The sequence below is a fragment of the Deinococcus koreensis genome (assembly GCF_002901445.1).
GTDB classification, from domain to species: Bacteria; Deinococcota; Deinococci; order Deinococcales; family Deinococcaceae; genus Deinococcus; species Deinococcus koreensis.
This window is the reverse complement of record NZ_PPPD01000003.1, coordinates 172,380-228,877: the sequence shown is the minus strand read 5'-3', so window position 1 is coordinate 228,877 and position 56,498 is coordinate 172,380. Positions and strand designations below refer to the sequence as shown.

The following is a 56,498-nucleotide window of genomic DNA, read 5'->3' as shown; positions in this document are numbered from 1 at the left end:
CTGATGCGGGCCAGGCTCCGAACCAGCGTGCGGGCTCGGATCGCCTCGCCACGCCCCACGTTGAGGAGCGGCTCGGCGGCCGGGGCGCGCAGCACAGCGAGCACCGCGCGCGCCACGTCCCGGGCGTCAATGAAGTCGCGCGCCGCGCCCAGGTCGCCGAACTCCACCCCGTCGGTGGGAGCCTCCAGCGCCTGCCGGAACTGCTCGGCGGCGCGGCCCAGCAGGGTGTGGGCACTCTGCCCCGCGCCGACCGGGTTGCCCACCCGAAGCACATGCACGGACAGGTCGGCGGCGGCCTCCAGCAGCGTCCGGGTACCGGCCAGCTTGCTCTGGCCGTAGGGAGACTCGGGGCGGGGGGGCATATCCTCGGTCACGGCGCCCGGGTAGACGCCGTATTCGGCGGCCGAGCCCAGGTGCACCAGATGGGGCGGTGAGCGGCGGCCCCGCGCGGCCTCCACCAGCCGCTGCACCAGACCGGCGTTGGCCTGCTGGAGTTCCTCCGGACTGCCCCGGATACGGCCCGCGCAGTTCACCACGGCGTCGGGCTGGGCGGCGTCCAGCAGGTCGCGCCAGACGCCCGCCTCGCAGCGCGCGAGATCGGTGTCGTGCGAGCGGGGCCCGGTCATCACCTGCAGGTCGTCCTGGGCGGCCAGCAGGGCCTGCACGGGCCGCCCCAGGAAGCCGCTGGCGCCCAGCATCAGGACGCGCACGGCGCCTCGCCGCGGAATTCGCTGGCCGCGGGCCCGTGCAGCACATGCAGGTGCGGCAGCAGCTGGTACTGCAGCTCGGCGAATTCCGCGTTGGCCCGGTCGTAGTCCTCCGGACGGCCGATGTCGAGCCAGTAGCCGCCGAAGGGGAAGGTCGAGGGCGCTTGGCCCCGCCGCAGCAGATCGCCGATCAGGACGTCCACCCCGAGCGACTGGCCCGCCGCGTAGCCCTGCAGGGTCGCGCGGTCGAGGGCGTAGATGCCCATGCTGACCTCGAAATCGATCACCGGCTTCTCGCGGAACCCCACGATATGCCCGCTCTGCACGTCCAGCACCCCGAATTCGGAGCTGATCCGGCGGTGGTAGGTGGCCACCGTGATGGGCGCGCCGCTCTCGGTGTGGGCGCGGTGCAGCGCCGAGAAGTCCAGATCGGTCAGCACATCGCCGTTCATCATCAGGAAGCGCTCGGGCAGGTCGGCCAGGATGGGCAGCACCGGCCCGACCGTGCCCAGCGGTTGATCCTCGCTGACGTAGCTGACGTCGAGGCCGAAGCGGTGGCCGTCACCGATGAAGGCGCGGATCAGGCCGCCCATGTGGCCGATGGCCAGGGTGACGGACGTGACGCCGTGGTGCCGCAGCTGCAGCAGCAGGATTTCCAGGATGGAGTAGCGGTCGCCGATCGGCACCAGCGGTTTGGGGACGCAGGTGGTGTAGGGGCGCAGACGGGTACCTTTACCTCCGGCCATGATGACTGCGTGCATAGGGTTCCTCCTCGGAAGGGGCGATGTGGGGGTGCGGCGTGGGGGAGGGGGAGCGGGAGCAGGAAACGCCGTGCCGGGAACTGGATGGTGAAACGGGACTCAGACGGTGCAGGGGATCAGACGTTGTAGAGGCCGGTCTTGTAGCGTTCGAGGTTGCGCGGATTGCCGAACCAGTCGACGGTGCGGCGCAGGCCGTCGCGCAGGGAGTGGCGGGGCCGCCAGCTGGTGAGCCGGCACAGGGCGCCGTTGTCGCAGACCAGCCGCCGCACCTCGGAGGCGGCCGGGCGCACCCGCTCGGCGGTCTGCTCGATACGCACGGGGCGGTTCATCACCTCGGAGATCAGCTGGATCAGGTCGCCCACGCTGATCTCCTTGTGGCTGCCGGCGTTGAGCGTGCGCCCCAGCACCTCCGGCCCGGCCGTGCCGACCGCCAGGAATGCCGCGGCCGTGTCCTGCACGAAGGTGAAGTCGCGGGTCGGGGTCACGTCGCCGACCTGCACGGCCGGGGCGTCGGCCGCCAGCTGCGAGATGATGTTTGAGATCACGGCGCGCGCCGACTGCCGGGGCCCGTAGGTGTTGAAGGGCCGCAGGGTCACCACGGGCAGGTTGTAGCTGAGCACGTAGCTGCCCACCAGATGATCCGCCGCCGCCTTGGACGCCGCGTAGGGCGACTGCGGGTGGATGGGGTGGTTCTCGCTGATGGGCACGGTCTGGGCGCTGCCGTAGACCTCGCTGGTGGAAGTGTGGACGACCCGCGGGGTCTCGTACTGCCGGGCCGCTTCCAGGACGTTGAGCGTGCCGCTGACGTTGGTCTCGATGTACGAGCGCGGCGCCTGGTAGGAGTACGGAATGGCGATCAGCGCCGCCAGGTGGTAGACCGTCTCGGCCCCCTTCATCAGCGCGTTGACCGAGCCGGGATCGCGGACGTCGCCGAGTTGCACGTCCACGCTGGCCAGCACCTCCGGCGAGAGGGTCTCGAGCCAGCCCCAGGAATTGAACGAGTTGTACTGCACCATGGCCCGGACTCTGGCCCCGCTGGCGACGAGCGCCTCGACCAGGTGGGAACCGACGAATCCTTCTGCTCCGGTGACGGCGACGAGTGAGGTCATCTTGACTCCTTATGGCGGCGCCGGGCGCCGGCCTGAACGGGATGGAGGGGGGCTCGGACGGGATCGACGGCGAAACGGGGAAGAGGGAAAGCGGAGAGAGACAGTCAGCGGTAGGTGGCGGGCACGCGCAGCACCCGGAGCACCCCCAGCCACAGGACACCGACGCTGAACAGGGCCCCCAGCAGCGGCGCCGCCGCCAGCCCCGCCGCGTGGCACAGGAGGTACACCAGGCTGCCCAGCAGCCAGGCGGCGCACACCACCCACGGCTGCCCGACACTGCTGACCACCGTGCCCAGCAGCAGGGCGCTGCCATAGGCCGCCAGCGGCAGCAGGGCCGTGAGCAGCACTCCGGAGCCCGGCCAGGTGCCCAGCAGCGGCGTGAGCAGGTACAGGCCGTAGAGGCTGCCCAGGGCCAGCAGGTAGGCCCCCCAGAGTCCCAGCAGCGCCCGCTGCGAGGCCCCGGCCAGCCGCCGCAGATCCCCGTATCGGTGCGCCAGTAGGCGCAGCCGGGACTGGAAGCGCAGGCTCACCACCTCCAGCGGGCCGACACTGAGGATCACGGGGAGCAGGGCGGCCGGGCCCAGCTGCGCCCACAGCGCGGCGCCGAAGGCCAGGGTCAGGAACAGGGCACACAGCCAGCCGGCCCCCGCGTGCGCGAGCGTGACGTGCCAGGGCGGCGGCGGGATCTGCAGCCCGCTGGGCAGCCGGGTGGGCACGCCCAGCGCCGCCAGGGGCAGTAGCGCGGCGCAGCCCAGCGCCACCCAGGCGCTGTTCCAGTCGGTGGGGCCGGCGCCGGACAGGGCGGGCGCCACCAGCAGCGCCAGGCAGGGCAGGAAGCCCAGCGCCGCGAACAGCGGCCGGCCCAGGATCAGCAGCGCGGCGAAGGCGGCGCAGGTGGTGCCGCCCACCCAGCCGACCAGCGCGCCGATCAGGGCCGCGTCCAGGCGCGGCTGGTTCAGGGCGGCCACCAGCGCCCCGGCGAGGGCGGTGAGCGGCCCGCTCAGGGCGGTGGCCCTCCACAGGAACCACTGCTGGGGCGCGCCGGTCTTGCGGTAGCCGATGCTGGCCATGCCCTGGCCCCAGCCCCAGCCGAGCACCACCGCCGAGAACAGGGCCACCGAGGCGCCGGGCAGGCCGGAGAGCAGCGGCCCGGCCACCGCCAGCGCCGCGCCCGGCAGGGCATACAGCAGCCCGCGCGGCAGCAGGCCCCAGAGCGGCCCCGTCTCGGTTCCCACGGCGCTCCGGGGCGCCCGGTAGGGAAGGTGCGTGTACAGCGCCTCGGCGCAGGCGAAGACGTTCTGCAGGCCATAGCGCTCGCGGGCGATGTCGTCGTTCAGGCCGTTGGACTCCAGCGCCGCCGCGATCTCCTCGGGCTGGGTGGCCTGGGCACACAGGTGTCTGAACTCGCGGCCCAGCCGGGCGACGCTCGGGCTGGGAGGCGCCTGGGCGCCCGGGGGCGTCACGGCGACCACGCTCATCAGGCCCCGCCCTTCCCGGTCGTGCCGGGCTGCTCGGTTTCATCAGGCACTTCGGGGCGTCCAGACATCTCAGGCTCCCACGGCGGCCGGCAGGCGGCCCAGGTCGAGCAGTTCGTCGTACATCCGGCGGTAGGCCTCGATGCAGTGCTGCAGGGTGAAGAGTGTCAGCACGCGGTCGCGTGCCCGGCGGCTGAGGGTGTGGCGCAAGGTGTCGTCGCGCAGCAGCTCCAGGCAGGCGTCGGCGAAGGCGTGCGGATCACGCGGGGGCACGACCAGGCCGGTGTCGCCGACCGCCTCGCGCACCCCGCCCACGTCGGTCGCGACCATCGGCCGCCCGGCCGCCATCGCCTCGATCACCGAGTAGGGAAAGCCCTCGGAGATGCTCGACAGCGCCACCACATGGCCCGCCTGGTAGGCCTGCGCCACCGAGGGCACCCGGCCCTCGAAGACGGCGGCGTCGTCCAGGCCGAGGTCGTGGATCAGCTGGCGGCAGGTCTGCTCGTAGGCCTCGTTGCCCTGCGGCACCGGGCCGAACATCCGCAGCTGGGCCGCCGGCAGGTGGTGCTGCACCAGGGCGTGTGAACGGATCAGGGTGTCGAGATCCTTGATCGGGTCGATGCGGCCGACCCAGGACACGGTGGGCAGCGCCGGCTCGAGTTCGCCCCCCGTGAACAGTTCCGGATCGATGCCGTTGTAGACCGGGCGGAGCCGGCTGGGCTGGGCGCCGAAATGCAGCTGCCAGCGGGTGTTGAAGTTGGAGGCGGGCGAGATCAGGTCGGCCTTGAGGTAGGCGGCGCGCGTGAGCTGCATGTAGAAGCGCAGCAGCAGCGCGCGGGGCGCCGCCGAGAGGTAGCGCGACGGCGGCGACAGGTAGCGCTCACGCAGGTACATGCCGTGCTCGGTGAGGATAAAGGGCGTGCCGAAGGCAGCCTTGGTCGCCAGGGCCGGCAGCACCGAGAGGCCGTTGCTGACCGCGTGCGCGAGGTCGCAGCCGCCCACGGGATGCCCCAGCGGCCGCAGCAGATGCGAGAGCCACATGCTGGCGTCCAGGGCGTCGGTGACGCTGGGATCCGGCACGATGGCCCTCTGGCGCAGGCCGTTCGTCACCGGGGTGACGTGGCGGCGCCAGACCTCCAGCAGCAGCCCGACGTTGCCCGGATCGGCCAGGGCGCTGTCGAGGTCGGCCCGCAGCGCGAACAGGCTGAGGTCTCCCAGCGCCTGCGCGAAATCGGCGCTGGCGGAGGCCTCGTCACTGAGCATGGCGCCGATCAGGCGCTCGTAGATGTCCCGAAACGTCGAGCGTTGGGCCGCACTGAGCCGCCGGGTGGGCGGGTTCTCCCAGAGCGGCACGATCCGCACCTGCCGCACGTTGGGCGGCACGGCGCAGCGCACGACCTCGTTCAGACCGCTCAGCGCCAGCACATGGAAATCCGTGTCGGGCAGACCGGTGAGCAGCTGGTCGCACCACACGCTCACGCCCCCGGCGTACAGCGGGTAGGTGCCTTCGGTGATCAGGGCCACTTGGGTGGGCACAGGGCTCGCTTCCGCCGCTCAGTAGTCGATGCCGAGAGAGTGGGGCGGACTGCGGCGGGCCCGCAGGCGTTCGGTGAGTTCCAGGTCGTCCACCCGCTGCCGGAGTTCGGCGCAGGTCTGGAGCAGAGAGCGCACCAGGGTGACCAGCTCCGGGCTGGTCGCGTCGGCTGGGGGCGCGGCGGCCTGTTGATCCACGGGCGCCTGAACCCCAGTGGGTGTGGCCGGCCAGGGGCGCTCGGCGGCGGGGCGGGAGAGCGGTTCGGTGGTCATGACATCCTCCTGAGGTGGGGCGGTCGGGCGTGGACGGGCAGGCCAGTGCTAGAACAGCTGAGTCAGGTGCGCCTTGAGGGCGAAGCCCACGTTCACCGAACGAGGCTGACGGCGGGCGTCGAGGGCGTAGCCCTGCTGTGGCGTGCCGCGCAGCAGGAAGGCGGCCGAGTGGGCGGCGAGTTTGCGGCGCAGCCCGGCGAGGTGGGCCGGCACGCCGCGGCACTGGGCCAGGGTCGCCAGCGAGGAGCAGTCGATGGCCTGACCGGGCCGCTGCATCAGGGTGCACAACAGTTTGAACTGGGTCGCGGTCAGGCCCAGGGGCTGGCCGCCGTACCAGGCCTGGCCCTCCGAGAGATCCAGCCGCAGCCGACCTACCACCAGCGACTCGGCCTGAACATGAGGAAGATGAGCGATCAGCAGCGCCCTCTTCTCGGCGGCCGAGAGCCCGGCCGCCATATAGGCGCACGCTCCCCCCTGGGCCAGCAGCCAGGCGGTTTCCAGTTCGGGAAGCTCCGGCCCCACGACGATCAGCGGCGCGAGCTGCAGGCTCCACAGCAGGGCCGTGAACTGCGTCAGCGGCACCTCGCGGGGTCGGTACTCGATGAGGGTGAGATCGGCGCCGGTCGCGGCGAGCCCGCCCACTGCGAGCCCGCCCAATGCGGTCGTGTCACTCAGCTCGGAGGGCGAAGCCACATGGATGACGGCGCAATCGAGATCCGACAGGATGCTCCGGAGCGAGGTCACGGCAGGCCCGGACGGGCCGATCAGGCAGACGGTCTGGGCGGGCTTGAGCCGGGCACTCACAGGAAGGGTCACGGGGATATCGGTCATAGGACGTCGACCTCCAGGCTTCTCACCACTGGGCCTCGTCAGTCGAGGACGACACCAGCAGGTAGACGCGTACCGGGGGGTAGGTGGGACAACGGATTGTGAGGGAAGGAGGGGGATGAGGCGGGGCGCCTCGGACACATGGTCTACCCCGGGCGGCACTTTCAGGTGACAGAACAAGGAGGTCGCCCGTCCCCAAATCGATCTGGAAATGTGCGATTTTCCACAGCGTCCCTTTCACCCACGACAAGAAAGGCTGCAGTGGACGGCAGACAGAACCGCCCCTCCGCCGCTGACCCCTCATCTGACCTGTAGCCAGAACTCACCGGCTTCTCAGTTGATTGCTAAATCTCATGAAGACTGCTTTAATAAGTCTCTATCTGTCTCATTTGCAGGAGGGACGTCCATTGCTTCGAACCGTTGAATGTCGTCGCATCACCCCTCTGAAATCGATTGCGGCCCGCAGAAAGATGGCTGCTGACACGGCAGCGCCGTCGGAGCTTCGCCGGGGGGCGGGCGCCGATCCGGCCTGGAGACGACCTATGTCCAGCGAATGAGTCATTCGGACACAATTCTCATGACACGGGGCTGACCTGACCAGTTGAGGAAGCCGACAGGCTGGGCAGTTCGGGAAAACGGCGTGCAGGTGGCCGTGAACAGGGTTGCCCTCCACCCGGCACTTCACCACAGTTATAGGAAAGGATTTTATGCAGACCGAAAGCTGGCATCATGAAGACTCTCATAAGCCGGGGGGGTGCTCCCTCCATGTGGGGGGACGGCCGGCAGTGAACAATGGACGGAACCGGCGTCGTATGGAAAAGGTCTTCTGGTGAGTCTGCTCCAGAACTGGCTTCCGGCCATCCGCCTGCCCCCCCCAGGCGCCTGAGCTGCTCCGGCCACTGCACATTCCAGCTTCTGGCGGCGCTGTTTCTCTGTCCACTGATTCGCACTCTGGTCTACCGAGGTCTCCGGGGGGAACACTCACGATGACGACAGCGACTGCGGCACCATCTCCCGCCCTCTCGATCGCCGTGAGGACACTGGGGCACCAGCAGGTCGTCCTGGCAGGCCGGGCGGTATCATGGCCGTCTCAGGCGGCGCGTGACCTGTTCTTCCTGCTGCTCAGCGATCCACGCGGCCACACCCGATCCGACCTGATCGACCTGCTGTGGGGGGAATCCGAGACCCGGGACGGCAGCAACAACCTCAAGGTCACGCGCTACCGGCTGCGGCAGGCGCTGGGCGATCCGGACGCCATCCTGGAGCAGGACGGCCGGCAGGTACTGGCCCCGCGCTACCACGAGTACGCCGATCACACCCGGTTCCAGCGGCTGCTGACCCAGGCCCGGGGCGCCGACGACCGTGAGCGGCAGCTGTCGTACACCTACCAGGCGCTCAGTCTGTACGAGGGCGAATATCTGCCGGATCAGACCGCGCCCTGGGCCGACGACATGCGGAACACCCTGCGAACCGTCTATGTCCGCGCCCGGCTGGAGCTGGCATCCCGCCACTGCGACGCCGTCGAGTGTCAGGCGGCTGTCCAGAACCTGGCCGGGGCGCTGCGGGCCGACCCGCTGGTCGGCGAGCAGTACCACCGCAACCTGATGGGCTGCCTGGGCACGCTGGGCCGCGCCGATCAGGCGATCACGCACTTCCGGCACTTCCTGACCTTCATCCAGCGCGACGTGGGCGACACGCTGGCGCAGGGCACCCTGACGCTGGCCGATCAGCTCAAGAGTGGGGAAGTGCATTCGGTTCAGCACATCGGCAGCGACCTGCCCTGCCCCCGGCGGATTCTGCATGGCCGGCCGCAGGTGGATCAGCGTCACAGGCCCCCCTTCGACCTCAGCCACTGGGAAACGGAACTGCTGCGCGGCCGGCAGGTCTTGTCGTTGATGCAGAAGCTCAGCCGTGTGCACAGCTGGCCGCTGCTGGCGCGGCTGGTGCAGGAGTTCCTGGCGGCCCGGCTGCCGACCCCCTACGTCTGCCTGCTGCCCCACGACGTGAACCCACAGCGCTCCCTTCTGCCCGGAACCGGCCCGGTCGCCGGATGGCCCACCGCCGTGCTCAGTGCCGTGCAGGCCGAACTCGACCGTGTGACGGGCCAGGGTACGGCCCGTTCAGGTGGAGCGTACCCCGCCCACGAGCCGGACAGCCGCCGGCCTGTGCTGATCCACACTGTTCACGACCCGGCCGCACAGCCCCTGGGCTGGCTGTGCGTGGCCCGCGCATCCGAGGGCGCCGACCTCAGCTCCGGCGACACCGAACTGCTCGCCCGGGTGGCCGAGGCGCTGTGCTACCTGCTGTCTCAGCCGCACTGGACGCCACGGCCGTCACCGAAGCGACCGAACTGAACCCACGGCCATCCGATCCACACTGGGTTCCGCTCGTCCGGGCACGGTGGTTCGGTTTCGGCCGATTGAACCCTACGGATTCCACTCCATTCCGGAACACTCGTAAGAGCACCGGGGGTTCCGCTGTCCTGTTTGGCTCCGTCCTTGTTCCTTCGCCCTTCAGTCGGATGGACTCCGAAAACAGAACGGAATCAACCGGAATTGCTTTCAGTCGCCCGAGCCGCCGCCCGGAATCTCGCGGTCGCGTTCCTGCACGCGCTGGCGGAACACGTAGTAGTTCCAGGCCTGATAGCCGATGATCAGCGGCAGGAAGATCACGCCCACCCAGGTCAGCAGGTACAGCGTGTACGGCTCGCTGGCGCTGCCCTGTACGGTCAAGGTGAAGGCCCGGTTCAGGGTGCTGGGCAGCACGTTGGGAAACAGGCTGATGAAGATGGTGGCCGTGGAGAACACGATGGTCAGGCCGGTGGCCGCGAAGGCCAGCCCGTCGCGCCGCTGGGTCAGGGCCAGCCAGACCAGCCCCAGGTTGGCGGCCGCCGCCGCCGGAAACAGCCACTCGGAGTAGCCCAGCGCGTTGAACAGCCCCTGCTGCACGAAGCCCACGTACACGAAGGCCAGCACGAACACGGTCGCCAGCGCCCCCCAGGTCAGCGCGGCGCGGCGGGCGCGGGCGTGCAGCACGCTGCCGGTGTGCAGACGCAGCAGCAGGTAGGTGGCGCCGTGCAGCACGAAGAGGCTGAGGGTCGCCAGCCCGCCCAGCAGCCCAAAGGCGTTGAACACCTCCAGCGGTGAGCCGCTGAAGCGCGCGCCCTCGCCCAGCGGCAGCCCGCGCACCATGTTCGCCATGATCAGGCCCCAGATGAAGGCCGGCAGCAGGTTGGTGATGAACGAGGTCACGTCCCAGAAGACCCGCCAGCGCACGTGATCGACCTCGGCGCGGTACTCGAAGGCCAGCCCGCGCCCGATCAGGGCCAGCAGGATCAGCGCGAACAGCGGGTACATGCCGGTCAGCAGCGCTCCGTACCACCGCGGGAAGGCCGCGAAGATCACAGTGGCCGCCAGGATCACCCAGACCTCGTTGGCGGCCCAGAAGGGGCCGACCGTGCCGATCAGGGCGCGGCGCTGCTCCTCGGTGCGCGCCAGGAAGGGCTGCAGGATGCCCACGCCGAAATCGAAGCCGTCGAGGAAGAAGTAGATGGTGAAGATCAGGCCGGTCAGGGCGAACCAGACCGTGGGCAGGTCGAGGCTCACTGGGCCGCCCCCTCGGGCAGGTAGTTGGGGGCGGGGATGGAGGCGGTCTGGGCGTCCGGCTCGTGCATCCCGGCGCGGGCGGTGCGGGTCAGCAGGAAGATGTCCAGGCTGATCAGCGTGAGGTACACGATCCAGAAGGCGCTCAGGGAGACGAGCACGGTCAGCGGCGAGAGGGAGCTCACGGCGTCCTGCGTTCGCAGCAGGCCCTGCACGATCCAGGGCTGACGGCCCATCTCGGTGGTGATGAAGCCGGTGAAGTTGGCGAAATGCGGCACCAGCGGCATGAAAAGCAGCAGCGGGTAGAGGCGGCCGGGATCGTCGAGCTTCCCCCGGCGCCAGCGCCAGACGTAGATGGCACTCACGATCAGCATGACGCCGCCCAGCCCCACCATGACCCGGAAGGCCCAGTAGACCGGCCAGACCCAGGGGATGTAGTTGCCGGGGCCGTAGCGGGCCTCGTATTCGCGCTGCAGCTCGTTGATACCCTTGGCCTTGTCCGTAAAGTTATTGAAGGCCAGGAACGACCCCAGGTACGGCAGCGAGACCTCGAAACGGTTCTCCCGAAGGCTGTTGCTGGGCAGCGCCAGCAGGCTCTCGGGCATCTGGGTGCCCGTGGGCGTGTCCCACAGGGCGCTGAAGGCCGCGTACTTCATGGGCTGGTCGCGCACGGCGCTCTGGCCCTGCAGGTGCCCGGCCGCCGTGACGCCCAGAGAGCCGATGAACGCGGTCAGCAGCGCCACCTTGAAGCTGGTGCGGAAGGCGTCCACGTTGTGCCTGCGCCGCAGGTGGTACGCGCTGACCGCCAGCACGAAGAAGGCCGCCACGGTGAGGCCGCCGGTGAAGATGTGGGCGAACCACTGCAGGCCCTTGGGGTTGAGCACGATCGCCAGCGCGTCGGTCATCACGGCCCGGCCGCCTTTGATCTCGAAACCCACCGGATGCTGCATCCAGGCGTTCGCCATGATCACCCAGTAGGCGCTGATGGCCGTGGCGACCGCCACCGTCCAGATGCTCGCCAGACTGGCCCAGGCCCGGATCTTGCCCTTGCCGAACCACCACAGGCCCAGGAAGGTGCTCTCCAGGAAGAAGGCCATGAGTACCTCCAGCGCCAGCGGCACGCCGAAGATGTTGCCCACGAAGTTGGAAAAGCCCTGCCAGTTCATGCCGAACTGGAATTCCTGCACGATGCCGGTCACCACACCCACCGCGAAGTTGATGAAGAACAGGTGTCCGAAAAAGCGCGTCAGGTTCTCCAGTTTCGGGTCGCCGCTGCGGTAGGCCATCGTCTGGAGGATGGCGATGATCAGCGCGAAGCCCACCGTGAACGGCACGAAGAAGTAGTGGAAGATGGAGGTGGTGGCGAACTGGAAGCGCGACAGGTCGAGCGTGGAGAAACCGAAGATCTCGTTCATGGGGCCGTCCTCTCAGGGGTGCGCGGGGCCACGGGGGGCGGGGTGGGGGTCGGTTCGCTCAGGCGGCCGCGCCGGAGCGTGAGATGCCTCCGTGCCAGAGCCAGCGGCGCGGGGCGGTGGGTGACGATCAGGAGGGCGCGGCCCCGTAGGTGACGGGCGATGGTGTTCAGCACGCGGGCCTCGGTGTCGGCGTCCAGGTGGGCGGTCGGTTCGTCCAGCAGCAGCAGGTCGCCCGGTTTCAGGAGCGCCCGGGCCAGACTGACCCGCGCCCGCTCACCGCCCGAGAGCCGGCTGCCGCCCTCGCCGACCCAGGCGTCCAGTGCCAGGTGGCTCAGGCCCAGCTCGTCCAGCAGGGCACGCAGCGTCTCGTCCGGGGCCTGGTGGTCGCCCAGGTGCAGGTTCTCGCGCACGCTGCCGTCCAGCAGGGGCGCGTCCTGCTCGTGCAGGCAGAGGCGGGCGCGCAGGGCAGCGGGATTCAGCTCCCGCAGGTCGGCGCCGTTCAGCGTGACCTGTCCCCCGTCCGGCCCCCCATCCGGGTCGAGGTCGCGGGTCAGCATCCGGGCCAGGGTGGTCTTGCCGCCGCCGCTGGGGCCGGACAGGGCCAGCCGCTCACCGGCCTGGATGGTCAGGTTTACCTCGTCCAGCACCACCCGCCCGCCGCGCCGCAGGGTCACGCCGCGCAGCTCCAGCCGCAGCGGGCCGGGCGGAACGGGCCGGGGGTGGGCGGGCGCAGTGACCGCCGGGGTCAGGGCGCTCAGGGCGGCGGAGCGGTCGCGGGCGGCCCGGTCGGCGGCGCTGGCGCCCGGCACGGCGGCGAGTGGCCCCAGGGCGTCGAAGGCGGCGGCCGTGCCCAGGGTGACGGCGGCCAGCAGCACGCCACTCAGCTCGCCCACACCCACCAGCGCGGCGCCGCGCCACAGCACCCCCCCCACGGCGGCAGCGAAGGCCAGTTCGCGGGCCAGCGTCAGGCGGGCGGTGAGGGCGCCCAGCTGCCGGGTGACGGTTTCCAGCTCCCCGCTCAAGGCGCCCAGCCCGGCGGCGGAATGGCGGCCCGCGCCGTCGCCGCTGGCGGCCAGCGCGTCCAGCAGACGGGTGGCGTGCTCACGTGCGAGCCCGGTCTCACGGCGCGTCAGGGCGGCCACCGGGCGGCGGGCCGCCAGGACACAGAGCGCCGCGCCCAGCAGGGGCAACACGGCCAGCAGCGCCAGGAGCGGATCGAGCCACGCCAGCCAGCCGCCGAGGCCCAGCAGCACGCCCAGGCCCGCCGCCAGCGGCAGGGTCACGCGCAGGGCCGCGAACTGCCGGGCGTCCACGTCGGCCCCGGCGCGGCTGAGCACGTCGCCGCTGCGCTCCAGGCCCAGCAGGTCGCGGCCGAAACGGGCCAGTGTATCGAACAGCGCGAGCCGCACGCCCTCGCCGCCGCGCAGGGCCGCCGCGTGCCCGGCCAGCCGCTCGGCGTAGCGCAGCGCCGCCCGGCCCAGACCCAGCGCCCGCACCGTGGTCACCAGCAGGCCCAGGCTCAGGAACACCTCGGGGCGCAGGGCGGCGCGCGAGATCAGCAGGCCCGAACTGACCGCCAGTCCCACGCCCGCCAGCGCGGCCAGGGTGCCCAGCACCGCGGCCCAGCTCACGCGGCGCTCCCGGCCGGCTGGAGCGGCGTGTCCACAATCAGCGACACGTCCTGCCAGCCCGGCGGGGCGGCCCGGTGGGTCGCCAGGATGACGGTGCGCCCGGCGAAGGCCCTCTCGGCCGCGGCCAGCACCTCCGCCTCGCTCTCGGGGTCGAGGTGGGCCGTCACCTCGTCCAGCAGGATCAGCCCCGCGCCCGAGAGCAGCGCGCGGGCCAGCGCCAGCCGCGCCGTCTCGCCGCCCGACAGCAGCACGCCGCCCTCGCCCAGCGGGGCGTCCAGGCCGGCGGGCAGGTCGGTGAGCAGCCCGCCCAGCCCCACGGCGCCCAGGGCGCCCCTGAGCGCCCCATCGTCGGCCGCCGGATCGCCCAGGCGCAGGTTGTCGCGCAGGCTGGCGGCGATCAGGCGCGGGTGCTGGGCCACGTGGGCGACCCGCGCCTGCCACGCCGGGGCGTCCAGCTCGTCCAGCGGCGTGCCGTCCACGGTGACCGTCCCTTTATACGGCACATGCTTGCCCAGCGCGTGCAGCAGCGTGGTCTTGCCGCTGCCACTGGGGCCGCGCAGGGCGAGGCGGCTGCCGGGCGGCAGGCTCAGGGTGAGAGGGGAGGTCGGCTGCGGCAGGTCGGCACGGGCCGCCTCCAGCACCAGCTGGGGCACGCCTCTGGACGGCACCGCCGTTCCGCTCGGGGCCACCTCCCTCTTCAGCAGCTCGCCCAGCCGCGCGGCTAGCGGCTCGGCGTCCAGGGCGGCGTGGCGATCTGCGCCCAGCTGCCGCAGCGGCCCGAAGAACTCCGGCACCAGCAGCAGGGCCGCCAGGGTAGGGGCCAGCGACGCCGCGCCCCCGAACAGCCGCACCCCGATCCAGACCGCCACCAGCGCGGTCGCCAGGGTGGCCGCGAAGTCCATCACGAAGCCGCTCAGGAAGGCGATCCGCAGCACGCCCAGGGTCTGCTGGCGGTGCTGCCGGGCGGTTCGGGCCAGCACGTCGCGGTAGACCTCCACGCGGCCGTAGGCTTGCAGCGTGGGCAGCAGGCGGGTCACGCTCAGGAGGCGGCCGGCCAGCCGGGTGTGCGCCAGCCACTGCCGCTCGGTGGCCGCCCCGGTGGCGAGGCCCACCAGGGCCAGGAACACCACGGTCAGCGGGCCCGTCAGCAGCAGGAGGCCGGCCGTCCCCGGATCGAGCAGGGCGGTGGCGCCCAGCATGACCACGAAGGCCAGCCCCGCGTGCACGGCGCCCGGCAGGTAGCGGGCGTAATACGGCGTCAGGCGCGGCCCGAGTTCGGCGTCCAGCGTGCTCAGGTCGGCGCCACGGGTGTCGGCCAGGGCGACCGGCCCCAGGGCCAGGGCCGCGCCGCTCAGCCGGTTTCGCCAGTACCGCACGGCGCCGGCGGCCAGCCCCGCCCCCAGCCGGTCTCGGGCCGCGCTGCAGGCGGCCCGCACCAGCAGCAGGGCCAGGATCGCCGTCACCGGGCCCACACCAGGCACTTCGCGCTGCAGCAGCCCGGCGGCCACGGCTCGGGCCACCAGCACCAGCGCCCCGGCCGTGGCCAGCAGGCCGGCCAGGCTCAGGGCGCCCGAGACCACTCCAGCGCGGCCCACCCCAGGCGCCTGAAGCAGCATGGACAGGGGGCCGGGGCGCCGGGTCTTCACCCCGCCATGCTGCGCCGATCGCTCCGGGGAAGCAGGGCCAAGGGTCCCCATGATGAAGAAAGACCGGACTTCCCCAGCGAGGCCTCCGTCTGGAGGGGGTACCCTCCGCTCACGCCTCCCAGGCGGCCGCTTCAGGCCACGGGAAGGGCGGGGCTGGATTCGTAGCTGGCCGGCACGGGCTGACCGTCCTGCAGGGCGGCCACGAAGGCGCCGAACTGCCCCCGGAGCTGGTCGCGCACCGCCCGCCAGCGCTCCAGGCTGCCGCCCGAGGGATCGACGAAGGGGTAGTGGAGCCGGACGGTGCGGGCCGGATAGACCGGACAGGCCTCGGCCGCGCTGTCGCACACGGTCACGACATAGTCGAAGTTCCAGGGATCCGGTAGGTCGTGGAGCGTCTTGCTGTGGTGGGTTCCGAGGTCGATGCCGATTTCGCTCATCACCGCGACGGCCTGCTCCTTGACCTGGGTGGCCTGGGTGCCGGCGCTGAAGACGTCGAGTTCCAGGCCGGCGTCCAGTGCGGCCCGCCGCGTGAGCCCCTCGGCCATCTGACTGCGGGCCGAGTTGTGGGTGCACAGGATCAGCAGGCGGGGCATGGGTGAAGCCTACCAGACCGCCGCGATTCGCTGTGTCAGTGCGGGGTCAGGGGTCGGACGATAAGACGCCGCCGGGCGCCAGGGGCAGGGCCAGGAAGAAGGTGGCGCCCACATCCGGCTCGCCCTGCGCCCAGACCTGCCCGCCGTGCTGCCGCGCGATCCGCCGTACGTTGGCCAGCCCGACCCCGGCGCCCTCGAACTGCTCGCCGTGCAGGCGGCGGAAGACCTGGAAGAGTTCGGCGGCCTGCTCGGCAGGGAAGCCCACGCCGTTGTCCTGAATCCGCAGCGTCGCCTGGTGGCCCTCAATGTGTGCCCCGATCTCGATGTGGGCGACCGGGCGGTGCCGGGTGAATTTCAGGGCGTTGTGCAGCAGCTGGGTCAGGGCGTGGCGCAGCCGCAGGTGGTCGCCGAAGACGGTGGGCAGGTCGCCCACGCTCCACTCGATGCGGCGCCCCCGCGACAGCGCCTCCAGATCCGAGCGCACCTGCAGCACCAGCGGCCCCAGCGGCAAGGGTGCCCGCAGGGGGGCCGGGCGGGGTTCCTGCGCGAACACCTTGAGATCCTCCAGCAGCCCCGCCACCCGCTGGCCCTCGGCGCGCAGATGCTCGAACTGCAGGTCTTCGCGGGCCTCCAGAGTGCCGTGCAGGCGCATGTGCAGCAGCCGCGAGAGCGACATGATGCGCGTCACCGGGGCCTGGAGGTCACGCGAGACGGCCCCGGCGTAACCCCGCAGTTCCACATTCAGGTCGATCAGTTCGCCCGTCCGCTCCTCGACCAGCGCCTCCAGGCGGGTGTTCAGGTTGCGCAGCGCGCCTTCGATCTCCTTGCGCTCGGTCAGGTCGAGCACGTAGCCGCACAGCCGCTCGTGGCCGTCCCAGCCCGAGCGGGCCAGGGCCAGCATGACGGGCACCCGGCGACCGTCGCGCAGCACATACTCCTTCTCGTAGCTGTCCGACAGGCCCCTGGCCGTCACCTGGGCAGCGGCCCGTTCATCCGTATGTCGCCACTCCGGGGGCGTGAGTGTCAGCCAGTTGAGGGTGCCGGCCTCCAGTTCTGAGCGGCTGAACCCGACCAGACGGAGATAGGCGTCGTTGGCATACTCCAGCCGGCCCTCCATGTCTCCCACCACGATGCCCACGGGCGTGATGTCGGCGAGCGCCTCGAAACGCGCCTCGCTCTCCTGCAGGGCGACCTGGCCCAGTTCCCGCTCGGTGATGTTCTCGTGGCTCACGACCGCGTGCGTGATAGCCGGGCCATATCGCACAGGCACGATCCGGGCTCGGAACCAGCGCCGCTCGTGGGGCGCGTGACAGGGGTAGGTGAGGGCGAAGTCGGGCCGCTCTCCGCGCAGCACCTCCAGCAGCCCACGGGTCATGACCGGGGCATCCTCCAGGGTCTCGGGGGCGTCTCCGCAGACCGCGAGGTAATTGCTGCCCACTCCACAGGACGTCTCCGAACCGCCGTTGTCGGTGCAGAACTGGGCCCAGGCCCGGTTGACCGCCACCACCTGCCCGGACGGTTCGACCACGGCCACGTGCGCGCTCAGCGCGTCCAGGGTGGCCTGGAACAGCGCCGCGGTGGTCAGGGGCGGAGGAGAGGTCATGAGGTGCAGACAGGGCCAGCGGACAGCGCTGAGCCACCCACCCAGGCGCCAGGGAACGCGCCGGGGGCTGGTGGGGTGGCGGCGGCCGGATCTGCTCCCATAGTCGAGTCCTGTGTCCAGCACATCAGATCCAGCCCCCGAAGTGCCCACGGTTGGATGAACACCTGTTCACCTCGGCCCCCGGCCGCTGGATTCAGCAGGAGGGCCCACCCGCTGGCACAGCGCGACGCCCGCCTCCGACCACATGACCGTGTGGGACGACGTCTGGTGCTGGAGGCCGACCAGGCCACGGCTAGCTCCGGGGCAGGCTGAAGGAGAAGGTGGCGCCCTGATCCTGAACCGTGGACGCCCATACCTCGCCCCCATGCCGCTGGATGATGCGCCGGACGGTGCCCAGGCCGATTCCGGTGCCCTCGAACTCGCGCTCCGAGTGCAGCCGCTGGAAGACCCCGAACAGCCGATCCTGATACTGCGGGTCATACCCGACGCCGTTGTCGGCCACCACGATGACGTGGGCCTGCGGGGTGGTGTGGGCCTGCACCCGGATCTCGGGCCGGTCGCGCGTGCCCGAATACTTCACGGCGTTCTGCAGCAGGTTCGTCAGCACCTGCCGCAGCAGCGTGGGATCACCCATCACCACCGGCAGCGGCCCGACCAGCCAGGTCACGGCCCCGTCCTCGCGGCCGGCCATGACCTCCAGGCGCACCTCGCGGACGAGGGCCGTGAGATCGACCTCCTGGCGTGCCAGGTCGTGCCGGGACACCTGGGCGAACTTGAGCAGCTGGTCGATCAGCAGGTTCATGCGGCCCGACGCCTGATCGATCACGTCCAGCGCAGACGCGAGCTTCACGCTGTCGCCCGACGCCAGCGCGCGGCGCACGATGCCGAGAAAGCCCTGGATATGCCGCACCGGCGCCCGCAGGTCGTGCGACACGCTGTAACTGAAGGATTCCAGCCCCTCGTTGGCCGCTTCCAGCTGCTGGCGCTGCTCCTGCAGGGCCCCCGCCACCTGGGCTCGCTCCAGCGCCAGGGTCAGGTGCTGCGCCGCCGTCCCCAGCACGATCCGGTCGGTGTCGCTCCACTGGCGGGAGCCGAACAGCGCCACGGCCAGCACCCCCCGCGGCCGCCCGTTCACTACGATGGGCAGCGTGGCGGTCGAGCCGATATGGCCCACGCGGTCGGCCAGCCGGTCGGTGTCGGGGGCGTAGGCGTCCTGAAAGTAGGGCTCCCCGGTTCGCCAGGGCTGGATCAGGTTGCCCGTGGCCTCGAAGGGCAGGCCGGCATCGATGGCGTTCTGCAGGGCCTCGCTCTGCACGCTGCCGGTCTGGGCTCGCACGCGCCACACGTCGCCGTCGGGCTCGTAGTAGAACGCCACACCGCTGGGCAGCATCGACAGCACGATGTCCTGGGCCCGCCGCACCAGCGCCACGACATCCGTCTCGAACGCCAGGTCGCGGGCCAGCTCGGCGAAACCCTCCAGGGCGTCCTTGCGGGCCTGCAGTTCGCTGCGCTGGGTCAGCAGCTGGCGCGTCAGCCGGGCGCGCTCCTCCGCCAGCGTGAGGCCGTTCCCGACGGCCAGGAAGACCGCCCGGTTGCGCAGACTCCACTGCTGCGCCGTCTTCAGGCCCGCCGTGAGCAGCCCCACCGCCTCGCCCCCCCGGCGCACCGGATACAGGGCGGCCGCGCCATAGTCGGCGGTCTGCTCGCCCACCACGCCGCCGGCCTGCGCCCAGCCATCCACGAACTGGGCCGCCTGGGTGTCGCCCTCGCCCGTCTCGCCGAGCTGTGGGGTCAGGGCCTGCACCTCGAAGCCGGCGCGGGCCAGCGCCACGGTCTCGGGCGTGATGTCGCCCGCCCAGGCCGCGGCCCGCCACAGGTCGCCCTCGCGGTCGTAGTACACGGCGCTGCCATCGCTGTAGGTCTGGGCCAGGGTCTCGACCGCCTGCTGGGCCAGAGAGGTCAGGTCGCTCTGGTTGCCCACCTGCCGCGTGAACAGGGCGAAGGCCGCCAGCGCGTCGGTCTCGGCCTGCAGCTCCTCGTTCTGCAGGCGCAGGTCGTCCGCCTGCCGGCGGGCACTCACGTCGCGGGAGATCGCCAGGATCTCGCCCACCTCGCCGTCCGCGTTCCGCAGCTCGTTGCTGGTGGTCTCCAGCCAGATGTAGGTGCCGTCCCGGCGCCGGATGCGGTAGGTGTGCCGCCGGGCGCCGGCCTGATGGGGCACCCCCTCGGGCACCGTCCCGAGGTCGTCCGGGTGGATCAGCTCGTGCGCCGAGCGGCCGATGAGTTCCTCGGCCCGGTAGCCCAGCACCGTCTCCACCGAGGGCGAGAGCGACCGGTAGGTCAGGCCGGCATCGGGCAGATGGACGCTGATCAGGTCGCTGGCGTGCCGGGCGAGCAGCGTCGCCTGGGCCTCCTCCTGCTTGCGGCGGGTGATGTCGCGGTAGAGCACGCCCACGCCCACGCCGTCCGGAAAGACCCGCACCTCCACCCAGCGCTGCAGGGGCGGATAGTACTCCTCGTATTCGGTCAGGCGCTGCTCGGTCAGGGCCCGGCGGGTCTCCAGCTCGAACTTGGTGCCCAGAGTCGCGGGAAACGCCGTCCAGAAGCTGACATGGAGTAGTTCGCTGGCGTTCCTGCCCACGAAGGCCTCCGCCTGGGCATTGATGAACGTGAAGCGCCACTGGTCGTCCAGCGTGAAGAAGGGATCCGGCAGGGACGCGAGGAGGCGGCGGGGATCGGGGGCGGACGAGGCTAGGGGATGATCGGGCATCAGGGGCATAACGAATCCGGGGTCTACGCGAGAACTGTACAGGGCCGGCGACCCGCCCCCGCCATCCCGACCCGTTGAATGAAGACCGGGTGAAGAGGCCGGTCGGGACGGCTGGAATCAGCCCGGCACGGTCTGGATGCGGCGGCTCCCTTCACCCGGCCTCAGGGTCGCCCCCCACCTGTGGCCAGTCAGCCCCGGTTACCAGTTCTCGACCTCGGCCGACACATCGTCCGAGTCCACGGCCACGTAGCGGCGGGTGGTGTCCACCGAGGCGTGGCCCAGGAACAGCCCCACCCGCGTGAAATCGCGGGTGGCGGCGTAGAGCCGGGTGCCCGAGTGCTTGCGGGCCGCGTGGAATCCCCGCCAGTCCAGACCGGCCTGGGCGAAGGCCTTCTGGGCCCGGTAGGTGGCCTGCCCGTAGCTCCAGTCGAAGAAGCGGCCGTCCGTGTCCAGCGGCGCCAGACCCTCCAGGGCCGCGCGCACCCGGGCGCCCAGGGGCACGTGGCGCGCCCTGCCCCCCTTGCCGCGCACGACCAGCAGCCGGCCCTGGATATCGGGCCGGGAGACGCCCAGCGCCTCGGTGATCCGCAGGCCGGAGTGGGCACACAGCAGCAGCAGGGCCGCGAGGCGGGGCTCGCAGTGCGCCAGGGCGGCCTCCACCTCCCGGCGGTAGGGCGGGTTCTTCACGATGCCGGGCGTGGGATCGGCGGCCACCGCGACGTCCTCGAAGGGCTGCGCGTCGGTGGCCCCGGCCCAGCGCAGCGCCCGGTACAGAGCGCGGGCCCCGGCGGTGTACTGCGCCAGGGTCGCCGCCGAGAGCCGGCCCCTCCGGCCCTGGCCCTGCGAGGGCCGGGTGCCCAGGTGGGCCAGATAGCGGCCCCCATCGCGGCGACCCGGACGCAACAGCTGGACGCCGTGGTCATGCGCCCAGGGCACGAAATCGCGCACGGCCAGCCGGTAGGCCGCGAGCGTTTTGGCGCTGGTACGCGCCCCCTTGCGGCTGGCGGTGGTCATGTAGGCCACGGTGAGATCCATCAGGAGATCCGTGTCGTAGGTCGCCGCCGCCTCGATCGCCCGGACGCGCAGCGACTGATCCGTGAGGTTGGCTAGACTCAGGGCGCCCTGCCGCAGAACAAGGTCGGTCATGCCCACAGTTTAAAACTAACTGCGATTAGTGCGAACAGGTTCGGGCATGGGATCATGGGGGGCTGGAGGTCACGCGAAACCAGCGGACTCTGATTCGGCTCGGCGGCGAACATTCCAGATTAGGGGGTACGGTACCCCTCACGCCCGTTCCGAGGCCCCTTCCTGAGCCTCCTGTGAGCCCGGTCTTCGCAGGCCGCGCTGGGACGCACTTTCTGGAGGGGAACCGGCGAGGCGCCGCCGATCTGGTACGGGATCAGCCGAAACTCAAGGCTCGGTGGCGGAATGGATCCCTCCGCCACCGACCTTACCTCCTCACCCCGACCTTCTTCGCCAGCGGCACAGCCGAGTCCCGCGAGAGCATTGGGAGCAGAGCGACAGCTGATCGGTTGACACTGCACGAGGGACTGGAGGGCGGCATGTCAGACGCCCAGAGGTGGGCGCATGTGCCGTCTACCCAGCCGCGTGTGAGTCTCCGGAGGTTCGCTCAGCGCTCTCTCGGCAGGGTGAAGCCGAAGGTGGCCCCCGCCCCCAGCGCCCCGGTCGCCGACACCACGCCGCCGTGCCGCAGGACGATGCGCCGCACGGTCGCCAGACCAATCCCGGTGCCCTCGAACTCGCGATCCGTATGCAGCCGCTGGAAGGCGCCGAACAGGCGCTGGGTGTATTTTTCCTCGAAGCCCACGCCGTTGTCCCGCACGAGGATCGTCCAGCCGTCGGGGCCGTCCTCGCACCAGACCTCGATCACGGCCTTCGCCCGGGGACGGGTGAACTTCACGGCGTTGGCGAGCAGGTTGCCCAGTGCCTGCCCCAGCATGGCCCCGTCGCCCACGACCACCGGCAGCGGGCCGGGCCGCCACTCGACGTCGCGGTCGACGAGTTCCGGCGCCAGATCCAGCACCGCGCGGTCGAACAGCGCCTGCAGGTTGACCGGGCCGGTCTTGAGCGGCGTGCTCGTGCTGCGCGAGAGCAGCAGCATCGCGTCGATCAGCGTGGACATCCGGTCGGCGGCGGCCTCCACGCGCCCCAGGTGGGCACTGGCCCGCTCGTTCGGCGTCGTGGCCAGCGCCTTGCGGGCCAGCTCGGAAAAGCTCTTGATGTGCCGCACCGGCGTGCGGAGGTCGTGGGAAGCGGAGTAGGCGAAGGCCTCCAGCTCGTCGTTGGCGGCCCGCAGCTCGGCGTTCCGGCGGGTGAGTTCCTCGTTGCTGCGGCCCAACTGCACCTCGGCCGCCTTGCGGGCCGTGACGTCGCGCATGGTGACCACGGCGCCCAGGGCCTCGCCATCCGGCGTGAACATGGGCTGCCCGCTGGCCAGCAGCTGGCGGACGGTGCCGTTGCGGGGGCGGATCACGAGTTCCGCCTCGCGCACCTGCTCGCCCTGCCAGGCACGGTACAGCGGCACCTCTTCAGTGCTCAGCGGGGTGACGCCGTCGCCCGCGAACAGCTCGTAGTGCTGGGCCCACTCTTCGGGCGGCAGCGGGGCGGCGTCGACGCCGTGAAAGCGCTTCGTCGAGTCGTTGAAGAGGGTCAGCCGGCCCGCCTCGTCGCAGGCGACCACGCCCTCGGAGAGGTTGGCCAGCACCGAGCTGAGGAAGGTGCGTTCGCGCTGGAGGTCGAGGTTGTTCTGCCGCAGCTGCTCGCCCTGCTGGGCGATGCGGGCCTGACTCTCGGCCCGCTCCAGCGCCAGCCCGAGCGTGCCCGCCGCCCGGCGCATCAGGGTGCGGGCGCCCTGCTGCCAGGGGCCAGGTCGTCTCCAGGCCACCAGAAACCCCTGCAGGGCGCCGTCGGGAGTCCGCAGCGGCTCCACCCCGTAGGCGATGGCCGGCAGGTCGGGCAGGGCGCCCGCCACCGTCTGATAATTCTCCACGTACAGCCCTTCCTGGCCGGCGGCCACCTGCCGGAGCGCCGGCGCGTCGGCGAGGGTCAGTCCGGGACGCGACATGTATTCCAGGATGGTCGCCGGGGTGTCGCCCCAGGTGGCCGGCATCCGGATCAGGTCGCCGTCGAGCCGCACCACCAGCATGCTCCCGGCTTCCAGCGCGGGGCCCAGCTGATCCATCGCCCGCGCGGCGACCTCGTCGGGGGTCAGCGCCTGCTGCAGCACGTCGCCCAGGGCCGTGAGCACCTCGGCGCGGCGCACGGCGCCCTGCAGTTCGGTGTGACTCAGCTCCAGCGCGCTACGGGCCGCGTCCCGGTCGATCAGCAGCGCCGCCAGCTGGGCCAGGGCCGCCAGTTGAACCAGATCGTCCTCGGTGGCGGCCCGGCGCGCCTCGACGACCAGGGTGCCCAGGTGGCGGCCCCACAGGCCGGTGACCGGCTGGCGCCACGCGGCCGTCGGATCTTCGCCTGCGGGCGGATGGCCGGCTCCATCCAGGGCGCTGTCCAGTCCAGTCCCGGGAGCGGGCACAGCGGCCAGGGAGGCCGATCCGCTCAGCTCGAAGGCCACGTCCGGCGTGCCGAAGTGATGCCGGGCCATGCCCCGCAGGCGCTCCAGCACGGCGCTCAGCGGCGCACCCTGGGCGGAGAGTTCCAGCACCTCGGCCCGCTCGCGCGTCAGGTACTCGGCGGAACGCTTGCGCTGCGTGATGTCACGCTGGATGGCGATCCAGTGGGTGTACCAGCCGCGAGCGTCGGCGACCGGCGAGATCGACAGCTCCACCCAGAATTCGCTGCCGTCCTTGCGGTAGTTGATCAGCTCGACCTCGACCTGCTCCCAGCGCTGCAGGGCCTCCCGGATGGTGTCCAGCACCCGGCGATCCGAGCGGGGCCCCTGGAGGATGCGGGGCGTCTGGCCGCGCAGTTCGTCGAGCGTGTAGCCCGTCATGCGGGTAAAGGCCGCGTTGGCGTACAGGATGCGCGGCCCCAGCGGCGTGACCGGCTCCGCCTCGGTGATCAGCACGGCGTCGTTGGCATGATCGAGCACCGACCTCAGCAGGATCAGCTGTTCGGCGTCGGTCTGTCCAGACAGTTCTGAGAGCGGCATTCGACTCCTCGGAAGGTGGGGGCGGGACGCAGGGGAGTTTCCCCAGACATGTTGATTTCCAGCCAGATCATAGCCATGGCCTGTCGGCCTTCCCCGCAGGCGGTTCCAGCAGCTCCCCAGAACCCCGCGCCCTGGCCAGCACGCCGGATCGTGGCAGCAGGCCGACAAGGATGACTCCTTCATCCTGCGGCACCTCAGCACGTATGAGTGTCAATAGAATGACACACCCCGGCTGACGCGGGCCTGGGCCATCCGTGGGCTGGAATCCGTATCGGCGGGGCATGACCGACTGGGGAGAGGCCACCCGTCGCTTTTGTGTCCAGCTCTTCGGGACGCCGGAGGTGTCGGGGCGGTCAGGAGAGCGCCCACTGGAGGGCCGGTCACGCTCGATCCAGCGCACCACCGAACCCTGGCCGCCCCCCTCCTTCAGAGACGACCACCGTCACGCTTCGTCCTCCACCTCGCTCCGGACGCCTCGCTGCAGGCCCGTCGTGGTCTGGTCGATGAGCCGCAGCAGCCCCGAGGACGCCGGGCACCCTCGACCCTCCCCTCACCTCCCCGTCTGCCGCACGTATGTAGACACGTCGGCGTTGTAGACGATCTCCTCGGTGGTAAACACGGCCCAGGGCCGCCCCTGGTCGAGCCAGGTCGCCGCGCCGGTTCGGGGCAGCGTCACGCCCCCGAGGCGGGCCCAGCTCAGGAAGGCGTTGAGCCAGAGGGTCTTGTGCGGGTCGGCGCCGCTGCGGTAGCGCATCGATTCGAGCAGCGTCGGCCGCCCGGTCGCCGGGTCGAAGCGCACCACGAAGGTCTCGTGCGCCTCGCCGAAGGGCACCCGCAGCAGCGCGGTCTGGTCGTCCACCGCCGTCCAGCGCACCCGGGGATCGGTCACGAAGAGGGCGGGCAGGCTCATGGACTCGGCCCACAGACCCAGGTTGGCGGCCTGGGCCCCCCTGGGGTCACCCACGCTCGACGGCAGCGGCCAGGGCATGGTCTGGGTACTGACACCGTCCAGGTACGACTCGTTGACCTTCAGGATCGGCCAGCCGAACCAGGTCGCTTCGATGTAGTGGCGGTAGTTGCGCCCGGCCTCGTGAATGAATCTGAAGCGGGCGGGAAAGGTGGGGCCGCCCGCCACGGGGCGGAGCGTGGCGCGGCCGCTGATGACCGCCGAGCGGATCACGGGCAGCGTCTCTCCGTAGGTCTGGCGGTAGAAGCGCTCCACCGGGGCGGGCAGACCGGGCGGCAGGGGAACCGTCCCGGACACCACCCCGCCGGGAGCCGACGGGAAGGGGCGGGGCGGCACCTGCAGGCCCAGCCAGCCGAGCAGGCCCAGGCCGGCGAGCAGGCCGGCGCTCCAGAGCAGGGCGCGCCGCGCGCGTGGACGGGCCGGCGTGCCGGTGAGGGACAGCGGTGGCCGGGCGGGAGATTGGAGAGCCGGGGTGGTCATATGAACTCCTCCTTCTGGGGGACGGCCCCGTCCGCTTCGTCGAGCCCGGTCGCGCCTTCCAGCAGGGCACGCAGCCGCCGGACGAAGCGGGCGGCCGGCGCACCGTCCACGAGGTCGTGGTCGAAGTCGAGGGTGAGGTTCAGCAGTTCGCGGGGCACGACCCGACCGCCCAGCACGGCGGGGCGCAGGCTGAGACCGCCGACGGTCACGGTGAGGGGATAGACCGGCAACGCCAGGGCCCAGCCGGCTCCGGCCCCGAACATCCCCAGCGAGGTCAGGCCGACCGTGCCGAAGCTGGCCTTCCAGCGCTGCGGCTGACGGCTGAGCCAGCGGTAGAGCCCGCGCCTCAGGACGCCGGGCAGGCGCAGGAACAGCCCGGCCCAGCGCGCCCGCCGCAGGCTGGGGCTGGAACTGGGCCGGGCCTGCACGGCCCGCAGTTCGTCGTGGACTGAGCGCACCGTGCGGCGGTTCACCCCGCGCAGCACGTGGGCCAGCGGGAACGAGCGGCCCTCGACGCTGACCTCGACGATCACACCGATGTCCACGTCGTCGAAGACGACCAGGCGGCCCCGCCAGTCCAGATACGCCTGGAGGCGGCGGTCGGCCTCGACGGCACGGGCCAGGGCGTACGCCACGAAAGCGGTCAGGGACAGGCGCTCGCCGCCTGGAGGACGCAGCCGCCGGAGGGCCAGCGTCATGTCCACCTCGATCAGCCCGCGCACCGTATGCCGGCGCTGGGCGAAGTCGGCGGCGTCCACGACCAGCCGCCGCGAACGTGGGAACGGCAGGACGTGGAAGGTGGCGGGGGCAGGGCGGGACATGGGGACTCCTTCCCAGGCTTCGGCCGCCCCGGAACGATGCCGACCGGGGCGGCCGATAAACTCACGCAGGGTATGGCGTGAACAGCGGGCCCACGCGGGAGGGAGGCGGGCGCCACCACAGCCAGGTGGCCCCGAGCGCGGCCAGCAGCGCGCCGAGCGTGACCAGCGTGCCCAGCACGGGAAGCTGCGTCAGCGCGGCCAGGGTCAGGGCGCCCAGCAGGACGCGGATCCACAGGGCCGGCCGGCGCTCAGGGGCCAGCGCTCCCAGGAGCCACTGACCCAGCAGGACGGCGGCCAGGCCCTGGGCCACCCACCAGCCCAGCCACATCACCAGGGCGCCGAGGCCCAGCAGCGTGGGGGCGCCGATCAGCCCCAGCGGCAGCCCCAGGGCGCCCAGGCCCAGCAGGGTCAGCAGGGCGGCGAGCGTCACCCCCACACCGAAGAGGGCCAGCACCCCGAGGGGGAAGCCCAGGGCGATCAGGGTGCCGTACCCGAGGCTGGTGCCCGGCGCCCGTCTCAGGCGTAGCGAGACCTCGCTCAGCGGCGTGCGGGCCAGCCCGACCAGCAGCAGGGCCATGAGCGAGAGGCCCGCGAAATCGCGCAGGAGGTTCAGCCCCAGCGGGTTGGCCGGGGGCCTGGGCACGCCGACGCGCGGGGTGGGCAGGACGGCGGTGGGCTGGTAGTGCATCTGACCCCCGACCTGCCGGGCCGGGATCATCGGCCGATCCGGCATCTGCAGGGTCAGGTCGCCGGCCACGCGCCCACCGGGCATGAACCGGACACCGCTGGGCAGGGGGTCGGGCCGCACCATGCCCGGTGTCCAGTTCTGGGGCCACGAGGCGCGGTTGTCCACGTTCAGGCGGGCGTTCCCGCCGACCGTGCCGCCCAGCTGCACGGCCGTGGCGCCCAGGTAGGCGTTGCGGGTCACCGTGCCGTTCAGGCGCGTCTGGGCGCCGCCGAAGGCCAGATCGCGGCCGATCCGCGCGCCCGGGGCGAGGTCGAGCCCCACGCCGCCCGCCAGCAGGTCGCGGGCGATGCTCGTGCCGGGTTCGAGGGTCAGCACCGAGCCCGCGAGCCGGGCGCTCCGACCCACCCGGCCGGCCAGGGTGACCGTCCCGCCAGCTGCCCAGACGTCACCGCGCACGTTCCCGGCGATCCGCACCCGCTGGCCGGCGGCGATCAGGTCGCCCGTGACCGTGCCGTCGATGCGGACATCGGTGCCGGCCACGTACAGGTCGTCGCGGATGACCTCGCTGGGCCCGATGGTCACGGTCTCTCCGGTGCGCCAGTCCAGGGCGAGCGCGCCGCCGCTCAAGGCGAGGCCGACGAGCAGGGTGCCCGTGCGGCAGAGAAGTCCATGTATTCCGTGCTGGTCGCGCATGGCGAGCCTCCTGGGGTCTGGCCCGGGCGGGCCCCACGCTGGGACGGCCGAACCGCTCCGACCCCGTCCAGCCCAGCCTGCTCCCGGGGCATTACGGGCGCGTTACCCCGGGCCGTGACGCCGGACAGGGCAGCGTCCACTCTTCCCCTCCCGGCTCCCTGGCCCCCCTCACCCGCCGAGTCCCCAGATGCAGCGGGAACACCTCCAGATCAACGACCGGGACGTCCTTAAAGAGACGTCCCGACGAAGGCCGATGGGGGTCACGTGAGGCTCAGGGCGACTTCAGCGCCCGGATAAAGGCGTGGAGGGCGGCCACCTGTTCGGCGGTGGGCGGGGCGCCGTCCAGCCCGGCCTGCTCGAAGCGGGGCATCACGGCCGACAGCTCGCGCCCCTGGTCGTCTAGGCCCCGCAGCACGGCGGTGGCGAACTGGGCGTCCGTCCAGGCCGCCGTGTCCTGCAGGGCCGGGCCGATGCCCCCTGTGCCTGCCGCGCCATGACACCCGGCGCAGGCTGAGGCGTACAGCGTGGCGCCGTTGACCGGGGCGTTCGCCAGTGGCGCGCTCATCCCCGCCGCCCCCTGACTCCCGGCCAGCTGGTGCCCCGCGCGGTAGGAACCGAAGCCGACGGCCAGGGCGAGCAGCGCGAACGCGCCGAAGGCCGCCAGTTCCCGGCCCGAGATGGAGTCCGCGCCGCCCATCAGTACAGCCTCCAGCCCGGCACGAGCTGGGCCTCGGCGAGCAGGCGGGCCACCACCGGGCCGTACATCAGCAGCACGAGCAACAGGGCCACGCCCCACAGCGCCAGCAGGGGTTCGGTCAGGCGCACCAGCGCGCTCGCGCCGGCCAGGGTCTCCCCCGCCGAACTGATGGCCTCGCTGTACGGAATCGGCGTGGTGGCCTCGCTGTCGTCCACGCGCCTGGAGAGCAGCATCCGGAACAGCACGTAGAAGAACAGCAGGGCGCTGACGAGCAGGATCATGCCGCTGATGGCCGTGAGCAGGGCCGGCACCCGGATGGGCATTTCGCGGTACACGTCCTGGGTGGTGGCGCTGACCAGGGCGCGGCGCGGCACGCCCAGGAGCCCCTGCCAGTGCATCCCCAGCGCGAAGACCATCATGCCGATGAACCATGTCCAGACCGAGGCCGAGGCCAGCCGGACGCTGGGAAGTCGCTTGCCGGTCAGGTGCGGGATGAGCCAGAACGCCGTGCCCATGAAGGTCAGCGTGGTCGCCGTGCCCACCGTGATGTGGAAGTGCCCCGGAATCCAGGCGGTGTTGTGCACGACCGGGGCGAAGGCCGCGCTGGCGTTGACGATGCCGCCCGCGCCCCCCACGATGAACGACACCATCGCCAGCACCGACGCGCTGAACACCGGCTGGCCCCAGGGCAGGTGGCCGATCCAGCCGACCAGACCGCGCCCGCCGCGCGCGCGGGCGGCGTCCTCCAGCGAGGCGGCCACGCTGAAGGCCGTGAGCAGGCTGGGCACGGCGATCAGGAAGGTCAGGAACATGTGGATGAACTTCCAGGTGGTCGAGATGTTCGGGTCGGCGTACTGGTGGTGCAAGCCGACCGGGGTGCTGTTGAGCAGGAACAGCACGAAGGTCAGGCGCACCAGCGGCTCCGAGACGATCCGGCCCCCGGCGTGGTGGGGCAGGAAGGCGTACCAGGAGATGTAGGCCGGCAGCACCCAGAAGTACACGATGGCGTGCCCCGTCCACCAGAACAGGGTCTTGGAGAGCAGCGGATCGACCCCGCCCACCCAGCCCAGCGACCAGGGGATCAGCACGAACACGACCTCGCCCACCAGGCCCAGCGAGGCGACTGTCCACATCATCCAGGTCGCCACGCTCATGAAGGCGACCAGCGGCGTGACCCGGCCCGGATGGGCCCGTTTCCAGCCGACCCAGGCGGCAATGACCTGGCCGGCCACCAGCAGGCTGGCCGCCACCATGATGGCCGCGCCGATGTAGAACACGGGGCTGCCCTGCATGGGCGGATAGAAGGTGTAGAGCAGCGTGGCCTGGTTGAGCAGCAGCGGCACGGCCGCGATCAGCAGGCCGGCGGTCATCATCAGGTAGCTCAGCCACGCGAAGCGCAGGTTGATGGTCACCTTCAGGTCACGGGTCGGCAGGTACAGCAGCCAGCCGCTGATGAAGAACTGCGTGAAGACTAGCGCGTTCAGCACCCCGTGGAGGCTCAGGCCCTGGTAATAGGACTTGAGCAGCGCCCGGAGGATGGGGGTGTCGTAGACGTTGACGCCGCCGTAGTTCAGCGCCTGCAGCGGGCCGATCAGCACCCCGACCAGCAGCGCGAGGAAGGCCGTGACCACGTAGTACTGCGTGAGGGTTTTCAGGCGGGCCAGGAAGGCGGCGTCGGGCAGGCTGGCAGCGCGCGCCGAGTCGGGCAGGGGCAGAGGGGCAGTGGTCACAGCGGGGCTCCTGTGGAGTCAGCGGCGGGAATTCGGAAGGTGGCGGTCAGATGGTGTCGGTGCTCATAGCCCAGAGCTCAGAGCCCAGGCCCTCAGAACCAGCCCCTCAGGGCGGCCCCACCTCGACCGTGAGCCGGCTGATCATGCCGTGATGCCCGCTGCCGCAGTACTCGTTGCAGATGACGTCCAGCGTGCCCTCCCGGCGGAAGGTGGTCGTGAAGCTCGACACCTGCCCCGGAATGACCGTGGTGTTGATGTTGGTGCCCACGATCATCAGCCCGTGCATCACGTCGGCCGAGGTGACGTGGATGGTGACCGGCTGACCGGCCGGCACCTTCAGCACCGCCGGCTCGAACTGGAAGGCGCGCGCCACCACGAAGGCCTCGTAGGTGCCGTCGGCGTTCTGCCGCGTGCCCGGCGTGGCGAAGGGCGTGGCCCCCAGCAGCCTGGGATCGACGCGGCCGTTGCGGACGCCGGCGACATGGTGCCCGGACTCGCCGGTCAGCGACGGATAGGTGCCGCTGACGAAGCTGGCCAGCACCGCCACGAACAGCAGCACGACCATGATGACCGAGAGGCCGAGCCAGATGGTCTCGTAGCGCTCCAGCGTGTGGTGATCCAGCCGAGCCAGGGCCGGCCGACCCGCCCGCACTAGGCCCTCCCCTGCTGGATACCCAGCACCAGCATCCACAGCCAGATGATCGACAGCAGCAGCACGCCGATCACGAACAGGGTGCCGATGGGGGCGGGGCCGCGTTCCCCGGGCGGCGCGGCGTGCGGAACCGGGGCGGGTTCGCGGGTCGTCTCCGGAATCTCCGGGCTCACGGGGTCAGCTCCGGAACCGGTGTGGCGGCCGCCGGGCGGGCGTAGTCGCGCAGGACGTCGCTGACGCTCAGGAGACCAACGACCTGACCCGTCCCGTCGATCACCGGCAGGGCGCCGACCCTGTGCTCCAGCAGGGTGTGGGCCGCGTCGCGGGCATCGGCGTCCGGGGTGGTCGTGAGCACGTTGCGTTTCATGATGTCGGCCACCCTCAGGCTGGCGAGGCGGGTGGTGGCCTCCCACATCGACAGGGTGCTCAGCGTGCTGGGCAGCGCTTCACGGAGATCCCGGTCGGACACGATCCCGACCAGCTGCCCCTCCTCGACGACCGGCAGTCGCCGGATGCCGTGGCTCTGCAGCAGGCGGGCCGCCTCCGTCAGCGGCAACGAGGGCGGCGCCGAAATGGTCTGGGCACTCATCAGGTCACGAACAAGCATAGGTTCCTCCACGACCGGAGCGTCTCCCGGGGCCATTACCAGACCGTTACCACGCCTCCGGGGCGCCCGGAACCGGCGAGGAGTGGGGGGCGGCCAGCACGACCAGGACACCCAACGCAGCCAGCGAACACGGCGCCGCGTGACTTCAGGGCGACCTATGGGAGGGTGGTCTACCAGCAGGGTGGTCTCGCGCGGAAGCTAGCCTCCTGCACGCACCCGACCAACGTGCCGATCTTGCCTGAGCCTTAAGTCAGGGCATCCTGGCTCTCCCCTGTTCAAAGGGTGAGCACGGCGGTTCGGAGGTTGTCAGCCAGAAGAGTGAACAGCCGATCCCCTGCTGAGGCCGCCGGGTACAGTCCGCCTCCCGGCGCCCCCAGTTCAGTGGCCTACACGTGTCACGTTGTCCACAACCCTACATATGGACAAAGAACACGGCGTTCGCGGAATACCCACGAAGGCCGACATCGTGGATAAACACGAGGTCATTTCTCTCAATTGAGGCAGGAGTTACATTACTTCCACACATCTCATTTCGATGCCTCTTAATTCAGAATAAATCTGACTTAAGGGTCATCTTAACGAACTCCCCACGCCGTTTCTTCCTTTGAACTCAGTACACTGCGTCCTGAAAACAATCTTCGGGTATTCCGGCCCAGCCAGCCCCCCAACAACCCTTACGACCGCTTCATGGAACCCGGTGAGCGGGCTCATCGGGTCGTGTTTTTGAAAGACCTCTGACAGGAATGCCCTTTTACCTTGTGGGCGTTCCGGGCCATGACGCTCCTGCAGGACATGATCCGCCGGCTCAGACAGGATTTTTCCTGCCTGACGGTGGCTGTGGTTCTGCCGGCTTCCGCTCTGCGCCGGAGCCCGGCCCACATCCCATTCGTCCTCAATTTCCGGAGGTCAGTCCATGAACGTCGCCCCTATCGCGCTCGGTGCCCTGCTGCTCGGCGGGGCCCTGGCCCAGGTGTCCTCTCCCCTGCGGCTGCAGCTGACCCAGGAACTGGTCACCACGGTGACCGAGAGCGGCCGCACGGTCGAGAAGCTCTCGTCGATGCCGAAATCGGTGCGGCCCGGCGACACCCTGACCCAGGTGATCACGGCCAGCAACCTCGGCAAGAGCACGCTGCGCCAGGCCAGCATCAACCTCCCGGTGCCCCGTGGCACTGAATTCCTGGGCCAGTCCACTCCCGCCGGCCCACGCTGGAGCACCGAATTCAGCCGGGATGGCGGCCAGACCTTCGCCGCCGCGCCCCTGAAAAAGACCATCACGGTGACCGAGAACGGCAAGTCCGTTCAGAAGGAAGTCATCGTGCCGCCCAGCGAGTACACCAACGTCCGCTGGGTGGTCGGCGCCATGAACAGCGGAGACACCCTCAAGTTCGGCTTCCGCGTCAAGGTCAAGTAGTCCACCCCTGGAGATTCCCGTGAACAGACCCTTTGCCACCCTCGCCCTGATCGCTGCGCTGGCGGCCGGCTCCGCCTCGGCGGTCGGCACCGTCGCGGGCACCCCCATCTCGAACATCGCCACGGCCACCTTTCAGGACGACAACGGGGCCAGCCAGCCCGAAACGAAGTCGAACAACGGGATTCCCGTCACCACGACCGTTCAGGCCGTCCCCAGCTTCAGCATCACGCCCAACTCCACGGGCACGCCGCTCACCGCTGGGTTCTCACCGGGCCAGACTCTACAGGTCGTTCCCGGCCAGACCAATGTGGCCTTCAAGTACACCCTGACGAACACCGGGAACGTCCCCAACGAGAGCTATTCGCTCGCTCGGCAGACCTTCAACTCCGGCTCTTCCGGGCTGACCAACATCCGGTACGTGCTCGACAGCAACGGCGACGGGATCTTCAACCCCGCCACCGATACGGTCATCACCAACGACAAGATCACCGGGGTCGCCCCGGATCAGGTCAAGACTTTCTTCGTGGTGTACGACATTCCCAGCACGGCCTTCAACGGTCAGAAGGCTGGGATCAGCCCGATCGGCAACCGCGATGCCAACTCGACCTACGACGGCACTGGGGCTTCTGCTCCGTCGGACAGCGACAACTACCATCAGGCCACGGTCGTCCGCACAGACGCCGGGAACCTGGGGCCACTCAACGACGCCGACGGCAACGGTCAGGTCGACGGCTCGGCCACCGCGACGGCTCCCTACACTGTGAGTGCCGGCGCCACGACCTACAACCTCGTGACGCCCAGCGGGGACAGCCAGAGTGCCATCGCTCCCGCCAGCACCGCGCAGCAGTACGTGTACTTCAGCAACACGGTTCGCAACATCGGCAACCGCAGCGATACCTTCAGCCTCAGCGTGCCGGACACGTCGGCCCTCGACGCGGCCGGCTTCCCGGCCGATAGCCGGGCCGACCTGTTCGTGGTGGACAACGGCGGTGCCCTGGTCTCGACGAGCAGCACCACCCCCCTGAACGCCGATCCCGACGGCACAGGGCCGGGCCTGGGCGGAGCGTACACGTTCATCGTCCGGGTCACCCTGCCTGCGAACGCCGCGCCCGACCAGACCGCCACCTTCCCGGTCGTGACGGTCACGGCCAAGTCGGGGAACGACCCGGCCCAGTCCGACACCACCAGCAATTTCGTGAAGATCCAGAGCGGCGTGTTCGGCAACGCCACGCCCGGCACCCCCGGAGCCCCGGCAGCCGACCCCAGCCTGAACCCCACCAAGCCCGGCAACCCGGGCGACACCGTCCGAATTCCGATGGATCTCTACAACTCGGGGAACGTCAGCGACTCCTACACCCTGGCCGGAACGGTCACGTTCACCGACGCCAACAATCAGGCGGTGCCGGCCACGATCACCTACTACGCAGACGCCAACGGCGACGGTGTGCCGGACAACACGACCGCCGTCGTCAACCCCGTGGTGGCGGCTGGGCAGGAACTCAAACTGGTGGGTCTGGTCACGGTGCCGACCAGCGCGGTGACCGGAACCGCCTCGATCAGCCAGACGGCCCGACTGAAGGATGTGAGCAACACCAGCACCACGGTCATCACCTACACCGACGCGAACGACACCGTGCAGGTCGGCCTGATCGGTGGGGTGGTGCTCAGCAAGTACGTGGACAACACCGGGAAGGACGACATTCCCACCCCCCCGAAGACCTATCCTGCCGAACCCGTCTACGGCACCAACGTCTCCACCTACAACCCCAACACTGAGGCCAGGCCGAGTGACGTGCTGCGGTATGTCGTCTACGGACGCAACAACCGTAACTCGGTCATCAAGAACTTCGTCCTGTCCGACACCATTCCCACCCACACCGGGTTCTGGAGTGTGGCGGCGACCTACAACAGCTATGGCAGCACCTTCCCCGGGGCGAGCATGGGAGCCAAGATCCTCTACCGCGTCGGCACCACGGGAAGCTGGATGGACACGGCGCCCACGGACCGCACCCTGCCCGCCGGCACCGCGATCCAGGTCGGCTACGACTGGAACAACGACGGCGCGATCACGACCAGCGACCTGCTCCCCGCCGGAGCCGAACTCAAGCTCGTCTTCAAGGTGCAGGTGAAGTAACCCGTTTCGGCGCGCCCCACTGGTTGGCGGGGCGCGCCACCCTCTTGTCCGTGCAGTGGCGGACGCTCCTCAACAGCAGACACCCTTTGATCTCGACTTCCCTTTGACTCCGGAGACCCCATGCCCACACGTCCTCTTCCCTTCATGATCCTGGCCGGGCCGGCGAGGATGGCGGCCGCCCCGAGCGTCTCCGCTGTCCGCTACGGAGCGGTCGACAACACGCCGAGTCGAGACATCTTCTGCACCACTCGTACAGCCATCACGCCCGGCAGCCTCAGCGCAGGTTCGATGTGACCGGCTGGGGTGTCGTTCCCCGCTTGAGCCGGTGGCCCGGTAGACCCTTCCTGACCGGACTCGTCCTGAGCGCGGCGCTGTCGGTTCCAGCGGTAGCCCAGACCACGGCGCTGTGTGCGACGCCCGGCAAGGACGGCCCCATGCCGGGGTCGGCCAGCATCGTGAACACGTACTATCCGGGGACGGCCAGCGCAGGCGCGGGCAGCACCTCGCTGATCCTAGGCACCGCGACGGGTGACACTTCTAAGTCCATCACCCGGGGCGACCTGCTGCTGGTCATGCAGATGCAGGACGCCGCCATCAACAGCGGCAACTCGCTGTCCTACGGATCGGGAACCGGCACTGGGCGCGGCAGCACCACCCTCAACAACGCGGGCAGGTACGAGTATGTCAAGGCCACCAGCGACCTCGCCGGCGGCAGCGTGACGGTACAGGGCCAGGGCACTGGGGGCGGCCTGCTCAACACCTATACCTACGCCGCCGCGTCGACCACGCAGGGGCAGCGGCGCTTTCAGGTCATCCGCGTGCCGCAGTACTCCAGTGCAAACCTGTCGAGCGCGCTCACCGCCGCTGCGTGGAACGGGACGACCGGCGGGGTGCTGGCTTTGGACGTGGCCGGCACCGCGAACCTGAACAACGCCACAGTCAATGTGAGTGGCAAGGGCTTCCGGGGCGGCGCCGGGCGGCAGCTCGCGGGCGCGACGGGCATAGGAACCGGGACGGATTTCGTGAACAGCTCGGGGAAACCCGCGCACGGGGGCAAGGGCGAAGGGATCGCTGGCACGCCCCGCTACGTGAACAGCGGTACGGCGCTCTTGGACGCCACGGACGAAGGCTATCCGGGCGGCTCGATGGCTCGGGGTGCTCCAGGGACAGCAGGCGGCGGGGGTACGGATTCCAATCCGACGGCCAATGACCAGAACTCGGGCGGCGGTGGTGGGGCCAATGGTGGTGGGGGCGGCCAGGGGGGCAATTCCTGGTCGGCGGCGGCCAGCGTCGGGGGCATCGGTGGCGAAAGCTTCACGGCAGCCTTCGACCGCCTCACCCTCGGTGGCGGCGGCGGTGCGGGCTCGACCAACAACGGCACAGGCAGTCCTGCGGGCTTCTCTTCCAGCGGCGCAGCGGGGGGCGGCATGATCTTCCTACGTGCCGGCAGCGTGACGGGCACGGGCACCCTGAATGCCAATGGCGCCGCCGCCAGCGACTCGGTGCTCAACGACGGCAGTGGCGGTGGGGGGGCGGGCGGCTCCGTGCTGGTGTCCTCGGTGGCGGCACTGCCAAGTTCGCTCACGGTCACGGCCAACGGCGGCAAGGGCGGGACAAACACCGGGGGCGGCTCCCCACACGGCCCCGGGGGCGGGGGGGGCGGTGGGGTGGTCGTGCTCTCAAGGAGCGGGCCAGCCATCTCCTTCGCGGCTGGCCAGAACGGCACGACCTCAGGAGGCGGCGCGTTCGGTGCCGTCCCCGGCGACGCCGGAAAGTCCATTGTCCTGCCCACCACCGGTTCGGTGCCCGGGGTCAGCCAGGACGCGGGCTGCTTGCCCCAACTGAGTGTCGGCAAGACCACGGGCACGCCAAACCGGCTGCTGGGCACCGACGCCACGGCCACCTACACCATCACGGTCAGCAATGGCAGCGGTCGGGCAGAGGCCAGTGAGGTGAACCTCTCGGATACCCTCCCGGCGCCCCTGACCTATGCCACCACGGGAACGGTCACCCTGACCGGCGGGGCCACGCGCACGGCCACCACGAACCCGGGGGCCAACGCCGCCGTTCCGGCCTGGGGCACGTTCACGATTCCGGGCGGAGGCAGCGTGGCCCTGACCTTCACGGTCAACCTGAACGGCGCAGCGGTCGGAACGTACCAGAACCCGGCCACGGTGTCGTATCTGAATCCCATCCGCACCACGGCGACGGACACGACCACAGCAACCTACGACCCTGCCTCCAGCACCGGCGAGGACGTCCGGGTGCTACCCGTGCTCAGCGGCAGCGTGTTCGGCGACCCCAATGCCAACGGAGTCATCGACGGCGGCGAGAGTGGTCTGGCGGGAGTGACGGTGCAGCTGTACAACGCGGCCGGGACAAGCCTGCTGAGCACCGCCACCACGGACTCCTCGGGGTTCTACCGCTTCGGGGTCAGTCCGAATGCCACCTACACGGTCAGGGTTCCCACCAGCCCCAGCGGGCAGGGGCCCACCACGCCGAGTCCGGCGAGCCGGAGCGTACCCGTGACGACGGCCTCGGTTCCTGGACAGAACTTCGGATTCATGGCGCTGCCCACCTGCTCTGCAGTGCTGGCGACGTCCAGCTCGAACACGGGCCTGTACGTGCTGAACACGGGCAGCGGGGCGCCCCTGGGCAGCGCCCTTCGCACCCTGCAGAGCCCGACCGAGGCGATGGCGGTGCTGGGCTCGGGCGGCAACGCGGCGCGCGTGTACTACCTCGGCACTCCGGGCGCCTCCACGGTGCCGCTGCGCTTCAACGACCTGAGCACCGGGACGGACGCTCTGGCGGCCACCATCACCCTGCCCACCACGGCCGGCGCGGTCGGTGCCCGGATGGCAATCAGCGGCGCCGGCCTGGGCTACCTGATGTTCAGCGACGGCACCCTGATGAGCTTCACGACCAGCACGCCGTCGTCCACCGTGACCTCGCTGGGCACCGTCGCCCTCAGGAATGTGGCGGGCGGTTCGGTCTCCAGCTACACCACCGGGGACATGGCCTTCGACAGCGGCGGCGTCCTGTGGACGGTCATGACGGACAATTCGGCGGGCCCGGCCCGGGGCCAGAGCCTGCTGTTCTCGCTGGCGGTGGGCAGCACCCCGCCCAGCGCCACGCCCGTCGACAACGTCACCGTGGGGGGCGCCGACGTGACCCAGACGCTGACCGGGCTGGCCTTCGACGGCGCTGGCGCACTCACGGCCACTTCCGTGAACGACGTGTTCACGCTGAGCGCGGCCAGCGTCGACTCGGTCAGGGCCAACACCTCGGCCAGCTCCGTGCCGATCTCCGATCTGGGCTCCTGCTCGTATCCGGCCCTGACGCCCGCCCTGACGATCAGCAAGGCCGTGAGCGCCGCCGCCGTGCGCCCCGGCGACGGGCTCACCTTCACCCTCAGCCTGAGCAATACCGGCACGGCCGCCGCGACCGGCGTGACCCTCACGGACGCCATCCCGGCCAACACGACGTACGTGGCCGGCAGCACGACGCTCAACGGCGTGGCGGTCGCGGACACGGGGAGTGCCATGCCCTACGCCGCCGGCAGTCTGGCGGGCAGCGCGGGCAGCTTTCCGGGCGTGCTCACGGTGGGCACGGGCAAGACCGGCACCGTCAGCTTCCGGGTCACCGTCAGCGCGGCGTATCCGGACGCCGCTCCGGGCGTGAGCAACACTGCGACCGTGACGTATTCGGGCGGGGCGGCGGGCGGCCTGACCTCGAACCAGACGACGACCGGGGTGGGCACGGATCTGGTGGTCACCAAGACCGGCCCGCAGTACATATCGGCGGGCCGAACCCTGAGCTACACGGTGAAGGTCAGCAACGCCGGCCTGCGCGGAGCGGACGGCGCGGTCGTGCGTGACCCGGCGGTGCCCAACTTCAGCGCCACTGCCGTGAGCTGCGCGGCCAGCGGGGGCGCGGTCTGTCCGGCCGGCCTGAGCGTGGCGGCGGTTCAGGCCGGCGTGACCCTGACCACCTTCCCCAGAGGCGGCGCCCTGACCTTCACGGTGGAGGGCACGGCCGGCAGCGGCACCATCGTGAACAGCGCCAGCGTCAGTGCGCCCGCCAGCCTGCCGGACCTCGATCCGGCCAACAACGCCGCGAGCGCGACCACCGGCGTGATCAACGTGCAGCTCACCAAGGAGGTGCGGAACTGCGGCCCGCTCGCTTCGGCTGCGCCCTGTCCGGCCACGGCGGCCTGGAGCACGGCCGGCAGCGGCAGGCCCGGCGACGTGCTGGAGTACCGCATCAGCTACGCGAACACTGGCAGCGCGAACGCCAAGGCGGTTGTGATCAACGACGACGTGCCGTCCAACACCGACGCCGACCTGAACGGCTACGGCGCGGGCCGGGGCGTGAGCTGGTCGGCCAGCGCCACGCCCCTGACCTCGCAGGACGGCGACGACGCCGGCAGCCTGAGCGCCTCGGCGCTGCGCCTGTCGCTGGGCACCCTCGCGCCGGGCACCAGCGGCAGCGTGTCGTTCCGCGCCCGTATCCGCTGATGCCGGCGCCCTGGGGTGGAGGGGGCCGGTAGAGTCTCCCCTATGCGCGCCCTCGTGTACTCGCAGTTCCAGACCCCACCCGAACTCGTGACCGTGCCCGACCCGGTGCCGCCGCCCGGCGGCGTGGTGGTTCGGGTCGAGGCCACCGGCGTGTGCCGCTCGGACTGGCACGGCTGGATGGGGCACGACCCGGACATCCGGCTGCCCCACGTGCCCGGCCATGAACTGGCGGGCACGGTCGTGGCGGTGGGGGCGGGCATCCGGAGCTGGCAGGCCGGCGACCGGGTCACCGTACCCTTCGTGTCGGGCTGCGGGCGCTGCGAGCAGTGTCAGGCCGGACACCAGCAGGTCTGCGACGACCAGTTCCAGCCCGGCTTCACCCACTGGGGTTCGTTCGCCGAATACGTCGCGCTGCGCAGCGCCGAGCACAACCTGGTGCGGCTGCCCGAGAGCCTGGACTTCGTCACGGCGGCCGGCCTGGGCTGCCGCTTCGCCACGTCGTTCCGGGCGCTGGTGCAGCAGGGCCGGGTGCGCGCCGGCGAGTGGGTGGCGGTACACGGCTGCGGCGGCGTGGGCCTCTCGGCCGTGATGATCGCGCACGCCCTGGGGGCCGGCGTGATCGCGGTGGACATCGACGACGCGGCCCTCGCGCTGGCCCGGGAGCTGGGCGCGGAGCACACCCTGGGCCGCCAGACCCCGGATGTGCCCGCCGCCATCCGGGAGCTGACCGGCGGTGGGGCCCACGTCTCGCTCGACGCCCTGGGCTCGCCCCAGACCTGCGCGCAGTCCATCGAGAGCCTGCGCACCCGGGGCCGGCACGTGCAGGTGGGCCTGCTGCTGGCCGACGAGCGCCAGCCCGCCCTGCCGATGAACCGGGTGATCGCCCGCGAGCTCGAACTGTACGGCTCCCACGGCATGGCCGCCCACACGTATCCCGAGATGCTGGGCCTGATCGAGCGCGGCGTCCTGCGTCCCGAACGCCTGATCGGACGCCGCATCTCGCTGAAGGAAGGCATTCAGGCCCTGAGCGGCATGGGCGCCTTCGGGCAGCAGGGGGTCACGGTGATCGACCGGCTGGGAGCGGTGTGAATCCGGCAGCCGATGGGGACGTGGAGAACCGGGAGTGGGACGGCGGGAGTGTGCCCGAACGTCGGCCGTCCTGCCACCGCGATCAGCCCCGATCCTGCGGAGGATGACGCTTCTGCACACCACTTCCAGGACGGAGGTTCCGGGGATCTCGCCTGCTGCTCACGGCTCAGGCGTGGACACCAGCCAACGGGCATGTGGGGCCAGCGCCCGCAGGCGCTCCGGCACGAGGTGCACCGGCAGGTCGGCGGCCAGTACCAGCCGGTGGGCGACCTGACCCAGCACGCCGCTGCCCAGATCGTTCCGGCCGTGGGTGCCCAGAATGAGCAGGTCGGCCCGTTCGCTGTGGGCCACGTCCAGAATGGTCAGGGCGACGTCCGAGGCGACCGACGGCACCACCCGGAGCTGGGGAGGGTGGCGGGCCTCGTTGCCCAGCAGCGCCAGCTGGCCGCCCGCCTGTTCGGCCGTGACCCGGCCGTCGAGCACGTGCAGCAGGATCAGCGAGCCGCCGACCATGCGCGTCATGGCGCAGGCGTGCCGGGCGGCCTGCAGGCTGCAGGCACTGAAGTCAACGGGGACGAGCAGGCGCCGGAACACGGTGACATCCAGTATCGCAAAGGTGGACAGGACAGACCGCATGAACTCCACCCAAGTGCCCGGCCATCCCGTGCCGGCGGGCTCTCCAGGGCGGTGGGCGGATGGGCCGTGCGGGGAGTCGGGTCGCCCCTGAACGGGAGCACAAGGCGGTCACGGTGAACCCCAGGAGCAGGAGGAGGTGGCGCCTGCCGATCCACCGTCCTGCGCGACGTTCGAAGGGAGGGACATGCGCCAGGGTGACGAGGCGGCGTTACCGGGCCATTACAAAGGTGGCCGCCACGCTTTCCCTTCCCGGCACAGCCGGTCTGCTACCATTTCCCTGTTCCAGAACCCGACGCCGCCTCCAGAACCAGCGCTCCGGTCTGGAATGGAGGGTCATGGCCACACCGACGAGTCAGCCGGCATTGACGATCCAGACCTTTGGAGGAGCCGCCATCACCCTTGATGGTCAGGAGATCGCGTGGCCCTCGGCGAGCGCGCGCGACCTGCTCTCGTTTCCACGCCTGATGTGAAATGAGAAGAACCGGCGACGGACACGGGATGGGACATGAGCGTCCAGTACGAGGGCGAGCTTCACCCGCCACCCACCTCTGCTTCGCAGCTTTTCAAGTCCCCAACCCTCTGGGCGAGCTGTCCCAGTCCCCCACACCCAGGGAGGGAGAACAGGCCGTGATCCAGACGACTGGGTTCACATGGCACATACAGCGTTATCCGGGGGGCCGCAGCAAGGACTGGCATGGGGCTCCTCCGTGGCCACACCTTCGGGGCCAAGGATCACCGGAGCGTTACGGAGCAGTGGTAATGGCCTGGTAATGGAGCGCGCTCAGCCTGAGACCCAGGAGGACACCATGTTCGAACGCATCCTGGTCACGACCGACGGCAGTCCGTTCGCCAATCTCGCCCTGCCTGTCGCGGCCGATCTGGCCCGCAGGTACGGCGCCACCCTGACCGTGCTTCACGTCGTCCCCGGCCCGGTCGCCCTGACCGAGGGGGCCGCCTACGCCTTCGACTACGACACCGAGCGCCGGCGGCAGCTCGCGCTGGGTCAGCAGATTCTGGAAGAGGCGAAAGCCCGGATCGACCTGCCGGGCGTCCAGCTGATCAGCCGTGAAGGCCTGCGTACCGACGAGATCATCGCGCAGGAGGTGGGCAGGGGAGCCTTCCAGCTGGTGGTCATGAGCACCCACGGCCGCAGCGGCCTGGCGCACTTCTTCCTGGGCAGCGTGGCCGAGGGCCTGCTGCGCCGGGTGCAGGTGCCGGTCTTCCTGGTGCGTGCGCCCGAACCAGCCACCGCTCACGGGGACACGGTTCATGGGGACTCCGGCCATGCAGACACCGCCCCCCAGGAGGCCCGCACATGACCAGCCTGAGTTCCGGAGTGCCTACCCGCCAGCCCCCCCATCTGGGCGAACCGGGCCTGGCCCAGCGGCTCTTCGCCGACCCACGGCTGGCCCCGCTGTGGCTGCTCCTGCGCGTGTATGTCGGCTGGATGTGGCTGGAGGCCGCCTGGGGCAAGCTGACCAACCCCGCCGGGGTCTGGGTGGGCGCGAAGGCGGGAGCGGCCGTGAGCGGCTTTCTGACCGGCGCCCTGAACAAGACGGCCGGCGAGCATCCGGACGTCCAGGGCTGGTATGCCTGGTTCATCGAGCACGTCGCGCTGCCGAACGCAGCCCTGTTTTCCTACCTGGTGGCCTACGGCGAACTGATCGTCGGGGTGTCGCTGATCCTCGGGCTGTTCACGGGCGTGGCCGCCTTCCTGGGCGGGTTCCTGAACGCCAATTTCCTGCTGGCCGGCACGGTGTCCAGCAACCCGCTGCTGTTCATCCTGGCGACCTGGATCGTGCTGGGCTGGCGCGTCGCCGGCTGGTGGGGCCTGGATCGCTGGATTCTGCCGCGGCTGGGCGTTCGCACCGAGACGCCTGAAGGAGCGGTCAGGCCACGGTAGGAGCGAACTCTGGGAAACCTTCCGGAGCAGCCGGGCGAGCCGCCCCCACAGGTTCCGCGTGGGGGCGGCCGCTCGTGGTTCATCTGCGTCCTGACGGTGGACATTTCTCTGCGTCTGCCCAGCTTCATCAGTTCAGTGGGGGCGCCGGATCTCCGCTCACCACGAGGCACGACACCGCGCGGTGGGTCTCCCCACTCGATTTCCCTACACGACCCTGAACGGTGATCTCTGCTTGTCTGATCTCTGCCTGAACAGTGGTGCCTGGTGCGGGGGGCGACCCACGTCGGGTTCTACGGGCCCACTGGGGCCGCCCGGGCCCATGGCTCCCTTCCCGGCTTGTGTGGGAGCGGCTTCCCTGCGTGGCCCAGCCTGCAGCGGCCCGGGGCTCGGAAGCGGGTGCCCTCAGTGTGCACCCCTGCCGGCGGGAAGGGAAGGTGCCGAATCTTCACTCCCTCTCTTCACGGCGTCATGGCGGGTTCATTCGGCTCCAATGCCGGCCGATCTGTCCACGGAACCCAGTTCCGTCTCGCCATCCCGGTGTGTAACTCCGACCCGCCTTCGAGTCGGCCGAGGTTCGTTTCAGGCGCGGATTAGCGGCAGCCGCACCTGCACGTGGCCCACCTCGCGCCCGGCCCAGTTGTGCTGGGTGGCCGGAGCCAGGGCACGCAGCTCTGCGGTCAGGGGGAGCCCCAGGGCTTCCAGAATCGCCAGCGCCACGTGCGGCCGGGCCCGCTCGCCGCCGTCGAGCACCTTGAAGGCCACGCCCAGCGGGCCGTGGGGCGTGTCGCGCAGCGCCAGGCCGTAGAAGGCTTCCGCGCCCATCTTGGTGGCCAGACCGGGAACGAGCGGCATCAGGGTCGTGTCGAGCCGGCCGGGGCCGGCGATCAGATCCGGGTGGTGCCGCATCGCCTGGAAGACCCGTTCCAGGCCGGCGGCGTGGGGGCCCGCCGGCGCCGCCAGCCGGGCGAAGAGCCGCGCGGCGCCCACCAGCGGCAGGGCGAAGGCCGGCACGCTGCAGCCGTCGGTGCCCATCTGCACAGCGTCCAGAGGCAGATCAGCCAGCCCGGCGTGCAGCTCCCGGATGCGGCGCTGCAGCGGGTGATCCGGCTGCGTGTACCCCTCCCGCGGCCAGCCGAGGAGCGCGCAGGCCAGCAGCATTCCGGCATGTTTGCCGGAACAGTTGTGGTGCAGCGGCGTTGGAGCCTCCCCGCGCCGGATCAGGTCGGCCGCCGCGCCGGGGTCGAAGGGCGGGTGGCTGCCGCACCGCAGATCCCCCTCCGCGCTTCCGGAGCGTTCCAGCAGGCGGCGCACCACCGCCAGATGGCCGGGGGTGCCCGCGTGGCTGGCGCAGGCGATGGCGAGTTCGTCCTGCGGGAGTTCGGGCGCCGCCAGGGCCAGCGGCAGGGCCTGCACCGGCTTGGAACTGCTGCGCGGAAAGGAGAGCAGGTCGGGGTCACCGCAGCCGGCCCACAGGTCTCCTCGCGCGTCCACCACGGCCAGGTGAACCTCGTGGCGGCTCTCGGCCAGCCCCGCACGCGTGTAGGTCACCTGGCCGGGCTCGGGAAGGGTCATGGGCCAGAGGCTAGCGCGCGGACGGGGGCCGCGCCCGGAATCCCGGTCAGCGGGCCGGGCTCAGGACGACCTGATCGCGTCCCCGGGGCTGCAGTACGATCCCGACGTGTGGACGAGGTGGGCCACCTTGAGTTCTGCCCCTTCGTCTCCCAGGGGCACCGGACGGAACTCGGGCGAGACCTGCCAGCCGAACTGCGGAGCCCCAGGAAAGGCCCGTGCATGGTGCCGGAGCCCCATGGGCACCAGCCGCAGGCGCCGGTCGATCCACTCCCGATCCCAGGGGCAGTCGGCCAGGATCTCCTCGGCCGCGCGGAACTCGTAGTACACGGTGCGCCGGCGCGCGTGGCCGAGGGTGGACTCGCTGCCGTGCAGCACCATGACGTCGTGCAGCAGCACGTCGCCCGGCTCCATCTCCAGTTGCAGCACGCCGGGCGCGTCCCAGCCGTAGGTGTCGCGGATTTCGCAGACGTCGAGGACTCGGCGCTGGGTGCCGGGCACCACCCGCAGGGCGCCGCCGCCGATCACCGAGCGGTCGAGGTACAGGTCGAAGTTGAAGATCCGGTAGGCCCGGGGGTGCACCGCGTCCTGATGCCAGGGAATCTGTTCGCCGTCGCCGGTCTGCTTGAATACCATGCTCTCGTAGGTCGGCACGAAGTTCCGGCCACACAGGCTCTCCGCCACGCCCAGCACCTGGGGGCTGCCCAGCAGTTCCAGGGATGCCGGCTGCCCCCTGTCGTGCAGGTAGTTCACGCGGAAGAGCACCTCGCCGTGGGCGCGGCGGGCGAAGTTGTAGTCGTCGCCGGGCGGCTGGCGCTGGCCGTCGTCGATCCAGGCGTCCCCCGCCGCCTGCAGGCGGGCGAGCAGCTCGCCGGTCACCCACTGCCGGAGCAGCAGGTACCCGTGCTCGTCGAAGAACTGCACCTGCGCGGCGCTCAGGTGAAAGGGGGCTCGGCGGGCGGGGGGGCGGGCGGATGGTCGACCACTCTCAGCTTTGCCGCTTCTGCACTCATGGCGCTCCTCCTCGGGCCCAGTCTCCTGTTCAGTCGCTGCCGTGGTCACACTCTGCCGGGCTCCCTGCCAGGGTAAACCCGAGGGGCCACGACCTCCACTGCTTCCCCTTCGCAGACCCCCGCATCCTCCGCGCGGTCGGGGGCCGTGGACGGTTCGCGCAGGGGTTCCCACCGGTACGGTTCAGCAGCCCAGTCCCCCAGGACGGCCGGTACCCACGCGGAGCCCCGGCCCGTTCCAGGCGTGTGGGCCGACTTCACGGCGCTGGTCTCCCGGGACAGGATCGCCCGCCCAGGGTCACGGGCCTCAGGCGGGCAGCCCGTCGCCGCCGGCCAGCAGGCTCTGGAGGAGGCGCTGCGTGGCGGGCAGCGGGGCCACATCGAGGTGCGCGCGCAGGGTGCGCTCCAGGGCGCAGTAGACCTGCACGGCGCGGTGGCGGTTGCCGCTCAGGGCGTACAGGCGCATCAGGCGGCCGTGGGCGTCTTCCGAGCAGGGATCGAGCCTCAGCCAGCGCGTGACGTGCCGCACGGCGGCCTCCAGCTGCCCCTGGCGCTCGTACCAGTCGCTCAGCGACCGCAGCTGCCAGAAGCGCCGGGTGTCCAGCCGCTCGCGCCACTCCAGCACACACAGCTCCAGATCCGGGCAGTCGTCGTAGCGCTGTCCGTGCAGGAGTTCGCCGTCCGGCACGACCTGCAGAGGAGGCCCGTCCAGCACGATGTCGGTGGGCACCAGCGGGCTGAGGCTCAGCACCTCGCGGCCCAGCACGACCTCGTGGCCGGCCAGATCGCGCAGCTTGCGCCGCAGCTGCACCAGGTTGTTGCGAGCGGTGTCCTCGGGCGTCTCGGGCCATAGCAGCGCCATGGTGCCCACACGGGTCGCGGAGCCGTCGAAGGCCAGCATCGCCAGCAGCGCCGCCGCCTTGCGGGCCAGGGGGATCACGGCGCCCTGCTGGTGCCAGGTGGGCGCGCCGATCAGCTGCGCGGCGCAGCGGGGCGGCTGGGTCAGCTCGTCGAGGTCGAAGGTCGGGGCGGACGGGGTGGGGGTCGGCCAGGCGCTCATGGGGCTCCTTGACGGATCGGACAGGGCGGGTCGGCGGCAGGTCGGCGGCGTGGAACCGGTTCAGGGTTCCAGGCTGGGGTGCTGGTCGTAGCGGGCAGTCAGGCGCTCGATCACGCCGGGGTGCTCGGGGGGCCACGTGGGCGAGCGGGCGATCAGCTCGGCCAGCTCCCCCAGGTAGCCCTCCTGGCCCGCCGGCGTCACCAGCACCAGGAAGCGCGCGGGCTGATCGGTGTCGTTGGACAGGCGGTGGACGGTGCCGGGCGGCACGCGCATGAAGGTGCCGGGGCCGGCGGGCCGCCGCGCGTGATCGACGCTCAGGCTCAGCTCGCCTTCGAGCACGTAGAGCGCCTCGGTGGTCTCGGCGTGCCAGTGCGCGGGGGTGCCGGGAAACCGCGGCGCGACCCGGTACTCCAGCAGGGCCCACTGGCCGCCCGTGTCCTCGCCGCCGGTCAGCACCGTGACGACTGCTCCGGGCAGGTGGTGGGTGCGTGGGACGGGCTGCAGCGTTTCGGTCATGGGGCCTCCTCCTGCCTCCACGGTAGGACGCGCCACGGGGTGGGCGCGTCCCGTGAATGCAGGGGGGTGGGGGCCGGACGAGGGGGGTGCCCAGGGGGAGGGCTGCAGGGGGGAGCCGAATTGGACGGGAGATGGACAGGCTGCTCGCCCGTTCCGGGGTGCTCTCGTGGCCACTCAGCCTGGAGTGGGGAGAGGGATGACGGTGCCCCTGGATGACGGTGGCCCGGGGCCAACAGCAGGGCGCCAGAGGGGTTGCCCGCTCTGGCGCCATGTGGAGGTGATCGATCTCAGGGGGTCACGGTTCCGGCCCTCAAGTCGGCTGATCCGTGTTCCGGTCGTCTTCCCCGACTACTGCCCCTGGCCCATCGAGTAGCCGGGAACGCCGTCGAAGGTGTACAGGTGCTCGGTCTTGATGAAGTCCAGTCCCGTCAGGTTGAGGCGCTGCAGCAGTTCGATCACCTGCAGGTGGTCGACCGGCCCGTTCCCGAGGAAGCGGCAGCGCCAGTGGTCGGCCTTGCGGGTCTCCGGGAAGCCGCCGGGCCAGACCATCACACCGCGGTTGGTGATCATCCGCAGGGTCAGGTCGCTGTGCTGCACGCCCTGCAGGATCGCCGCCAGCCGCGCCGGATCGCGCCCCTCCTCGCTCCATTCGAAGAAGATGTCGGCGCCGACCAGCACCTTGAGCTGCGGCGCGGGGGTGGGCAGCTCGGGAACCGGGGCCAGCGCGGCGCGGGGCGGCGAAGCCAGGGCCACCGGCAGCACCTCGGGCCGCTGGCCGAGCCGCTCGATCACGGCGTCGGCGAAGGCCTGCGTGCCGACCAGCTCGCGGGTGTGCTCGCCCCGGATGTCCGCCGTGTGTACGCCGTCCTCCAGCGTGCGCCGCCAGGCGTTGTCGATGCGCGTGGCGACCGCGCCCTGTCCCAGGTGCTGGAGCATGAGCACCGCCGCCTGCAACAGGCCGCTGGGGTTGGCGACGTCCTGGCCCGCCAGATCCGGGGCGCTGCCGTGGATCGCCTCGAACATCGCGACCCCCTCGCCGATGTTGGCGCTGCCGGCCAGGCCCACCGAGCCTGCGACCTCGGCGGCCACGTCCGAGAGGATGTCGCCGTAGAGGTTGAGCGTGACGATCACGTCGTAGCGCTCAGGGTGCACGGCGACCCGCGCGGTGCCGATGTCGATGATCTGGTGCTCGCGCTCCAGCTCGGGGTACTGCGCGCCGATCTCGTCGAAGACCTGATGGAACAGCCCATCGGTCATCTTCATGATGTTGTCCTTGCTCAGGGCCGTGACCTTGTGCCGGCCGTGCAGCCGCGCGTACTCGAAGGCGTAGCGCACGATGCGCTCGCAGCCCTCGCGGGTGATCAGCTTCAGGCACTGCACGACCTCGCGGGTCTGCCGGTGCTCGATACCGGCGTACAGATCCTCCTCGTTCTCGCGGATGATCACCAGATCGAGCGCCGGGTGCAGGGTGGGCACGTAGGGGGCGTAAGCGCGGCAGGGCCGGACGTTGGCGTACAGCCCCAGGGTCTTGCGGAGGGTGACGTTCAGGCTCTTGTAGCCGCCGCCCTGGGGCGTGGTGATGGGCGCCTTGAGCAGCACCCCGGTGCGCCGCAGGCTCTCCCAGCTGCGGGCCTCGATGCCCGAGGAGACGCCCTGCCGGTAGACCGACTCGCCGATCTCGATCACCTCGGGCGCCAGCGCGGCGCCGGCGGCCTTCAGGATCCGCAGGGTCGCCTCCATCAGGCTGGGGCCGATGCCGTCGCCGTACGCCACGGTGATCGGCACCGTCATGATCTGCGAGGACGTGCCGGTGAGCGCGTCGGGAAGGAGGGGCCGGGACACGGCTACGGGGTGGGTGGCGGTCATGGGTGCCTCCTGAGGCGGGGAGAGGGAGCGCCAACCTCGCTATGCTGAGGCTGACTGGTTTGACACGATACAGAATACACGAAAACAGTGTCGCGTATTCAGCTTCCGAGGTCAAGCCCCCAGGAGGCAGCATGGCCCAGGCACCTTCCCCCACCCCACCCGGCGAAAGCGCGAGCTGGACATTCCTGACCAACCACGCCCACGTGCTCGTCTGTCTGGTGCAGCGCCCGGACGACACCCTGCGCGAGGTCGCCCGGCGGGTCGGCATCACCGAACGCGCCGTGCAGCGCATCATCCGGGAACTCGAGGACGCCGGCATCCTGCAGCGCGCCCGCACGGGCCGCCGCAACCACTACACGGTCGACGGCGCGCACCCCCTGCGCCATCCCCTGGAGGCCCACCGCAGCGTCGAGGAACTCCTGACCCTGCTGACGACCGGAGATCGCTAGCCCAGTGGGTTGAAGGGGGGCTGGAATTCTGGAGGCGGAGCGGACGGCCGAAGCCAGGTTCCCGCGCCGCACCATGAAGCGGCCTTGACCCAACCGGCACGGAGCCGAGCGCCTCCGAGGTCACCCTGGGGCATGTCGACCGATCCTTCAGCCGTGCCCGCGCCCATGACCGAAACGAGTGAGACCCTCACCTCCGACAATCCGGTGTATCAGCCGCCAGCGGACGCCGAGAGCAGCGACGAACTCGACGCCAGCCTCGACGGCACCAGCGCCGCCCACTACGGCGCCAACGACCCGGCGCTGTACGAGGACATGGCCCCGGACAAGGACTGATACGCGTTGCGCTCCATTCTGGAACCTCCGGGAGAGCGCCGAAGGTTCCTCCACATCGCGCCACGCGTCCTGGTTGCTTCTCCCTTCGGTCGGGCCCAATCGCTCAAACTTGAGCGACTGGGCCGCAATGGGTATGAAGCCAGCACAGCGTCCATCCACAGTCAGGAGGCGGCCCGAGTTGGCCGCCTCTTTCCATTCACCCCGCTACCATCAACCCTCCTGGGCTGGCGTCCGCAGCAGACCGAAGCTCTGGAGGGCGCGGCGTGCGATGAGCTCTCCGGCGTCCTCCTGAACGAAGTGGCCGCCTTCAGGAATCTCCAGGGGGGGCGGGCAGCCCCGGATGAGGGAGTGCAGATACGCCATCGCCGCCGGCCCCAGCACCCCATCCCGCATGCCCACGGCCATGAAGCTCTGGCCGGCCCACTCGGTCTGCCACCAGACCCGTGCCCGGCGCGACAGCTCGGCGCCGGGCGCGTCCGGGCGATCCGGCACCAGCTGGGGAAAGGCCCGCACGCCCGCCTTGAAGCGCACGTCGGGGAACGGCGCGGCGTAGGCGGCCGCGACCTCGGAGCTGAGGCCCGGCGACGACTGCGCGAACAGGGCCGCCACGTCCAGATCCCGGTGGGCGGCGGCGTGGGCACGCCACGCCAGGAACCCCGGCCCCAGCGGCAGGTCGCCGGTCGCCAGGGCGGTGTTCATGGCGATCAGGCGGGTATAGCGTTCGGGCGCCTCCAGCGGCAGGGTCAGGCCGAGCAGGCCGCCCCAGTCCTGCACCACCAGGGTGATGTCGCGCAGCTCCAGCCGCCGAACCAGTGCCAGCAGCGTGCGGCGGTGGAAGTCGAAGCTGTAGGCCGAGTCCTCGGCCGGCTTGTCCGAGCGTCCGAAGCCGAACAGGTCGGGCGCGATCACCCGCATCCCGGCCTCCACGAACACGGGAATCATGGTGCGGTACAGGTAGCTCCACGACGGCTCGCCGTGCAGACACAGCGCCACGGGCGCGCCGGGGGGGCCCCCCTCGTCGAGGTAATGCAGCCGCAGGCCCTCCAGACCCGGCAGGTCGCCAAGGTAGTGCGGGGCAAACGGGTAGCTAGGCAGGTGCTGGAAGCGCTCGTCGGGGGTACGCAGGATGGTCATGGGACTCCTTCGCTGGCGGGTACGGGCAGGTGGGCGGGCGACCACCGCCCTGCAGGAAACCTCTTCAGGGGACAGGCACGCCCCGCTGGCCTGGGGGCGCGGCCCGGTCGTCCGGCGAGGCGTGGGCCGGCTCGGCCGCCGCGTCCCTCAGCTTACCCAGGCGTGCCCGCACCTCGGCGTGGCGTTCGCGGGTGATCGGATAGCGCCAGGCACATAGCAGGGCCAGGGCGAAACAGCCGGCCGAGACCGGCCCCATCATCAGCGCCAGGCCGCGCACGGTTCCTTCGCTCTGCACGGCGCTGCCCTGCACGTAGCCCAGCACCGAGGTCAGCGCGGCGTTCGAGAAGACGCCCAGCGACCCGGCCGCCTTGAGCACCAGCAGCACCAGCGCGTAGAACAGCCCCGGACGACGCAGGCCGCTGCCGACCTCGTCGAACTCGATCACGTCCGGCAGCATCGCCCAGGGAAAGAGGGTGACCGCCGAGAGGCCCGCGCCGTTGAGCACCAGCGTCAGCAGCAGCGCGGGCGAGACGCCGCCGCCGGGCACCACGCTCACGTAGGCGAGCAGCGCCGCGATGATGAAGCTCAGGCCCACCAGCACGCAGACCCGCTTGCCCGTGCGCGCCGAGACGCGTACCCACACCGGAAAGGCCAGGATGGCCGAGACGAACAGCAGCCCCAGCAGCGGCCCCTGCGCCGCGCCGGGCAGCCGCAGCACCGATTCCATGAAGAAGGGCAGCAGCGAATTGGTGATCATGAACCCCAGCGCAGTCATCAGGAACACGCCCAGCAGCGTGCGGAAGCCGGCGGTCAGGAACACGTCGCGCACGGCCTGCACGGAGAGCCGGTGCTGATCCGCCGGGTTCCGGGCAGAGCTGTGGGCTGCCGGGGCGGCGAAGTCCTCACGCACCGCGAAACCGGTGAGCAGGAAGGTGACGAGCATCAGTGCGCCAAAGCCCCCGGCCACCACCAGCCAGCTGCCCGCCGGGGTCGCCGCCAGATCCTCCGCGCCGCTCAGGCCCAGCACCAGGGCGGGCGGGGCGGCCACGGCCACCAGCGTACCCAGCATCGAGAAGGCCACCCGCACGCTGGTCAGGGCGGTGCGCTCGTCGTAGTCGCGGGTCAGCTCGGCGTTCAGGGCCGAGTACGGCACGGTGACCAGCGCATACAGCGCCGAGGCCGCCATGAAGCCCAGGCAGGCCAGCGCGAAGCCCGCCCCGGGCACCAGCGGCAGCGCCCACAGCAGCGCGAACAGCAGACTGGCCGGCAGCGCCGCCCAGCGCACGAAGGCCAGCCGCCCGACCCGTGGCCGCAGCCGATCCGACCACGCGCCGATCAGCGGATCGATCAGGGCATCGAACAGCCGCCCCGCCAGGAAGGCCAGCCCGGCCTGCAGCGGCGGCAGCTGCGCCACGTTGATCAGGTAATACAGCAGCCAGGTATTGACCGCGACGTTGCAGAGGCTGGCCCCGAAGTCGCCGACACCGTACAGGGCCCGTTCGTGGGGACGGAGTGAGGGGGTCATCCGGGCAGCCTCCTGGCGGGCACGTCCCCGATCGCGATCGGGGCCCGAATCGGAACACAGGGAGCGCTCGCCGCGCCCCGGGCGGCGGGACGGTGGCGGGCAACGGAGCGTTGGACAGCGCAGCGGCGGGCAGGACAGGCCGAACGGAGTGTGCCTCCGCAGCGTAGGAGTAGGCTGCTTCAAATGGACACCTCCGTTTTAAGTGGTGGGTTCAGGGGGGCGGCGCGTGCAGGGGGGCGGCGTGCCCGGGGATGAGGTGTGGCGGGTGACCGATCCGGCCGTGGTGCCCCGGCTGGTGGACGGCTGGGAACTGCGCTACCTGGCCCCCTTCATGGGCCGCGAGGTGACCCTCAGCGAGGCCGCCCGCGAGCTGGGCGTAAGCCTCCCGCGGCTGCACTACCAGGCGCGCAAGCTGTGCGCCGAGGGCCTGGTGCGGGTCCTGCGGGTCGAGCGGCGCCGCCGCCACGCCGTCAAGATCTACCGCGCCGTCGCCGACGTCTTCTTCGTTCCCTTCGCGCTGATTTCCAGCGAATCGGTGGCCGTGGCGATGGCGCGGGCCGACCTGCCCTGGCGCCCGCTCTTCCTGCGGAGCCTGGAGCAGGTCTGGCGCGAGCATCCCGGCGAGTGGGGCATGCAGCTGGAGCGCACCGATCTGGGCGCCGTGCGCGCGACCATCGTGCCGGCGCCGGGCCAGCAGGGTCGCCTGACCTCGCCGGAGATGCCCGCGGTGGCCCTGGGCGGCTGGGTCACGGATCTGATGCTGGATTTCGAGGATGCCAAGGCGCTGCAGCGCGACCTCGCGGCGCTGCTGGCCCGCTACGAGGGCCGGCGCGGCTCGGGGCGTTACCTGATGCAGCTGCGGCTCGCGCCCCTGCTGGCCGACCCCGGCGAGGTGCCCAACGTGACGCTGCGGTAGCGGCCTGCTTCCGGGTGGCCCGAGGGATGATGCCTGTCTCATCGCAGTTACAGGAGAAGTGATGCCCACACAGGGGCGTCAATAGGGCCGACGGCGCACGGCAGCGCCCTGAAGCTGCCGGGAGAGGAGTGGCAGCGTGCCCACGCCCATCTCTGCTGGATGCAGGTTTGGATCCGCCAGACGTGGGGCAGGGACGCTTCAGGTGACTCTGGCCGACCAGTCCTGACGGCGGACGGCGCGGCCCGGAAAGGTGACCGGTACCCAGCCATCTGGGCGCCCCCGATCAGGTGAGGCAGTGTTTCTCCCGTTGCCACGAGGGCCAGCAGCGCCCTGGCCGGCGCCCGGACGCAGGGCCGCGTGACCCCCGCCTCGTTTGAACCCGCGCCCACACGGCGTCTTCCGGTACGAGCTGACAGAGACCGGCGGAGCGTTCCATGGTCGGTGACCGGCCTCCCCGTCCATCCAGCGCCGGAGCCCCGGTCAGGTCTCCGGAGCATGACAGGGACAGCGGTTTCCCCCTTTCACTTGCCGACCTCAGCATCATCTGATGTCGAAATGTCAAGCGTAAAATTCACGAAATGTAAGGAATAAGAAATCATTAACTCTTAATCTGAATCACATCGATGCGGAGCTGCGCCTGCCCGAACCCGTTCTCTCGCCGTATCGCCAGCCCACCCGACCACCCGCCGTCACCGGTCGGATCGACCACTGTCACCCGTAAAGACAAAGGAGTTCCGTGAAACACCCCCGTACCCTCAATTTCCTCTCGCTGCTGGCCCTGCTGGCTGTCGGCCAGGCCTCGGCCACCGGCACTCCGGCCGGCACCCAGATCACCAACCAGGCGACCGTCACCTACAGGGACAGCGATACGGGCACCCGTCAGGGCACGAACTCCAACGAGGTCAGCACGCTGGTCAAGCAGGTCGCCGGTCTGACCATCACGCTCGACGGCTCGGTGGCCCAGCCCGGGCAGCAGCAGCAGGCGGTTCCCGGCGGCGAGGTCGTGTACCCCTACACCCTGACCAACACCGGCAACGGTACCGACAGCTTCAAGCTCAATGTGCTGACGGACACGAGCCTGGCGGGCGGCGTGAGTCCGGCGGCGGCCCCGGTGGTCTATGCCGACACCAACGGCGACGGCATCCTGCAGCCCGGCGAGCGCGTCTCCCTGCCGGTCAGCGGCTCCGACGTGCTGATCACGAACGTGGCGGCGGACTCCCAGCAGCGCTTCTTCGTGGTCTATCAGGTGCCGATCACCGCCCTGAGCACCCAGACCATCTCCACCGAGCCGCGCGGCACGAGCGTGTTCGACGCCAGCAAGCAGGACGGCTACGGCGGGGCGACCACCGAGAACTACGCCCGCACCAACGTGGTGCAGGACGCCGTGATTACCAGCACCAAGCAGGTGCTGAGCGTGACCAGGGACGGTCTGGGCAACCTGACGGCCCGCTACCGCATCTCCGTGACCAACTCGGGCGTCCGCGACGCCACGGGCGTGGTCGTCACCGACGATGTGATCGGCGGCCTGAGCGATCTGCCCGCCGGCTCCGTGATCGACGCCAATCCAGCCACCTACGGCAGCACCCCCGCCGGCGCCGCCGTCTCCATCCCGGCCCCCGACACCATCCAGGCCAGCCTGGGCACCCTGGTGGCCGGCCAGACCGCCCAGTTCGACTTCCAGGTGCTGATTCCCTCGAGCGCCGCCCCGACGACCGCCGCCAACCCCTACACCAACGTGGCTGACATCCAGTTCGCCGAGAACCGCAACGCCGACCTCAACGGCGACACCGTGCCGGATCCGGTGCACTCCAACGCCGCCGACATCTCCAAGGCTCCGGTGGCCCTGCTGGGCCTGGGCCCCAGCGGCGACCCGAACGGCGCCGCCGACGCGACCATCGAGACCAGCTACACCAGCCCCGAAGGGGTCTCCATCACCCCCGGCACCAGCACCAACGACGACACCCAGCTGGCCGCCAGCGTGCCCTCGGGCAGCTCGGTGACCTTTACCCAGACGCTGATCAACAACGGCGACGCGACCGACACCTTCAATATGGCGGCCGTCCTGGCGGGACTGCCCGCCGGCTCCGTGGTGCAGCTGCTGCGCGCCGACGGCACCCCCCTGGCCGACTCCAACGGCGACGGCATCGTCGACAGCGGCCCGCTGGCCTCCGGTCAGCGCTCGACCATCTTGGTCAAGGTGCTGTTCCCGGCCCGTGACGCCGGCGGCCTGCCCGTCAGCGACCCTGACGGCGGCTCCGTGGTCATCACGGCCACCAGCGTGCTGGAGAACACGGTCAGCAACGCCACCACGGATCTGATCGGCGCGGTGACAGCCCCCAGCGTGGCCTTCGGTGACCGCGACCCCGGCGCGAACGGCGGCAACCCGGCCCTGACCCCGGTGGTCAACGCGGTGCCCGGCGCCGTCGTGACCTTCCCCATGGAGGCCGGCAACAACGGCGGCCAGCCCGACACCTACAACCTGAGCGGCTCCGTCACCTTCCCGACCACCGCCGGCCCGGTCACCGTGCCCGTGACCTACTACCTCGACAGCGACGGCGACGGCGTGCTGAGCCCGGCCGAACTGGCCGCCGGCCCGGTGACCACCACTGGCACCCTGCAGCCCGGCACGGAACTCAAGCTGATCGCCTCGGTGACCGTGCCTGCGGGCGCCACTGCCGGCCCGGTCAGCGTCAACCAGACCGCCACCAGCCCGGTGACCGGCACCACCGCCGCCGACACCAACGACGTCATCACCGTGAAGAGCATCTACGACCTCTCGCTCAGCACGGACCGCAGCGGCACCACCACCAGCCCCGGCACGGCGCTCTACCAGCACACCCTCGCCAACGTGGGCAACGCCCCGCTCCTCCCCGGCGACCTGGCCTTCACGGCCACGCAGGCCGGCGCCACCACCGGCTGGACGAACCTCTACAGCCTCGACGGCGTGAACTTCTTCCCCACCGCCGAGGGCGCCTTCGCCGACGGCGCCAGCCGCAACCTGCTGGGCGGCGACGGCAAGCTCG

The 56,498-nt window shown here is 70.7% G+C and carries 45 protein-coding genes (1 of these 45 only partly in view); 13 read left to right on the top strand and 32 right to left on the bottom strand.

Going from position 1 to position 56,498, the window contains the following annotated elements; genetic code table 11:
• The 7 genes from CVO96_RS19315 to CVO96_RS19285 form a co-directional block, all read right to left on the bottom strand.
• Positions 1 to 710: NAD-dependent epimerase/dehydratase family protein (locus tag CVO96_RS19315; protein ID WP_103314089.1), on the bottom strand; the 710-nt coding region annotated here is incomplete at its 3' end.
• A complete protein-coding gene (locus CVO96_RS19310; RefSeq protein WP_103314088.1) occupies positions 698 to 1,468 on the bottom strand; it encodes a nucleotidyltransferase family protein in 771 nt (256 codons plus the stop codon). The genes CVO96_RS19310 and CVO96_RS19315, both read right to left, overlap by 13 nt.
• Before the next feature lie 116 nt (positions 1,469 to 1,584).
• Positions 1,585 to 2,577, bottom strand: coding sequence for a GDP-mannose 4,6-dehydratase (locus CVO96_RS19305; protein ID WP_103314087.1), 993 nt, complete (start codon positions 2,575 to 2,577; stop codon positions 1,585 to 1,587).
• 104 nt (positions 2,578 to 2,681) lie between these two features.
• The gene (locus tag CVO96_RS19300; protein ID WP_103314086.1) at positions 2,682 to 4,055 is read right to left on the bottom strand and encodes a hypothetical protein; all 1,374 of its coding nucleotides are present in this window, start codon (positions 4,053 to 4,055) and stop codon (positions 2,682 to 2,684) included.
• Positions 4,056 to 4,124: 69 nt separating this feature from the next.
• Positions 4,125 to 5,588 (bottom strand): GT4 family glycosyltransferase PelF, encoded by a 1,464-nt coding sequence (pelF, locus tag CVO96_RS19295; protein WP_103314085.1) that lies wholly within the window; start codon positions 5,586 to 5,588, stop codon positions 4,125 to 4,127.
• 18 nt (positions 5,589 to 5,606) lie between these two features.
• Positions 5,607 to 5,858, bottom strand: a complete 252-nt coding sequence (locus tag CVO96_RS19290) for a hypothetical protein (RefSeq protein WP_103314084.1) — start codon at positions 5,856 to 5,858, stop codon at positions 5,607 to 5,609.
• 48 nt (positions 5,859 to 5,906) lie between these two features.
• Positions 5,907 to 6,689, bottom strand: a complete 783-nt coding sequence (locus CVO96_RS19285; RefSeq protein ID WP_103314083.1) for a winged helix-turn-helix domain-containing protein — start codon at positions 6,687 to 6,689, stop codon at positions 5,907 to 5,909.
• A 983-nt stretch (positions 6,690 to 7,672) separates the two neighbouring features.
• Between CVO96_RS19285 and CVO96_RS19280 the strand changes: the two genes are divergently transcribed.
• Positions 7,673 to 9,040 carry an AfsR/SARP family transcriptional regulator gene (locus tag CVO96_RS19280; protein ID WP_133161866.1) on the top strand — a complete coding sequence of 456 codons (1,368 nt, stop codon included), beginning with the start codon at positions 7,673 to 7,675 and terminating at the stop codon, positions 9,038 to 9,040.
• A 207-nt stretch (positions 9,041 to 9,247) separates the two neighbouring features.
• Here the strand turns inward: CVO96_RS19280 and cydB are convergent, their stop codons facing one another.
• The 17 genes from cydB to CVO96_RS19200 all read right to left on the bottom strand — a co-directional run bounded on the left by cydB (position 9,248) and on the right by CVO96_RS19200 (position 31,407).
• The gene (gene cydB / locus CVO96_RS19275; RefSeq protein WP_103314081.1) at positions 9,248 to 10,291 is read right to left on the bottom strand and encodes a cytochrome d ubiquinol oxidase subunit II; all 1,044 of its coding nucleotides are present in this window, start codon (positions 10,289 to 10,291) and stop codon (positions 9,248 to 9,250) included.
• Positions 10,288 to 11,703 carry a cytochrome ubiquinol oxidase subunit I gene (locus CVO96_RS19270; RefSeq protein ID WP_103314080.1) on the bottom strand — a complete coding sequence of 472 codons (1,416 nt, stop codon included), beginning with the start codon at positions 11,701 to 11,703 and terminating at the stop codon, positions 10,288 to 10,290. Before CVO96_RS19270 ends, cydB begins: the two co-directional genes overlap by 4 nt.
• On the bottom strand, positions 11,700 to 13,334 hold the full coding sequence (locus CVO96_RS19265) for an amino acid ABC transporter ATP-binding/permease protein (RefSeq protein ID WP_103314079.1): 1,635 nt from the start codon (positions 13,332 to 13,334) through the stop codon (positions 11,700 to 11,702). Before CVO96_RS19265 ends, CVO96_RS19270 begins: the two co-directional genes overlap by 4 nt.
• The gene (locus tag CVO96_RS19260; RefSeq protein ID WP_243398520.1) at positions 13,331 to 14,980 is read right to left on the bottom strand and encodes an ABC transporter ATP-binding protein/permease; all 1,650 of its coding nucleotides are present in this window, start codon (positions 14,978 to 14,980) and stop codon (positions 13,331 to 13,333) included. The genes CVO96_RS19265 and CVO96_RS19260 overlap by 4 nt, the downstream gene beginning before the upstream one ends.
• A gap of 131 nt (positions 14,981 to 15,111) precedes the next feature.
• Positions 15,112 to 15,573 (bottom strand): arsenate reductase ArsC, encoded by a 462-nt coding sequence (locus tag CVO96_RS19255; RefSeq protein ID WP_103314077.1) that lies wholly within the window; start codon positions 15,571 to 15,573, stop codon positions 15,112 to 15,114.
• 46 nt (positions 15,574 to 15,619) lie between these two features.
• Complete coding sequence (locus tag CVO96_RS19250; protein ID WP_103314076.1) at positions 15,620 to 17,176, bottom strand: sensor histidine kinase; 1,557 nt, start codon at positions 17,174 to 17,176, stop codon at positions 15,620 to 15,622.
• 292 nt (positions 17,177 to 17,468) lie between these two features.
• Positions 17,469 to 19,955, bottom strand: coding sequence for a PAS domain-containing sensor histidine kinase (locus CVO96_RS19245; protein WP_103314075.1), 2,487 nt, complete (start codon positions 19,953 to 19,955; stop codon positions 17,469 to 17,471).
• Positions 19,956 to 20,144: 189 nt separating this feature from the next.
• Positions 20,145 to 21,092, bottom strand: coding sequence for a tyrosine-type recombinase/integrase (locus CVO96_RS19240; RefSeq protein WP_103314074.1), 948 nt, complete (start codon positions 21,090 to 21,092; stop codon positions 20,145 to 20,147).
• 484 nt (positions 21,093 to 21,576) lie between these two features.
• On the bottom strand, positions 21,577 to 24,072 hold the full coding sequence (locus tag CVO96_RS19235; protein ID WP_207795388.1) for a PAS domain S-box protein: 2,496 nt from the start codon (positions 24,070 to 24,072) through the stop codon (positions 21,577 to 21,579).
• A gap of 550 nt (positions 24,073 to 24,622) precedes the next feature.
• Positions 24,623 to 25,519 (bottom strand): DUF6544 family protein, encoded by an 897-nt coding sequence (locus tag CVO96_RS19230; protein WP_207795387.1) that lies wholly within the window; start codon positions 25,517 to 25,519, stop codon positions 24,623 to 24,625.
• The gene (locus CVO96_RS19225) at positions 25,516 to 26,340 is read right to left on the bottom strand and encodes a 2-oxo acid dehydrogenase subunit E2 (RefSeq protein WP_103314072.1); all 825 of its coding nucleotides are present in this window, start codon (positions 26,338 to 26,340) and stop codon (positions 25,516 to 25,518) included. Before CVO96_RS19225 ends, CVO96_RS19230 begins: the two co-directional genes overlap by 4 nt.
• A gap of 61 nt (positions 26,341 to 26,401) precedes the next feature.
• On the bottom strand, positions 26,402 to 27,721 hold the full coding sequence (locus CVO96_RS19220) for a bactofilin family protein (RefSeq protein WP_103314071.1): 1,320 nt from the start codon (positions 27,719 to 27,721) through the stop codon (positions 26,402 to 26,404).
• Between the two features lie 271 nt (positions 27,722 to 27,992).
• Positions 27,993 to 28,418, bottom strand: coding sequence for a c-type cytochrome (locus CVO96_RS19215; RefSeq protein ID WP_103314070.1), 426 nt, complete (start codon positions 28,416 to 28,418; stop codon positions 27,993 to 27,995).
• Positions 28,418 to 30,148: a b(o/a)3-type cytochrome-c oxidase subunit 1 gene (locus tag CVO96_RS19210; RefSeq protein ID WP_103314069.1), complete on the bottom strand. Its 1,731-nt coding sequence runs from the start codon at positions 30,146 to 30,148 to the stop codon at positions 28,418 to 28,420. The genes CVO96_RS19215 and CVO96_RS19210 overlap by 1 nt, the downstream gene beginning before the upstream one ends.
• A 106-nt stretch (positions 30,149 to 30,254) precedes the next feature.
• A complete protein-coding gene (locus CVO96_RS19205; RefSeq protein WP_243398519.1) occupies positions 30,255 to 30,800 on the bottom strand; it encodes a cytochrome c oxidase subunit II in 546 nt (181 codons plus the stop codon).
• Positions 30,800 to 30,973 carry a hypothetical protein gene (locus CVO96_RS21180; RefSeq protein ID WP_165795450.1) on the bottom strand — a complete coding sequence of 58 codons (174 nt, stop codon included), beginning with the start codon at positions 30,971 to 30,973 and terminating at the stop codon, positions 30,800 to 30,802. The genes CVO96_RS19205 and CVO96_RS21180 overlap by 1 nt, the downstream gene beginning before the upstream one ends.
• Positions 30,970 to 31,407 (bottom strand): CBS domain-containing protein, encoded by a 438-nt coding sequence (locus tag CVO96_RS19200; protein ID WP_165795449.1) that lies wholly within the window; start codon positions 31,405 to 31,407, stop codon positions 30,970 to 30,972. The genes CVO96_RS21180 and CVO96_RS19200 overlap by 4 nt, the downstream gene beginning before the upstream one ends.
• 913 nt (positions 31,408 to 32,320) lie before the next feature.
• Between CVO96_RS19200 and CVO96_RS19195 the strand changes: the two genes are divergently transcribed.
• The 5 genes from CVO96_RS19195 (at position 32,321) to CVO96_RS19180 (ending at position 40,558) form a co-directional block, all read left to right on the top strand.
• Complete coding sequence (locus tag CVO96_RS19195; RefSeq protein ID WP_103314067.1) at positions 32,321 to 32,818, top strand: hypothetical protein; 498 nt, start codon at positions 32,321 to 32,323, stop codon at positions 32,816 to 32,818.
• Between the two features lie 19 nt (positions 32,819 to 32,837).
• On the top strand, positions 32,838 to 34,952 hold the full coding sequence (locus CVO96_RS19190; protein WP_103314066.1) for a hypothetical protein: 2,115 nt from the start codon (positions 32,838 to 32,840) through the stop codon (positions 34,950 to 34,952).
• Positions 34,953 to 35,072: 120 nt separating this feature from the next.
• Positions 35,073 to 35,246 (top strand): hypothetical protein, encoded by a 174-nt coding sequence (locus CVO96_RS21175; protein WP_165795448.1) that lies wholly within the window; start codon positions 35,073 to 35,075, stop codon positions 35,244 to 35,246.
• A gap of 23 nt (positions 35,247 to 35,269) precedes the next feature.
• Positions 35,270 to 39,469 (top strand): beta strand repeat-containing protein, encoded by a 4,200-nt coding sequence (locus tag CVO96_RS19185; protein WP_133161865.1) that lies wholly within the window; start codon positions 35,270 to 35,272, stop codon positions 39,467 to 39,469.
• A gap of 42 nt (positions 39,470 to 39,511) precedes the next feature.
• A complete protein-coding gene (locus CVO96_RS19180) occupies positions 39,512 to 40,558 on the top strand; it encodes a zinc-dependent alcohol dehydrogenase family protein (protein WP_103314064.1) in 1,047 nt (348 codons plus the stop codon).
• A gap of 159 nt (positions 40,559 to 40,717) precedes the next feature.
• Here CVO96_RS19180 and CVO96_RS19175 read toward each other — a convergent pair whose 3' ends face one another.
• Positions 40,718 to 41,152 carry a universal stress protein gene (locus CVO96_RS19175; RefSeq protein ID WP_165795447.1) on the bottom strand — a complete coding sequence of 145 codons (435 nt, stop codon included), beginning with the start codon at positions 41,150 to 41,152 and terminating at the stop codon, positions 40,718 to 40,720.
• Between the two features lie 377 nt (positions 41,153 to 41,529).
• Between CVO96_RS19175 and CVO96_RS21630 the strand changes: the two genes are divergently transcribed.
• From CVO96_RS21630 to CVO96_RS19165, 3 genes are all read left to right on the top strand, one after another.
• Complete coding sequence (locus tag CVO96_RS21630; protein WP_279327025.1) at positions 41,530 to 41,664, top strand: hypothetical protein; 135 nt, start codon at positions 41,530 to 41,532, stop codon at positions 41,662 to 41,664.
• Positions 41,665 to 42,000: 336 nt separating this feature from the next.
• A complete protein-coding gene (locus CVO96_RS19170) occupies positions 42,001 to 42,513 on the top strand; it encodes a universal stress protein (protein ID WP_165795446.1) in 513 nt (170 codons plus the stop codon).
• On the top strand, positions 42,510 to 43,097 hold the full coding sequence (locus CVO96_RS19165) for a DoxX family protein (protein WP_103314061.1): 588 nt from the start codon (positions 42,510 to 42,512) through the stop codon (positions 43,095 to 43,097). The genes CVO96_RS19170 and CVO96_RS19165 overlap by 4 nt, the downstream gene beginning before the upstream one ends.
• A gap of 579 nt (positions 43,098 to 43,676) precedes the next feature.
• Here the strand turns inward: CVO96_RS19165 and CVO96_RS19160 are convergent.
• The 5 genes from CVO96_RS19160 to CVO96_RS19140 form a co-directional block, all read right to left on the bottom strand.
• Entirely contained in the window at positions 43,677 to 44,669 is a 993-nt protein-coding gene (locus tag CVO96_RS19160) for an asparaginase (RefSeq protein WP_103314060.1), read from the bottom strand.
• A 60-nt stretch (positions 44,670 to 44,729) separates the two neighbouring features.
• Complete coding sequence (locus tag CVO96_RS19155; RefSeq protein WP_165795445.1) at positions 44,730 to 45,590, bottom strand: phytanoyl-CoA dioxygenase family protein; 861 nt, start codon at positions 45,588 to 45,590, stop codon at positions 44,730 to 44,732.
• A gap of 393 nt (positions 45,591 to 45,983) precedes the next feature.
• On the bottom strand, positions 45,984 to 46,736 hold the full coding sequence (locus CVO96_RS19150; protein ID WP_103314058.1) for an AfsR/SARP family transcriptional regulator: 753 nt from the start codon (positions 46,734 to 46,736) through the stop codon (positions 45,984 to 45,986).
• A gap of 60 nt (positions 46,737 to 46,796) precedes the next feature.
• Positions 46,797 to 47,252: a cupin domain-containing protein gene (locus CVO96_RS19145; protein WP_103314057.1), complete on the bottom strand. Its 456-nt coding sequence runs from the start codon at positions 47,250 to 47,252 to the stop codon at positions 46,797 to 46,799.
• Between the two features lie 348 nt (positions 47,253 to 47,600).
• The gene (locus tag CVO96_RS19140; protein ID WP_243398518.1) at positions 47,601 to 49,118 is read right to left on the bottom strand and encodes an NADP-dependent isocitrate dehydrogenase; all 1,518 of its coding nucleotides are present in this window, start codon (positions 49,116 to 49,118) and stop codon (positions 47,601 to 47,603) included.
• Between the two features lie 131 nt (positions 49,119 to 49,249).
• Here CVO96_RS19140 and CVO96_RS19135 point away from each other — a divergent pair, with 131 nt between their 5' ends.
• Both CVO96_RS19135 and CVO96_RS19130 read left to right on the top strand, forming a co-directional pair.
• Positions 49,250 to 49,567, top strand: a complete 318-nt coding sequence (locus CVO96_RS19135) for a helix-turn-helix transcriptional regulator (RefSeq protein WP_207795386.1) — start codon at positions 49,250 to 49,252, stop codon at positions 49,565 to 49,567.
• Between the two features lie 132 nt (positions 49,568 to 49,699).
• Positions 49,700 to 49,900, top strand: coding sequence for a hypothetical protein (locus CVO96_RS19130; RefSeq protein ID WP_103314055.1), 201 nt, complete (start codon positions 49,700 to 49,702; stop codon positions 49,898 to 49,900).
• 210 nt (positions 49,901 to 50,110) lie between these two features.
• Here the strand turns inward: CVO96_RS19130 and CVO96_RS19125 are convergent, their stop codons facing one another.
• Together CVO96_RS19125 and CVO96_RS19120 are read right to left on the bottom strand one after the other, a co-directional pair.
• Positions 50,111 to 51,034, bottom strand: coding sequence for a haloalkane dehalogenase (locus CVO96_RS19125; protein WP_103314054.1), 924 nt, complete (start codon positions 51,032 to 51,034; stop codon positions 50,111 to 50,113).
• Between the two features lie 64 nt (positions 51,035 to 51,098).
• The gene (locus CVO96_RS19120) at positions 51,099 to 52,559 is read right to left on the bottom strand and encodes an MFS transporter (RefSeq protein WP_103314053.1); all 1,461 of its coding nucleotides are present in this window, start codon (positions 52,557 to 52,559) and stop codon (positions 51,099 to 51,101) included.
• Between the two features lie 265 nt (positions 52,560 to 52,824).
• Between CVO96_RS19120 and CVO96_RS19115 the strand changes: the two genes are divergently transcribed.
• Positions 52,825 to 53,475, top strand: a complete 651-nt coding sequence (locus CVO96_RS19115) for a hypothetical protein (RefSeq protein WP_133161863.1) — start codon at positions 52,825 to 52,827, stop codon at positions 53,473 to 53,475.
• A gap of 736 nt (positions 53,476 to 54,211) precedes the next feature.
• A protein-coding gene (locus CVO96_RS19110) for a beta strand repeat-containing protein (protein WP_103314051.1) crosses the window boundary here: on the top strand, positions 54,212 to 56,498 show its 5' portion. The gene runs 590 nt beyond the window's last position; 2,287 of the gene's 2,877 nt are visible here — the first part of the coding sequence; its start codon is at positions 54,212 to 54,214; its stop codon lies beyond the right edge, outside the window.

Bases quoted from the DNA above. Each gene is read 5' to 3' on its own strand.
- CVO96_RS19230 (WP_207795387.1), bottom strand. From the start codon at position 25,519: ATGACCACCCCGGCTCTCCAATCTCCCGCCCGGCCACCGCTGTCCCTC.
- CVO96_RS19290 (WP_103314084.1), bottom strand. From the start codon at position 5,858: ATGACCACCGAACCGCTCTCCCGCCCCGCCGCCGAGCGCCCCTGGCCG.
- CVO96_RS21630 (WP_279327025.1), top strand. From the start codon at position 41,530: ATGGCCACACCGACGAGTCAGCCGGCATTGACGATCCAGACCTTTGGA.
- CVO96_RS19180 (WP_103314064.1), top strand. From the start codon at position 39,512: ATGCGCGCCCTCGTGTACTCGCAGTTCCAGACCCCACCCGAACTCGTG.
- CVO96_RS19280 (WP_133161866.1), top strand. From the start codon at position 7,673: ATGACGACAGCGACTGCGGCACCATCTCCCGCCCTCTCGATCGCCGTG.
- CVO96_RS19120 (WP_103314053.1), bottom strand. From the start codon at position 52,559: ATGACCCCCTCACTCCGTCCCCACGAACGGGCCCTGTACGGTGTCGGC.
- CVO96_RS19125 (WP_103314054.1), bottom strand. From the start codon at position 51,034: ATGACCATCCTGCGTACCCCCGACGAGCGCTTCCAGCACCTGCCTAGC.
- CVO96_RS19150 (WP_103314058.1), bottom strand. From the start codon at position 46,736: ATGAGCGCCTGGCCGACCCCCACCCCGTCCGCCCCGACCTTCGACCTC.
- CVO96_RS19215 (WP_103314070.1), bottom strand. From the start codon at position 28,418: ATGGGCGGCGCGGACTCCATCTCGGGCCGGGAACTGGCGGCCTTCGGC.
- CVO96_RS19220 (WP_103314071.1), bottom strand. From the start codon at position 27,721: ATGCGCGACCAGCACGGAATACATGGACTTCTCTGCCGCACGGGCACC.
- CVO96_RS19300 (WP_103314086.1), bottom strand. From the start codon at position 4,055: ATGAGCGTGGTCGCCGTGACGCCCCCGGGCGCCCAGGCGCCTCCCAGC.
- CVO96_RS19255 (WP_103314077.1), bottom strand. From the start codon at position 15,573: ATGCCCCGCCTGCTGATCCTGTGCACCCACAACTCGGCCCGCAGTCAG.
- CVO96_RS19160 (WP_103314060.1), bottom strand. From the start codon at position 44,669: ATGACCCTTCCCGAGCCCGGCCAGGTGACCTACACGCGTGCGGGGCTG.
- CVO96_RS19235 (WP_207795388.1), bottom strand. From the start codon at position 24,072: ATGCCGCTCTCAGAACTGTCTGGACAGACCGACGCCGAACAGCTGATC.
- CVO96_RS19145 (WP_103314057.1), bottom strand. From the start codon at position 47,252: ATGACCGAAACGCTGCAGCCCGTCCCACGCACCCACCACCTGCCCGGA.
- CVO96_RS19135 (WP_207795386.1), top strand. From the start codon at position 49,250: ATGGCCCAGGCACCTTCCCCCACCCCACCCGGCGAAAGCGCGAGCTGG.
- CVO96_RS19140 (WP_243398518.1), bottom strand. From the start codon at position 49,118: ATGACCGCCACCCACCCCGTAGCCGTGTCCCGGCCCCTCCTTCCCGAC.
- CVO96_RS19195 (WP_103314067.1), top strand. From the start codon at position 32,321: ATGAACGTCGCCCCTATCGCGCTCGGTGCCCTGCTGCTCGGCGGGGCC.
- CVO96_RS19305 (WP_103314087.1), bottom strand. From the start codon at position 2,577: ATGACCTCACTCGTCGCCGTCACCGGAGCAGAAGGATTCGTCGGTTCC.
- CVO96_RS19130 (WP_103314055.1), top strand. From the start codon at position 49,700: ATGTCGACCGATCCTTCAGCCGTGCCCGCGCCCATGACCGAAACGAGT.
- CVO96_RS21175 (WP_165795448.1), top strand. From the start codon at position 35,073: ATGCCCACACGTCCTCTTCCCTTCATGATCCTGGCCGGGCCGGCGAGG.
- CVO96_RS19170 (WP_165795446.1), top strand. From the start codon at position 42,001: ATGTTCGAACGCATCCTGGTCACGACCGACGGCAGTCCGTTCGCCAAT.
- CVO96_RS19285 (WP_103314083.1), bottom strand. From the start codon at position 6,689: ATGACCGATATCCCCGTGACCCTTCCTGTGAGTGCCCGGCTCAAGCCC.
- CVO96_RS19250 (WP_103314076.1), bottom strand. From the start codon at position 17,176: ATGACCTCTCCTCCGCCCCTGACCACCGCGGCGCTGTTCCAGGCCACC.
- CVO96_RS19225 (WP_103314072.1), bottom strand. From the start codon at position 26,340: ATGTCCCGCCCTGCCCCCGCCACCTTCCACGTCCTGCCGTTCCCACGT.
- CVO96_RS19245 (WP_103314075.1), bottom strand. From the start codon at position 19,955: ATGCCCCTGATGCCCGATCATCCCCTAGCCTCGTCCGCCCCCGATCCC.
- CVO96_RS19165 (WP_103314061.1), top strand. From the start codon at position 42,510: ATGACCAGCCTGAGTTCCGGAGTGCCTACCCGCCAGCCCCCCCATCTG.
- CVO96_RS19200 (WP_165795449.1), bottom strand. From the start codon at position 31,407: ATGCTTGTTCGTGACCTGATGAGTGCCCAGACCATTTCGGCGCCGCCC.
- CVO96_RS19240 (WP_103314074.1), bottom strand. From the start codon at position 21,092: ATGACCGACCTTGTTCTGCGGCAGGGCGCCCTGAGTCTAGCCAACCTC.
- CVO96_RS19310 (WP_103314088.1), bottom strand. From the start codon at position 1,468: ATGCACGCAGTCATCATGGCCGGAGGTAAAGGTACCCGTCTGCGCCCC.
- CVO96_RS19270 (WP_103314080.1), bottom strand. From the start codon at position 11,703: ATGAACGAGATCTTCGGTTTCTCCACGCTCGACCTGTCGCGCTTCCAG.